At 44.4% G+C, this 57,671-nt stretch carries 53 protein-coding genes, 1 pseudogene and 1 riboswitch (1 of these 55 running past the window's edge); of the genes and pseudogenes, 4 read left to right on the forward strand and 50 right to left on the reverse strand.

Annotated elements, in window-relative coordinates:
• Positions 1–27: 27 nt before the first annotated feature.
• Both B6K08_RS02210 and B6K08_RS02215 read right to left on the reverse strand, forming a co-directional pair.
• Positions 28–585, reverse strand: a complete 558-nt coding sequence (locus B6K08_RS02210; RefSeq protein ID WP_080325258.1) for a helix-turn-helix domain-containing protein — start codon at positions 583–585, stop codon at positions 28–30.
• Between the two features lie 26 nt (positions 586–611).
• Positions 612–1,283 carry a cache domain-containing protein gene (locus B6K08_RS02215; protein ID WP_080325259.1) on the reverse strand — a complete coding sequence of 224 codons (672 nt, stop codon included), beginning with the start codon at positions 1,281–1,283 and terminating at the stop codon, positions 612–614.
• Positions 1,284–1,537: 254 nt separating this feature from the next.
• Between B6K08_RS02215 and B6K08_RS02220 the strand changes: the two genes are divergently transcribed.
• Positions 1,538–3,625 (forward strand): methyl-accepting chemotaxis protein, encoded by a 2,088-nt coding sequence (locus tag B6K08_RS02220; protein WP_039208078.1) that lies wholly within the window; start codon positions 1,538–1,540, stop codon positions 3,623–3,625.
• A gap of 83 nt (positions 3,626–3,708) precedes the next feature.
• The gene (locus tag B6K08_RS02225) at positions 3,709–4,218 is read left to right on the forward strand and encodes a hypothetical protein (protein ID WP_039208081.1); all 510 of its coding nucleotides are present in this window, start codon (positions 3,709–3,711) and stop codon (positions 4,216–4,218) included.
• Between the two features lie 247 nt (positions 4,219–4,465).
• Here B6K08_RS02225 and B6K08_RS02230 read toward each other — a convergent pair whose 3' ends face one another.
• Both B6K08_RS02230 and B6K08_RS02235 read right to left on the reverse strand, forming a co-directional pair.
• Complete coding sequence (locus B6K08_RS02230) at positions 4,466–6,370, reverse strand: heavy metal translocating P-type ATPase (RefSeq protein ID WP_080325260.1); 1,905 nt, start codon at positions 6,368–6,370, stop codon at positions 4,466–4,468.
• A 35-nt stretch (positions 6,371–6,405) separates the two neighbouring features.
• On the reverse strand, positions 6,406–6,627 hold the full coding sequence (locus tag B6K08_RS02235) for a cation transporter (protein ID WP_039212031.1): 222 nt from the start codon (positions 6,625–6,627) through the stop codon (positions 6,406–6,408).
• Positions 6,628–6,853: 226 nt separating this feature from the next.
• On the opposite strand from B6K08_RS02235, the gene B6K08_RS02240 reads away from it, so the two are divergent.
• Positions 6,854–7,216 carry an ArsR/SmtB family transcription factor gene (locus B6K08_RS02240; protein WP_027396431.1) on the forward strand — a complete coding sequence of 121 codons (363 nt, stop codon included), beginning with the start codon at positions 6,854–6,856 and terminating at the stop codon, positions 7,214–7,216.
• A 96-nt stretch (positions 7,217–7,312) separates the two neighbouring features.
• On the opposite strand, the gene B6K08_RS02245 is transcribed toward B6K08_RS02240, so the two are convergent.
• From B6K08_RS02245 to B6K08_RS02300, 12 genes are all read right to left on the reverse strand, one after another.
• Positions 7,313–7,822, reverse strand: coding sequence for a type III toxin-antitoxin system ToxN/AbiQ family toxin (locus B6K08_RS02245; protein WP_039212016.1), 510 nt, complete (start codon positions 7,820–7,822; stop codon positions 7,313–7,315).
• A gap of 441 nt (positions 7,823–8,263) precedes the next feature.
• Positions 8,264–8,527: a hypothetical protein gene (locus tag B6K08_RS02250; RefSeq protein ID WP_039212027.1), complete on the reverse strand. Its 264-nt coding sequence runs from the start codon at positions 8,525–8,527 to the stop codon at positions 8,264–8,266.
• Positions 8,528–8,831: 304 nt separating this feature from the next.
• Positions 8,832–10,145: a phosphomethylpyrimidine synthase ThiC gene (gene thiC, locus B6K08_RS02255; protein ID WP_039212012.1), complete on the reverse strand. Its 1,314-nt coding sequence runs from the start codon at positions 10,143–10,145 to the stop codon at positions 8,832–8,834.
• Positions 10,146–10,330: 185 nt separating this feature from the next.
• Positions 10,331–10,436: riboswitch (TPP riboswitch) on the reverse strand.
• A gap of 75 nt (positions 10,437–10,511) precedes the next feature.
• The gene (gene trpD / locus B6K08_RS02260; RefSeq protein ID WP_039212009.1) at positions 10,512–11,537 is read right to left on the reverse strand and encodes an anthranilate phosphoribosyltransferase; all 1,026 of its coding nucleotides are present in this window, start codon (positions 11,535–11,537) and stop codon (positions 10,512–10,514) included.
• 530 nt (positions 11,538–12,067) lie between these two features.
• On the reverse strand, positions 12,068–12,610 hold the full coding sequence (locus B6K08_RS02265) for a uridine kinase family protein (RefSeq protein ID WP_052212586.1): 543 nt from the start codon (positions 12,608–12,610) through the stop codon (positions 12,068–12,070).
• A gap of 141 nt (positions 12,611–12,751) precedes the next feature.
• Complete coding sequence (locus B6K08_RS02270) at positions 12,752–13,324, reverse strand: histidine phosphatase family protein (protein WP_052212583.1); 573 nt, start codon at positions 13,322–13,324, stop codon at positions 12,752–12,754.
• 31 nt (positions 13,325–13,355) lie between these two features.
• Positions 13,356–14,387 (reverse strand): nicotinate-nucleotide--dimethylbenzimidazole phosphoribosyltransferase, encoded by a 1,032-nt coding sequence (locus tag B6K08_RS02275; protein ID WP_234985157.1) that lies wholly within the window; start codon positions 14,385–14,387, stop codon positions 13,356–13,358.
• Positions 14,388–14,399: 12 nt separating this feature from the next.
• Positions 14,400–15,173 (reverse strand): ethanolamine ammonia-lyase subunit EutC, encoded by a 774-nt coding sequence (gene eutC / locus B6K08_RS02280; RefSeq protein WP_234985159.1) that lies wholly within the window; start codon positions 15,171–15,173, stop codon positions 14,400–14,402.
• A complete protein-coding gene (locus B6K08_RS02285) occupies positions 15,170–16,567 on the reverse strand; it encodes an ethanolamine ammonia-lyase subunit EutB (RefSeq protein ID WP_039206042.1) in 1,398 nt (465 codons plus the stop codon). Before B6K08_RS02285 ends, eutC begins: the two co-directional genes overlap by 4 nt.
• Before the next feature lie 15 nt (positions 16,568–16,582).
• Positions 16,583–17,995, reverse strand: coding sequence for an ethanolamine ammonia-lyase reactivating factor EutA (locus tag B6K08_RS02290; protein WP_039206041.1), 1,413 nt, complete (start codon positions 17,993–17,995; stop codon positions 16,583–16,585).
• A 3-nt stretch (positions 17,996–17,998) separates the two neighbouring features.
• Positions 17,999–19,378, reverse strand: a complete 1,380-nt coding sequence (gene eat / locus B6K08_RS02295; protein WP_080325262.1) for an ethanolamine permease — start codon at positions 19,376–19,378, stop codon at positions 17,999–18,001.
• Between the two features lie 245 nt (positions 19,379–19,623).
• A complete protein-coding gene (locus tag B6K08_RS02300) occupies positions 19,624–21,711 on the reverse strand; it encodes an elongation factor G (protein WP_039211074.1) in 2,088 nt (695 codons plus the stop codon).
• A 294-nt stretch (positions 21,712–22,005) separates the two neighbouring features.
• Here B6K08_RS02300 and B6K08_RS02305 point away from each other — a divergent pair, with 294 nt between their 5' ends.
• On the forward strand, positions 22,006–23,283 hold the full coding sequence (locus B6K08_RS02305; RefSeq protein WP_039211071.1) for an L-cysteine desulfidase family protein: 1,278 nt from the start codon (positions 22,006–22,008) through the stop codon (positions 23,281–23,283).
• A gap of 262 nt (positions 23,284–23,545) precedes the next feature.
• Here B6K08_RS02305 and fliD read toward each other — a convergent pair whose 3' ends face one another.
• The 34 genes and pseudogenes from fliD to B6K08_RS02480 form a co-directional block, all read right to left on the reverse strand.
• Positions 23,546–24,397: a flagellar filament capping protein FliD gene (gene fliD / locus B6K08_RS02310; protein ID WP_080325263.1), complete on the reverse strand. Its 852-nt coding sequence runs from the start codon at positions 24,395–24,397 to the stop codon at positions 23,546–23,548.
• A 126-nt stretch (positions 24,398–24,523) separates the two neighbouring features.
• Positions 24,524–24,916 (reverse strand): arsenate reductase family protein, encoded by a 393-nt coding sequence (locus tag B6K08_RS02315; protein WP_200810376.1) that lies wholly within the window; start codon positions 24,914–24,916, stop codon positions 24,524–24,526.
• A gap of 95 nt (positions 24,917–25,011) precedes the next feature.
• Positions 25,012–26,544 (reverse strand): glutamine-hydrolyzing GMP synthase, encoded by a 1,533-nt coding sequence (gene guaA / locus B6K08_RS02320; protein ID WP_039211079.1) that lies wholly within the window; start codon positions 26,542–26,544, stop codon positions 25,012–25,014.
• A gap of 125 nt (positions 26,545–26,669) precedes the next feature.
• A complete protein-coding gene (locus tag B6K08_RS02325) occupies positions 26,670–27,158 on the reverse strand; it encodes a regulatory protein RecX (RefSeq protein WP_039211064.1) in 489 nt (162 codons plus the stop codon).
• Positions 27,151–28,194, reverse strand: a complete 1,044-nt coding sequence (gene recA / locus B6K08_RS02330; RefSeq protein WP_027396411.1) for a recombinase RecA — start codon at positions 28,192–28,194, stop codon at positions 27,151–27,153. Before recA ends, B6K08_RS02325 begins: the two co-directional genes overlap by 8 nt.
• 234 nt (positions 28,195–28,428) lie before the next feature.
• Positions 28,429–31,632, reverse strand: coding sequence for an efflux RND transporter permease subunit (locus tag B6K08_RS02335; RefSeq protein ID WP_039209360.1), 3,204 nt, complete (start codon positions 31,630–31,632; stop codon positions 28,429–28,431).
• Between the two features lie 12 nt (positions 31,633–31,644).
• Positions 31,645–32,748 carry an efflux RND transporter periplasmic adaptor subunit gene (locus B6K08_RS02340; RefSeq protein WP_080325350.1) on the reverse strand — a complete coding sequence of 368 codons (1,104 nt, stop codon included), beginning with the start codon at positions 32,746–32,748 and terminating at the stop codon, positions 31,645–31,647.
• A 276-nt stretch (positions 32,749–33,024) separates the two neighbouring features.
• Complete coding sequence (locus B6K08_RS02345; RefSeq protein WP_039209364.1) at positions 33,025–33,834, reverse strand: MBL fold metallo-hydrolase; 810 nt, start codon at positions 33,832–33,834, stop codon at positions 33,025–33,027.
• A 116-nt stretch (positions 33,835–33,950) separates the two neighbouring features.
• Positions 33,951–34,667 (reverse strand): ribonuclease III, encoded by a 717-nt coding sequence (gene rnc / locus B6K08_RS02350; protein WP_027396408.1) that lies wholly within the window; start codon positions 34,665–34,667, stop codon positions 33,951–33,953.
• 18 nt (positions 34,668–34,685) lie between these two features.
• The gene (fabF, locus tag B6K08_RS02355) at positions 34,686–35,930 is read right to left on the reverse strand and encodes a beta-ketoacyl-ACP synthase II (protein ID WP_039209367.1); all 1,245 of its coding nucleotides are present in this window, start codon (positions 35,928–35,930) and stop codon (positions 34,686–34,688) included.
• A 17-nt stretch (positions 35,931–35,947) separates the two neighbouring features.
• On the reverse strand, positions 35,948–36,892 hold the full coding sequence (locus B6K08_RS02360; RefSeq protein ID WP_039209369.1) for an NAD(P)H-dependent flavin oxidoreductase: 945 nt from the start codon (positions 36,890–36,892) through the stop codon (positions 35,948–35,950).
• A 95-nt stretch (positions 36,893–36,987) separates the two neighbouring features.
• Complete coding sequence (locus B6K08_RS02365; RefSeq protein ID WP_027396405.1) at positions 36,988–37,218, reverse strand: acyl carrier protein; 231 nt, start codon at positions 37,216–37,218, stop codon at positions 36,988–36,990.
• A gap of 42 nt (positions 37,219–37,260) precedes the next feature.
• Positions 37,261–38,004 (reverse strand): 3-oxoacyl-[acyl-carrier-protein] reductase, encoded by a 744-nt coding sequence (fabG, locus tag B6K08_RS02370; protein WP_039209372.1) that lies wholly within the window; start codon positions 38,002–38,004, stop codon positions 37,261–37,263.
• A gap of 1 nt (position 38,005) precedes the next feature.
• On the reverse strand, positions 38,006–38,947 hold the full coding sequence (gene fabD / locus B6K08_RS02375; protein ID WP_039209374.1) for an ACP S-malonyltransferase: 942 nt from the start codon (positions 38,945–38,947) through the stop codon (positions 38,006–38,008).
• A 34-nt stretch (positions 38,948–38,981) separates the two neighbouring features.
• Positions 38,982–39,929 carry an enoyl-[acyl-carrier-protein] reductase FabK gene (fabK, locus tag B6K08_RS02380; RefSeq protein WP_080325264.1) on the reverse strand — a complete coding sequence of 316 codons (948 nt, stop codon included), beginning with the start codon at positions 39,927–39,929 and terminating at the stop codon, positions 38,982–38,984.
• Position 39,930: 1 nt separating this feature from the next.
• Complete coding sequence (locus B6K08_RS02385; protein ID WP_039209384.1) at positions 39,931–40,929, reverse strand: beta-ketoacyl-ACP synthase III; 999 nt, start codon at positions 40,927–40,929, stop codon at positions 39,931–39,933.
• On the reverse strand, positions 40,916–41,947 hold the full coding sequence (gene plsX / locus B6K08_RS02390; protein WP_039209378.1) for a phosphate acyltransferase PlsX: 1,032 nt from the start codon (positions 41,945–41,947) through the stop codon (positions 40,916–40,918). The genes B6K08_RS02385 and plsX overlap by 14 nt, the downstream gene beginning before the upstream one ends.
• Positions 41,948–41,961: 14 nt before the next feature.
• Entirely contained in the window at positions 41,962–42,522 is a 561-nt protein-coding gene (gene fapR, locus B6K08_RS02395) for a transcription factor FapR (RefSeq protein ID WP_039209381.1), read from the reverse strand.
• Between the two features lie 330 nt (positions 42,523–42,852).
• Positions 42,853–43,032 carry a 50S ribosomal protein L32 gene (rpmF, locus tag B6K08_RS02400; RefSeq protein ID WP_027396398.1) on the reverse strand — a complete coding sequence of 60 codons (180 nt, stop codon included), beginning with the start codon at positions 43,030–43,032 and terminating at the stop codon, positions 42,853–42,855.
• 44 nt (positions 43,033–43,076) lie between these two features.
• Entirely contained in the window at positions 43,077–43,589 is a 513-nt protein-coding gene (locus B6K08_RS02405) for a YceD family protein (RefSeq protein ID WP_039209387.1), read from the reverse strand.
• 72 nt (positions 43,590–43,661) lie between these two features.
• On the reverse strand, positions 43,662–45,371 hold the full coding sequence (locus tag B6K08_RS02410; protein WP_080325265.1) for a proline--tRNA ligase: 1,710 nt from the start codon (positions 45,369–45,371) through the stop codon (positions 43,662–43,664).
• Positions 45,372–45,375: 4 nt separating this feature from the next.
• The gene (gene ispG, locus B6K08_RS02415; protein ID WP_407639832.1) at positions 45,376–46,437 is read right to left on the reverse strand and encodes a flavodoxin-dependent (E)-4-hydroxy-3-methylbut-2-enyl-diphosphate synthase; all 1,062 of its coding nucleotides are present in this window, start codon (positions 46,435–46,437) and stop codon (positions 45,376–45,378) included.
• A 17-nt stretch (positions 46,438–46,454) separates the two neighbouring features.
• Positions 46,455–47,486, reverse strand: coding sequence for an RIP metalloprotease RseP (gene rseP / locus B6K08_RS02420; protein ID WP_027396394.1), 1,032 nt, complete (start codon positions 47,484–47,486; stop codon positions 46,455–46,457).
• Positions 47,487–47,500: 14 nt separating this feature from the next.
• On the reverse strand, positions 47,501–48,652 hold the full coding sequence (locus B6K08_RS02425) for a 1-deoxy-D-xylulose-5-phosphate reductoisomerase (protein WP_039207308.1): 1,152 nt from the start codon (positions 48,650–48,652) through the stop codon (positions 47,501–47,503).
• Positions 48,653–48,749: 97 nt separating this feature from the next.
• Positions 48,750–49,577: a phosphatidate cytidylyltransferase gene (locus B6K08_RS02430; protein ID WP_039207306.1), complete on the reverse strand. Its 828-nt coding sequence runs from the start codon at positions 49,575–49,577 to the stop codon at positions 48,750–48,752.
• A 12-nt stretch (positions 49,578–49,589) separates the two neighbouring features.
• Positions 49,590–50,378, reverse strand: a complete 789-nt coding sequence (locus B6K08_RS02435; RefSeq protein ID WP_080325266.1) for an isoprenyl transferase — start codon at positions 50,376–50,378, stop codon at positions 49,590–49,592.
• A 101-nt stretch (positions 50,379–50,479) separates the two neighbouring features.
• Positions 50,480–50,653 (reverse strand): DUF362 domain-containing protein, encoded by a 174-nt coding sequence (locus B6K08_RS02440; protein ID WP_027396390.1) that lies wholly within the window; start codon positions 50,651–50,653, stop codon positions 50,480–50,482.
• The gene (locus B6K08_RS02445; RefSeq protein ID WP_027396389.1) at positions 50,637–50,864 is read right to left on the reverse strand and encodes a hypothetical protein; all 228 of its coding nucleotides are present in this window, start codon (positions 50,862–50,864) and stop codon (positions 50,637–50,639) included. The genes B6K08_RS02440 and B6K08_RS02445 overlap by 17 nt, the downstream gene beginning before the upstream one ends.
• A gap of 1 nt (position 50,865) precedes the next feature.
• A complete protein-coding gene (gene frr / locus B6K08_RS02450; protein WP_080325267.1) occupies positions 50,866–51,423 on the reverse strand; it encodes a ribosome recycling factor in 558 nt (185 codons plus the stop codon).
• Between the two features lie 2 nt (positions 51,424–51,425).
• Entirely contained in the window at positions 51,426–52,142 is a 717-nt protein-coding gene (gene pyrH / locus B6K08_RS02455; protein ID WP_080325268.1) for a UMP kinase, read from the reverse strand.
• A gap of 136 nt (positions 52,143–52,278) precedes the next feature.
• On the reverse strand, positions 52,279–53,151 hold the full coding sequence (gene tsf, locus B6K08_RS02460) for a translation elongation factor Ts (protein WP_080325269.1): 873 nt from the start codon (positions 53,149–53,151) through the stop codon (positions 52,279–52,281).
• An 84-nt stretch (positions 53,152–53,235) separates the two neighbouring features.
• Entirely contained in the window at positions 53,236–53,952 is a 717-nt protein-coding gene (rpsB, locus tag B6K08_RS02465) for a 30S ribosomal protein S2 (RefSeq protein ID WP_080325270.1), read from the reverse strand.
• A 154-nt stretch (positions 53,953–54,106) separates the two neighbouring features.
• The gene (locus tag B6K08_RS02470) at positions 54,107–55,540 is read right to left on the reverse strand and encodes an Rne/Rng family ribonuclease (protein WP_080325271.1); all 1,434 of its coding nucleotides are present in this window, start codon (positions 55,538–55,540) and stop codon (positions 54,107–54,109) included.
• A gap of 455 nt (positions 55,541–55,995) precedes the next feature.
• Positions 55,996–57,671, reverse strand: a pseudogene (locus B6K08_RS02480) (TIGR03960 family B12-binding radical SAM protein) (it continues 896 nt past the right edge of the window).

The raw sequence follows: 57,671 nt of genomic DNA on the forward strand, positions 1-57,671 counted from the left end.
GAAGTTTAATAGCTGCAAGGATATCTTTTAATTTGAATGATCCTCGGAGACTGTGGGCGATCCTTGCTTTCGCTTCTGCGCCTCTTGCTCCAGGCGCAATCTCCTCAGTTCTTTTAAATAGGCTACCTCAATGCGTAGCTTGAGATTTTCTTCTTCTAGCTGCTTAAGTCTCTCATCTTGATTAATATTACATTCAGGTGTAATGCTGGTTTTGTCTGGCACCTTTGGCCGCCTGCCTTTCCGTTGCGGTTTGAGACCTTCTATACCAACAGCACGATAGCGTCGAACCCAGTTTACTAAAATCCCGTCAGATTTTAATTTAAGTTGAAGTGCTAATTCTTGGTAGGACATCTCTGTACTTAAATATAACTCTACAGCATGTAACTTGAATTGGAAAGAATAGGTTTCATTTTTTCTTGACCGTTGAAGTCCTTTTTCCCCCATTACCCGATATTTTGCAACCCAAAATTGAATACGTTTTTTGTCAGGTATACCATATTTGTGGGCTAAAGCATGGTATCCGATATCCCCTTTCAAATATTCCTGAACTATCTTCAATTTGAATTCAACACTGTATTTTGCCATAAAAAGACCCCCATAAGTTAGATTACTTAGTCTAACTTATGGGGGTCTCTACAAAGGCTGTAGCCCTTTTCACCAAGCTTAAAGTCACTTACCTTCTCCATAACTGCATCAACATAAATGGCAGCCAATACCATACCTACATTCTGGCCATTATTGTCCTTTGCCAAAGCGATGGAATTCACAATAATTTTACCAGTGGCCTGAGAAATTACAGGGGATGACATAAAGGAATCCTTGGCACCAGTCATAGTCTCTTTATACCATGCCTTATCTGCATTATGCATTTCCTTGAAGCCGGACTTTGTCTCACCATACAATAAGCCAGAGCCATCGAAGGGACCCCAGCTCACGGAGTCATAAACCCCCGGATAAATCTTGTTCATGAGAGCAAGACGATATTTATTGTTCTCATTCATCCCCGCAGGATTTTCCCTCAATGCCTTTGCAGAAGGAATATTTGCAGCATTCTGGGTCTCCAGCATACGCGTCTCCAGCCATGCAGATACACCATCGGAGACCTCCTGAGCATTGTTCAGAGAGCTGCGTGTCAGCTGATCCTCAAAGGTACTTCCCACATACTTGAAGATTATACCAGACATAATAACTAGGCCTATTATTACAATAGGCAACACATACATCAGGATTTCCGTCTTTACAGTACGGACATTCCCCTGATTCGAAATGTTGTTATTCGACATAATAACCCTATCCTTTCTTTTAGTTATCAAACTACATATTTGCTATGTAATTTTAGTCACTTTTACAAACTATTTTTTCTACATTTATGGGCATATTCCTGCTTTTATCTGCGAAATCTTTCTATAGATAATTTCTCTAAATTAAGTATTATTTTTCTTTTAAAGCAGGAAATTATTTATCAATAACGAATTTTAACAGTGTATAATGATTGTTGTATTAACGTGGAAAGACTTTACATAGGGGGTCATATATTATGTTTGATAGTTTATTTAAGTCAAATCAACCAAAAGCAGCCACGCCGTCACCGGCAGAGCGAATAGCTCCAAAGGCGGTTCGTCCGGCAGCTACGCCTACCGCCAGTGTTTCCTCTACTCCGGACACCAAGGTGGCTTATTTGTCCACCAGTGAGCTGAATTCTTCAGCATTAACTCCTCTCTTTGACGTTGCTGAAGGGCCTGCACTGGTTATCGGCTATGTTTCCCCAGATAACGACATGAATGATGTTGCTTCCAGCATAAAGGCCGTATTGCCTCCAAATGCCAAGCTTATTTTGTTAACCACCTCCGGTGAGCTGTGCAGAACTGCCAGCAGCCGCACCTTATATTGCGAAGCACCTGACAACCGTCGCAAGGTTTTGCTGCAAGTATTCTCCCGCCGCATGATTGATAATATGTATATTATGACCATCAATCTGCCAAATGAGGATCTGCGTCAAGGGCAGGTTTCTATAAGTGTCGAAGAACGTGTTAGAAGGATGCAGCAGGAAATTGACAAGCATAAGATTCCATTCCGCATGAATGTAAACCACACCTTTGGCCTTTTGTACATCGATGGTCTTTCCAACTGCGAATCCTTCGTTATGCAGGCATTTTACCAGAATGGTATGTTCCCTATCCCATTTATAGGAGGTAGTGCTGCTGGTTTACTTGATTTTCAGCACACCTATATCTATAACGACAGTCAGGTTTTGGAGAATGTTGCCGTAGCCGTTATCGTTCACACCTCCAAAAACTACCGCTATGGTATTTTAAAGACTCAGGCCGTTGAAAGAGTGGGCAAATATTTCGACGTCGTAAATGCCAACTCCGCTCTGCGTTACATTTCCACTGTGGAAGACACCAACGGTGAGGCCATACCATTCATTGATGCCCTTAAGAGAGAGCTGGGATGCTCCAGTGTTTCTGAGCTTAACGCAAAGCTGCAGGAATACACCTTCGCCACCGATATAAAGGGTGAAAACTTTATCCGTTCCATTTCCAGCATTGATGAAGCAAATTACCGCATCAATTTCTTCTGTGATATTGAATCCGGTGAGCGCCTCTACCTTATGAAACGCGTAGGACTGGAAAATGACCTCAAAAATGCTGTTAGAGAGTTCAATCAGGGCAAGCCTACTCCAATTGGTGCTATCTTAAATGACTGTATACTCCGCCGTCTTGGGTATCCTGAAGAAATCAAGCACATTGATATGTTCAACGAATATCCTGTGGCCGGTTTCTCCAGCTTTGGTGAAATCAGCGGTCTCCACATGAACGAAACATTGACGGCTATTTTCTTCTACTATGAACCAAATGGTACTTCCTTCCACGATCAGTATCTGGATTATTTTGCTGGTCATTATGCTGCTTGTCAGGAATTCTTCCTCACCCGTGTAATCGCCCGTCAGCAGCGTGTAGGTGTACTGAAGGATCAGGTCCTTGACCTCTTTGACGAATATCAGCAGAGCCTGCCATCCATTATCCGTACTATTTCCCAGATGTCCAAGGACGTTGATGCGGTTAAGGATTCCATGCAGGAGCTTTCCGGTGGTATTGACGAACAGGGTTCCTACTTCACCCAGCTTCTGGAACGTAATTCAGAAATTACACCAAAACTAAAGCTCCTAAGCTCCAGCACTGAAAAGATAAATGATGTAATGCAAATTATTACGGATATTTCTTCCCAGATAAATCTTCTGGCCCTCAATGCTGCCATTGAGGCCGCCCGTGCCGGTGAACATGGTCGTGGCTTCGCCGTTGTAGCCCAAGAGGTTGGCAAGCTGTCCAAGAGCACCCAAGAAAGCGTTCAAAGCTCCGATGAGGCCATTAACACTCTGGTAAACGATGTTAAGGCCATTGATACCATTTTGGCCAAGAACAAGGAATTTGAAGCAAAAATTGACGAATTTGACCAGCGCTTCTCCAAACAGGTGGCTTCCGTTCACGACAGCCTGCAGCATAGTCTGGAGCAGATTTCCAAATCCACTCAAGTTATCAATGATTTGGACAGCGTTAACGCCACAGTTACCGAAAAACTCAAGGTTCTGCAGGAAACCATCCGCAACATCGAGCTTGGTATTTAATCAACTTCTAATGTAAAAAAAGTGCCGGTTCCTTTTGGGGCCGGCATTTTTCTTCGATATTCTTATAGAAAGGGGAGATTACTATGGATAAACTCAAAGTTTTGCTTTTGACGTTCAGCTTTATGCTATTATCTATATCCAGCTGCTTTGCCTGGGGATTGGGCTGGGGCTGGGGGGATCTTGATGATATTGGTGACCGCCCCCTGATTCAGTATTATGCCCACACTCTGGAAAACGGCTGGTCAGACCGGGCCAATGACGGTGAGGCCGCCGGAGACCCTTATGGAAGCCAGACCATTGATGCCATACGGGTACAGTTCCTCACTGGGCGAAATATGTATGTCATGTATCGTGTTCACGTGCAGAATGGTGAATGGACTGGCTGGGCCATGAACGGATCCACAGCCGGTATCTATGGCAAGCCTATTGATGGTATACAAATAGCCTTAGGTAGCTGGAGAGGCGATTTATGGTCCGTTTCCTACAAGGGACGCATCAAGAATCAGGGTTGGTCCAGGGAATGGCTGCCAGAGGGAGAAATATTAGGCAATCTACAGGATCCTATACTATCCTTTAGAGTAAGAGTACAATAATAAGTATAAATCGATATTTAAATCTTACAAAATAATAAAGCAGGAACAATTGTTCATAGCAATAGGATTGAGAGCGTTAAAAAACAATTTTTTACAAACCTGCATTAGTGATAAAAATTATCTGTTTGAGCGTTGTGATGTTATCCCGTAAGGGCAACGCGAGTTATAATTTTTATTGCTATTATCAACCAGTAAAAAATGTTTTAGCTCCTAATCCGTGCTATTAATAATGTTCCTGCTATTTAAATTAATTTATAGTTTCTGGATCTTGGGCCTTTACGTACATACACCGCATAGCATTAAGAATAGCCAAGACTGCCACTCCCACATCTGCAAATATAGCTGCCCACATACTGGCAAAACCTAATGCACCTGCAATGAGTACCAACACTTTAACCCCAATGGCAAACCATATATTCTCCTTTACAATTCTGAGACATTTCTTGGAAATACGTATGGCTGTGGCAATCTTAAATGGATCATCATCCATCAGTACCACATCGGCAGCCTCTATGGCTGCATCACTGCCCATAGCGCCCATGGCAATTCCGATATCTGCCCTGGAAAGCACCGGTGCATCATTAACACCATCACCAACAAAGGCCAGTGCTTCATCCTCACTGCGTTTACCAGCAAGCAGCTTCTCCACTTCGCTGACCTTGTCCTGAGGCAACAACTCACTTTTCACCTGATCCAGACCCAATTCAGCAGCAACTTTTTCAGCCACCTCTTTGGAATCACCAGTAAGCATAACAGTCTCCCGTATCCCCTGCTCCCTAAGAGCTTTAATAGCTGCCTTGCTGTGTTGCTTAGGTGTATCAGACACCACAATATGTCCTTCATATTCGCCATTTATGGCCACATGGACAATGGTTCCCGTATGTTCACAAGGCTTCCATTCTGCACCCAAATCATCCATCATGCGGGAATTACCTACACAGACAGTATCACCGTTAATGATTGCTTTTATACCGCGACCAGCTATTTCCTCGGTGTTTTCTATTATGCAATCATCCTTTTCATCAGGATAAGCCTCCAGCAATGAAAGTGCTATTGGATGTGAGGAATATCTTTCCACATGAGCCGCCAAATGAAGAAGCTGTGCTTCGTCCAGCTTTTCTGGATGAATAGCCACCACACTAAAGGTGCCTTTAGTCAGAGTACCAGTTTTATCAAACACAACTGTTTTGGTTTCAGAAAGGGTTTCCATGAAATTAGAGCCCTTTACCAATACACCATGACGGCTGGCTGCCCCCAAGCCTGCGAAGAATGACAATGGTATGGAAATAACCAATGCACAAGGACAACTGATTATTAGGAAGGTCAAGGCCCGATACAGCCACTCTCCCCACATTGGTTCACTGTCCATAACAGTTAAAACAACTGGTGGGATTAACGCCAAGGCAATGGCTGCCCACACGACAATAGGGGTATACACACGGGCAAATTTTGTAATAAATTCCTCAGACTTTGACTTTCTGGAGCTTGCGTCCTCGATAAGTTCAAGGATTTTTGAGGCCGTGGACTCACCAAATTCCTTTGTGGTACGCACCTTTAACAAGCCAGTAAGGTTTATACTGCCGGAAATAATCTCTTTTCCCGGTTCCACATCCCGTGGCAGAGATTCCCCCGTAAGAGCCGCAGTATTTAAGGTTGAATGCCCCTCTATCACAATGCCATCAATGGGAACCCTTTCACCGGGCTTAACCACAATAACAGAACCAATTTTCACATCATCTGGGTCCACCTGCTCCAACTGGCCATCCTCATTTTCCATGTTGGCATAATCCGGAGCGATATCCATTAAGTCTGCAATATCCTTGCGGCTCTTGCCCACGGCATAGCTTTGGAACCATTCGCCAATCTGATAAAACAACATTACCGCAATGGCCTCTACATAATCACCACTATGATACAACGCCAAGGCAATGGCCCCTAAAGTAGCAATGGCCATCAGCAGATTCTCGTCAAAGGGCTGACGGTTTCTGACTCCCTTCACAGCCTTTATCAATATGTCATGTCCGATTATAAAATATGGAATGATATATAAGGTAAACCTGAACATTCCATCAACCTCAATAAAATTTAAGGCAATCATAATGACGGAGGTAATTACTATACGTATCAGATTTTGTTTTTGTTTTTCAGTCATGGCAATCTCCCCTTGCAGCCTAATGCTGCTCTTACTTACTCAAAGAAGATTTCGCAGTCCGGCTCCACCTTGCGACAGTCAGCCAATACGTTTTTCATAACATCATTTGGCTCAACACCATCTTCAAATTCAACCTTCATCTTCAAGGCCATGAAATTTACAGAAGCAGCCTTAACACCATCAACCTTATTTGCTGCATCCTCCATCTTAGCAGCACAGTTTGCACAATCCACATCAATTGTATAGGTCTTTTTCATAATAACATTCCTCTCTTTCTTTTCCTGCATACATCCACATAATTGTCAGTCAATAGTACAAACAATTAAGTAGTTATTTAATTGTTTTCTATGTCTATATATTAAACAATTGCTTAATCGTTGTCAAGTGAATAATTAAACTTTTGCTTAATAGTTAATTTCTGCTATAATTAATTTAAAATACGATACAAAGAATCGTTATTCCATCAGAAGGAGTGCTTTATCCGTGACTACACTTCCCCATAACCACCATAGCCATGAAGAAGAACAATATATAGTTGAAAATATGCCAGCAGAATGTACCATTGCCGCTGTAGCAGAAGCCATGAAGCAGCTTGGTGATCCTACAAGATTGCGTATATTTTGGCTGCTTTGTCACACGGAAGAATGTGTGGTGGATATTGCGGCCTTTATGAATATGTCTTCCCCGGCCGTATCCCACCATCTTCGGGTTCTAAAAAACACCGGCCTAGTAACCACACGCCGTGAGGGCAAGGAGGTATACTATACCGCTGCTGATACCCCTATGGTAAACAAGCTGCACCATACCATTGAAGAAATCGCAGAAATCAACTGCTGCGACCAGTGAGCTTTATATCATCATACAATAATAAAACCCTGTAGACAGTATTTCAAAGATACCAACTACAGGGTTTTGTTATACTTCCAATGTCAAATATGATTATCAGCTCCGATTCAGAACCTTATTTATATACTCACGATAACCAGCCTCAAGTATAAGAAAGTCACAGCTATTATCTGTCAAAATCTGCTTACGGTTTTTGATAACCATTTCATAGATTTTCTTTGCTTTTTTCACAATTTTATCAGCATTGTCTATACAAAAACGGTACTCCTTATATACTAATAAGCGATACTTTTCATCTTCAATATCGTTAATAATCAATCTCGTAATACATTCATTCGGAACAGGAACCATATAATTAAAACGTAACGAGCCCTTTATTTCCCGCTCATCCCCAAGAACACGAATTAATATATTAGCCTCCTGCTTCCTACTAAATGAAGATACAGAAACATAATATTTAATGCCATTTACTTCCAGCACTGCTCCAAAAGAGAACTTATTCCGATCGGAATATCTTATATTAGGCACCTTGGTAATGCCTCTTTTTGCTTTCTCATATTCTTGCAAAAACTTATTATACGATTCATCAATACGATAAAAGTCCATATGTATCTCTTTTCAAACAAAAAAATAGGGAGATATTACTATCTCCCCACGAATTAACGGTTCGCATTCAAAGTAGCGAAGCACTTAAATTAAAGGTTTGCACTCAAAGCAGCAACGCTCTTTAACTGAGCAAAGCCTTTGCTCACCTACATTATATTTGTATTCTTAGTAAAAATCAACCATCTTTATAGAGAGATTGTTAATTGTTAGGTTGATAATATAATTAAACTAATTTCATATCTTTATTCTTTATATTTATATTATAATATTTTAGAATTAGTATTTCAATACTTTTATTTTTTCACCAGCCTTGTGTTCTTTCAAAAAATCTCCCATATTAAACTTACATATCGAAATCAAATTTCTCAAAGGTATTATCAAGGAATCTATCCCACTCAACATAGCCAGGATGGAATCAACATCCTTACAGGCTTCACAGCCCTAAATGCGCTCCAGCTTAATCTGGCGGAAATCTCCCTTTGGTGTGCTTCCCATTGCCACATAGCCCATCATAATATTTCCTTCTGGAATCACAGTGTCCTTATTAATTCTGTATGGCTCGAAATTTTTCACCACCCAAAAGTTATCGCAGTCGGCACCATCCTTATTTTCTTTTATATATGCCCCGCCATTTACTGGCACATCATAAGGACGAGGGCCTTTATACCATTTCATCCATGCTATATTGCAGAACAAAATTTTCATTACTGATTTCCCTCCTCCTTTGATTTATTTTTTATTTATCTTGTGAGCTAAGTATAACAAAATACTTTTATGAAGGCAGGGGACAACTTGTCCCCCAAAATAGAATACTATCATTATTGAAATCGAATTACTTACTTAACCTTACCGCATGAAAATTATACGCGATTCTTAGATAGCTGAATATTTCTACACTATTTTATGGTTCAGAAAGTATAAGATGTTATTAAACTCCAAACAAAAAAGTGAAGCAAACAGCATCAAAACTTATTTGCTCCACCTGAAAAATGATTACAAATATTCACTCTCAAAGTATATCAATTATTTCCCCGGCCAGGGCCTTGTTCATGGATCTCACAGCACAGAATTTTCCGCACATGCTGCAGGTATCTGCATGATCATCCTCAGGGGCACGGGAGTCGCGGATAGACTTGGCTGTTTCCGGGTCCAAAGCCTCCCTGTACTGTGCCTCCCAATCCAGCTTTCGTCTGGCATCCGCCATACGGTCATCCTGAGCACGAGCCCCCGGCAAGTCCTTGGCAATATCCGCTGCATGGGCTGCTATCTTGCTGGCAATAATACCTTCCCGTACATCATCCACATTTGGCAATGCCAGATGCTCTGCTGGGGTAACATAGCACAGGAAAGCCGCCCCGCTCATAGCAGCTATGGCACCACCAATGGCGGCAGTAATATGATCATATCCCGGAGCAATATCCGTAACCAAAGGCCCCAAAACATAGAATGGGGCTCCCTTACATATAGTCTGCTGTACCTTCATATTGGCGGCTATCTGATCCATAGGTACATGACCCGGCCCCTCCACCATTACTTGGACATCCTTGTCCCAAGCCCGTTGGGTAAGCTCACCCAAGCGAATCAGCTCCTCTATCTGCACCCCATCGGTGGCATCAGCCAGACACCCTGGACGACAGGCATCTCCAAGGCTTACCGTTACATCGTATTCACGGCAAATGTCCAAAATCTCATCATAATATTCGTAGAAAGGATTTTCCTCCCCCGTCATGGACATCCAGGCAAAAACTAGAGAGCCCCCCCGCGAAACGATATTCATCTTCCGCTCGCCCTTGCGAATCTGCTCAATAGTCTTTCTGGTAATACCGCAGTGGAGAGTGACAAAATCCACGCCATCCTCAGCGTGAAGTCTTACCACATCCACAAAATCCTTGGCTGTCAGAGTTGCCAAATCCCTCTGATAGTGAATCACCGCATCATAAACCGGCACAGTCCCCACCATGGCAGGGCATTCCCGGCACAGCTTCTGTCTGAAGGGCTGGGTATTGCCATGGGAGGATAGGTCCATAATAGCCTCTGCTCCCAAATTAACGGCACTCATAACCTTTTGCATTTCTATATCATAGTCCTTGCAGTCCCTTGATACACCCAGATTAACATTTATCTTGGTTTTCAGCATACTGCCTACTCCATTGGGTTCAAGGCTCTTATGATTTACATTGGCAGGAATGGCTACCTTCCCCTGGGCCACCATATCCATAATAAAGGAAACCTCCCTGTTTTCCTTTTTGGCCACAGCCTCTATCTCAGGTGTAACGATACCCCTTCTGGCTGCATCCATTTGTGTTGCATACTCTCTTTTCATTTCATGTACCTCCCAAAAACAAGCAAGATGAAAGCATACTGGCTTTCATCAGCCCTTACACGAAATCTAGAGCTCATCTTCATCTTTCAGATTCGATTCGCTAAGATTTCATAATAAAAGACAGTGCCCGATTGGACACTGCCTTACTTTTTATATATGTATCAGAGCGAGGGCCACATCAACCCTATATGCTCTGTAAGCATTCCTACGTTGGCATTATCCAAATCAGGTTCAGGGTCGTGTGTCTTTTCATACACACCTCTCAGCATTTCCGCTCCCCTTGCTATTCTGTTACCTCTTAAATATATCACTGTATATAGATTATGACAATTATTTTTCATAATTAATCATTATTTGCCTTGTTTTTTAAGCCTCATTGGACTGCTGAATATATGCCTCCATGGTTTTGTATGCTTTACCACTATCTATCATTTCAGCCGCCAGTTCAATACCAGCCTGCATGGTTGGTGCCTTCTGAGCCACATAAAGGGCCAGTCCCGCATTCATCAGCACAGCATTTCTCTTGGTACCCTGAATTTTACCAGACAAAACGCCTTTGGTAATCTCAGCATTTTCCTCGGCAGTGCCTCCCACCAGTTCATCCTTGCTTCCACGCACCAGACCGAAATCCTCAGGGCAAATCTGGGTAGTACGATAATAGCCATTCTTAAGCTCGCATACAGTGGTAGGAGCACTTGGAGATATCTCATCCAGACGATCCTTGCCGTGAACCACCACAGCATTGGCTACACCTAGCTTATCCAAAACCTTGGCTACCGGCTCCACCAAATATTCATCATAAACACCCAGCAGGAAGTAGTCCGGATTGGCTGGGTTTGTCAATGGACCAAGAATATTAAATACTGTTCTAAAGCCCAGCTCCTTGCGGATAGGACCAACATACTTCATAGCACTATGATATTTCTGGGCAAAAAGGAAGCACATGCCACAGCCGTTAAGCATCTCCAATGCCTTTTCAGGACTCTGCTGAATATTTACTCCAAGGGCCTCCTGCACATCAGCAGTACCGGATTTGGAGGAAGCCGCCCTATTGCCGTGCTTTGCCACCTTTACCCCAGCTGCAGCAATAACAAAGGCAGAGGTAGTGGAAATATTAAAGGTATTGGAACGGTCACCGCCGGTCCCCACAATTTCCAGCACCTTGAGGCCAGGGTGTGGAACCGGAGTAGCCAGTTCACGCATAGCTGCTGCACAGCCGGAGATTTCCGCTATGGTTTCCGCTCTGGTGCTCTTGGTGGAAAGAGCTGCCAAAAAGGCTGCATTCTGGGTTTGAGAGGTCTGGCCCTTCATAATTTCATTCATTACAGTGTACGCCTCATCATAGGTCAGGTCCTCTTTTCTTACTATTTTTTCAATTGCTTCTCTAATCATTTTTTTGGCTCCTTTCAAACAGCAAAACATTTTTTTGAAAGCTCTTAACTGCTTTCCTTCCAGCAGCCTGACCGAAGTGTGGACAATAAGCAAGATGAAAGTATACAGGCTTTCATCAGCCCTTATACGAAATCTAAAGTTCATCTTCATCTTACAGATTCGATTCACTAAGATTTCGTAATAAAAAAGCCCTCAACGATAAAAACTATCGTCAAGGGCGAGAATAAACTATTCCCGTGGTGCCACCTAGATTTGCGACTTCACACACTCAGCAGGATACCATCATATCCCCGGCAACTAACGTATGCCTTCACGTCATGAGATACTCTGCCATGTACAAAATCCATTGCATTTCATCATGCCCTCTGTGGTCCATTTACAAATCAGCGTTCTATCCGGCTCCCAGCTTCCCGGACTCTCTGTGAGTGCCCCTTTTGCTTGATCTCCACATCATAGGTTTGTTCAATATTATTTTTGAACCTGTTAGTATTAAACAGCAAAATCAAAAAAATGTCAAGGTAAATGTTACTTTACATTTTACTGGTATCTATAGTACAGTCACATTGTCCTTCTACGGTGCACACAGAAAAATATCTTTCCTCAAAAGGAATCCAGCGGGACTCAAACATTTTGGCCGCCTCGGCGCCATTTCGCCTTATAATCCTCTCCATCTGTTCCTCAGTAGACACCGTCATAAATATGCGATAATCATATATATTCACCAGTGAAGGATGGCAGCTATAGGAGCCCTCCACAATGCATAGGTTACCAGGACGGATAACCACCACATCCTGCAGTGACTGGCTTTTGCAGTCAAACCTCTGATAAGGAAGCTCTACCACGCCCTTTCGCAAGGGCTCCAGCACCTCAAACAGAAATCTTTCATGATCCACATTTTCTCCCGGCGTATTGAACCTCTCCGGGGTCCGTTGCTCCGGCCGCAGAAAGAAATCATCCATGTGAAAAACCGTGGCCCCGGTCTGCTCCTCCAAATACTGTGCCAAGGTGGTTTTTCCGGCACCACATCTGCCATCGATAGCAATAATTATCCTTTTATTCTTATGACATTCCATTAGGGAATGGATTCTATTCAATATGTTTTCTGAAGATATACTGTAATTTTCTTTCAATATAAATCCCCCACTTTACTACCCGTATAGTATAACATAAGCGGATGGCAGGTGGGGAAATATTATACTGTTATTGTACTCTCATTACTGCTGTACCTCTCCCAAGGAAAATTTCAGCTTCCAAAAATCATCCACTGGGCGATTTTCATTAATGAGCTTTATTACCTTCAGCACCCCGCCATGGGATACCACCACGGAATCACCTTCAAAGGCGTCTATTTTCCGTTCAAGACCCTTCCAGCACCATTCAACACGCTGATAAAATTTCTTGAAGCTCTCTCCCTGAGGAAATCGGAAATTAATCCAATCCTCCTGCCATTCAAGGCATTCCTCCGGATATTTCTCCTTTATTTCCTCGTAATCCATGCCTTCCCAACGGCCAAAATCTATTTCCGTCAGATAAGGCACCACTTCTATTTGGCAGGGAACATCCAGATTTTCCTCCAGTATGCAGGCCGTCCTAAAAGCCCTCTGCAACGGACTGGTGAAAATGGCCACCTCATGGGCAGAATTATCCTTCAGAAGCTCTGAAAGCTCATGTGCGGCCTCCCTGGCCTGCTCCATGCCCTGCTCTGTCAATAGGGTATCCAATCTGCCATAGTAACCCCTATGACAATTTCCCTCAGATTCTCCATGTCTTACCAAATAGGTTGCCATTGTTCTCACCTACTTATCAAATTAATTATTTTTATGACGATTTTGCCCGACAGGCTTCCATAGCTTCAGCCTCCAGATGGGCCATCTGATCAATATGGGCCACTGTATAAAGCATTGTCCGCAATATATTCAACTCCAAAATAGCACCTGTGCCCTCACCCAAAGCCAAACCAGCTCTAATAGGCACCTCATCTTCATTAATGCCCCCCAGGGCCAAAGCGTATTTCATCCCCGGCTCCTTGGAAAGATGAGAAGGTATCATTACACGGGCAACATCAGGATGAATTTTGGCAGCACAGGCAAAGGCCACCGCCGTAATAAAGCCATCCAGTACAAATGGAATACGCAGCTCACCGCAGCGAACCATGGCACCACATAGGGCTGCAATATCGAAGCCACCCACATAACGAATTATATCCTGTGGTGTTCTCAAAAATTCCTTATATTTCCTCACTGCATCAGCTATAACCTGTCGCTTGCGCTGTATAACCTCCGGAAAAGCTGGATTGGCACCATATCCCACAATAAATTCTGCGGAGATACCAGAAAGGGCATGAAGGACCGCAGAGGAAGTGGTAGTATTTCCTATACCCATTTCCCCAAAGGACAGTATATTGTGTCCCTGCCTCACTGCCTCATCCACCTGCTCACAGCCAGCGTCATAAGCCTTTTGAAATTCCTCTGCTGTCATGGCCGGTTCCTTCAAAAAATTTCTTGTTCCCTGACGAACCTTGCGGTTAAGTCCTACAGATTCCTCGCGCTTGATCCCCACATCCACTACCAGCCAAGGAATGTTATTGGACTGGCAGAAACAGCTGATGGTTGACAGCCCCAGCATCATATTTCTGGCCTGCAAATATGTTATGTCCTGAGATTGGCGCACTACACCTTCTTCCACTATACCATTATCTGCCGCAAAAATAAAATGAAAAGGCCTAAGATCAAACTGTATTGTCTTCCAGGCCCGCATCAATTTCTGTATCTGAAGCTCCAACAGACCCAGGCTCTTTTTAGGCACTGCCATCCTTGAGGTTAATCTTGCTGCTTCATCCATCTGTACCATAATTTTGCCTCCTTAGATTTTCAGTTCAACACCACTTTTCTTCTCCCGCATGAGGATTTCCGTCAAATGAACCACCTGTGCCCCAGCCTCAATAGGAGGTATACCATTGCTGTAAATGTTTGATACCACTGTGCGCTGGGATTCTGGCTTCTTTGGGCTGGATTCATAAGCCATATATACACTCATGCTTTCCCCAGTGGCCAGTCCCGGTCTTTCCCCAATTAGTTGTATTGTGACCTTGGCTCCCAGGGCCTCACTGATTCTATCCATGGTGGCTACACGGCTATAGCGGACAAATATTGGAGTTCCCACCTTGTATTTTTTCTCTCTGAAGCCATCCATCATAATGGCATACATATCCTTCAAATTGGCATTAATAGCAAATCCGCTGAGACCATCCGCCACAATTATCTGCACATCAGGCTGGTGAATGCAGTCCCTCTTTATGGCTTCAGTACTTTCCTCCGAAAAAATACGCCCCAAATCCGGTCTTCTGACATATTCCTCCTTGTTATTGACCATGGTCTGAACTTTGTAAAAGCCCATTTCGTCCACCAGAGATTCATCTATCTCCGTCCAAACTGCATCCTGGGCAATGGCATGGTCGGCCCGAAATTTCAGCAATGTTTCAGTCTTGAAGCGGTCACCAGCTCGCCCTACCCCCAGTCGGGCATTAGTGGCCTTTTTCAGGCGCTTTACCAGCTCCAAGCTTTTCGGGTTATCAATTAACACCTTATCCTTAACCTCCGGCAAGGATACATCAGGTACAAATTCTTCTTTCATCATACGGCACTCCTTAAATGTATTTCCTGCTCTCTGCTGATAAACACTGACGGATCACCGGCGATTGTGGAAAGGTTCCCCTGTTCATCAAAAATCCCCAGCTCCTTCATACGCTTTTCAAATGGAGCGATTGTATGCTTTCCGCTTAATCTGCGCAAAGCCGCAGCATCATGATAGCTGGTAGTCTGATACATAAGCATTACATCATCCCCAGCCGGAATTCCCATAATGTAGTTGCAGTCCGCCATGGTCAGCATCATGGCCAAATTTTCCAGATCATTCTGGTCTGCCCGCATGTGATTGGTATAGCACACATCACAGCCCATAGGTATACCAGTGAGCTTGCCCATAAAATGGTCCTCCAGACCGGCCCGAATCATCTGACGGCCATCGTAGAGGTACTCAGGACCAATAAAGCCCACCACTGTATTTACCAAAAATGGATTATACCGCTTGGCGAAGGCATAGCAACGGGCCTCCATCACCAGCTGGTCTGCACCATGATTTCCATCAGCGGAAAGCTCTGAGCCCTGACCTGTCTCAAAATACATGAAATTAGGGCCTACTGAGCTTTTCCGTTCCTTCATGATAGCATAAGCCTCATCCATCAGAGCAACATTTATACCAAAGGCACGGCTGGCCACCTCAGAGCCCGCAAGACTCTGAAACATTAAATCCATAGGGGCCAGATTCCTTTCCAGAACCTTCATCTGGGTGGTAACATGGGCCAATACGCAGTTCTGGGTTGGAATATCCCATTTATACATGAATTCCTTGAATTCCTTAAGAATATCCGCCACGCTATCTATGGCATCCACTGCCGGATTTAGGCCTATCACTGCATCCCCTACACCATAGCTGATGCCCTCCATAACTGAAGCCATTATCCCCGCCACATCATCAGTGGCATGATTCGGCTGTAATCTGGAGGATAAAGTTCCCGGCTTACCAATGGTAGTATTGCAGGTGGCCTCCACATGCATTTTCTTGGCAGCATATACCAAATCCATATTTGACATGAGCTTAGCCACGGCAGCAACTATTTCCGAAGTCAAAGCCGGACGAATAGCAGCGATTTCCTTCTCCGAGGCTGATAATAAAAATTCCCGGAATTCTCCAACAGTCATTGCCTTAATACGGCCAAAGACCTCCTCATCTACTGAATCCTGATCCACTCTGGTTATGTCATCATCTTCGTAGGGAACCACTGGATTATTACGCAAATCCTCTAAGGTCATATCAGCCAATACTGTCTTGGCGGCAATTCTTTCCACTGTAGACTCCGCAGCAACTCCGGCCAGTATATCTCCGGATTTTTCCTCATTTGCCTTGGCCAGTACCTCCTTCACATCCTTAAAGGCGTAGGTATGGCCAAACAATGTCGTTTTTAATCTCATATAATTAACCTACTTTCAACTCTTGAATATCAATGTCTTCACCGCCACCGGAACTATGCCGGATACGGATTTTCCCACATCCACATAATCCCCCTCCGCAGCATGAATACGATCCAGACAAATAATATGATGCTGGCGGGCAAACTGACGAAGGAGCATTCCCAATGCTTTGGCAAAATCCTGCTCCACAATAACCAGCAGAATATCCCCCTCATTTCTTGTAATATCCGCCAAGACCTTGGCTACAGCCTTAACTGCACTGTACTCAGGGGCCCTTTTTCCCGCAAAGGATATGGCTATCTGCTGGGTCTGAGGGTAAAGACGCCGCTTTATTTTATATTCCTCCTGTATCTCATGCTCCTGTTCCGTATGGTGCAGACGCAGCACCGGGATATTTTTCAAAGGCACACAGCCATCATCCATAATCACTGTACTGCCACTAATACGCACTGAATAGCTGCCAGCACCAATAACCGTGGCCCGAATCTTTTCCCGTGGCTCAAGTACGATAATCTCATCCTCCTGACTGAACATCTGACGGATAGATTCCCCCAAAAGGGGCCCAATGTCCCCATATTTATTTACGCCATGGATATCAACATAGTCTCCATCCAATGAACTGTCATAAATACATTCAGCCACACCACCGGAAAACATTACCCGTTTATATTTTCTATTTTCTATACCATGATTGATGAATAACTTTTCCTCAACAGCAGTTAATTCATGTCCCTGACAAATATGCAGAAGTACCATGGCCAATGCATCAGTAAGCTGCTTAAGTTTGTCAAGTTCTGCCTTTACTCCTATTTCAATGGGAAGAGACAGTTCTTTGATAAGTGGCATAAGGCGGTCAGAAATATAAGTAATTTTCCCATTCTCATCTAAACGCACCAGGCGTCCGCCAATATCCAAAGCAAAGGAATCCTGTATTTCCTCGTTGCAAAATACTGCGGCATTGGTGGTACCCCCACCAATATCAAAATTGATAACCGCTCCTTCCCAACCCCTGGAAGCAGCTGCGGCCCCGGAGCCGAAACCCGCCAAAACGGATTCCAGATCCGGGCCGGCCTCAGCCACCACAAAGTCACCTGCTTCAGCTGAAATGCCCTCCAGTGCCTGCTGGGCATTTTCCTTGCGGGAGGTTTCACCAGTAATGATTACAGCTCCCGTGGAAATATCCTGACGACTTATTCCAGCCATCTCATATTCCCTTTGCAAAATGGACCTTAGAGCGGGGATATCAATATGGTTATCCGCCGTCAGTGGGGTAAAGTATATCTTACTTTTATAAATTATTTCTTTTTCCTTGATGCGGATTTCGGGAACCGCCGTATAGGATATGTTTTCCAGCTTTATGCGGCTGAATATCACCTGTGAAGTGGTGGTTCCCAAATCAATTCCCGCACTTAGAATGACCTGCTCCATAATTTATTCCTGATCCAAATCATCCATAACACCAAATTCTTCTTCATATGGGCGGATATGCTTATTGCCGTGGATAAAGTAATATGCAATAGCCACTGCATAGATACCAGCCACATAAGGGAGAGCATCACTGGAAGCCATTACCAGACTTACTACACAGAAAATAGCCATCACCATGCTGATAATTGGAATAATAGGATAGGATACGCGGAATGGGCGCTTCAGGTTTGGTTCCTTGCTGCGCAAAATAAACAGGGAAATCAGAGACGTAACATACATAACAACAGATCCATAGCAAGCAATGGTGATTACCAAATCAGTAAGACCAGTAAGTGCTGTAAAAAGACATACAATACCTGGCAGAATCAACGCCCATACAGGGGTATGATGCTTTTCATCAATATGTGCCAGGAACTTTGGCAGATAGCCGGTACGGGCCATAGCATAGGTCTGACGGGAATAGCCCACGATAATACCATGGAGAGATGCAATCAAACCGAAAAGACCAATACCACTCATAAGAAGAACCGGCATGGAACCATCACCATATACAGAAGCCAAAGCCAATGGCAATGGGAAATCAACAGCAGAAACAGCCTCAACATTACCAAGACCAGCAGTAAGGAACAAAGTCAATGCTGCCATAACAAGCAGGGTAGCCATACCACTAAGGAAGCCCTTTGGAATATCCTTCTGAGGATTTACCATTTCCTCAGCACTCATGGCACCACCCTCGATGGCCAGATAGAACCAGATTGCAAAAGGAACAGCTGCCATTACACCACTGAAACCGTTTGGAAGCAGTGGCTCGGACATTACCAGTGCAGGATCAAAATGAGGGGCTGCCAGGAACCAGTACACCACCAAGCCGAGGAGGGCAATTACTGTTACAGCCAGCTCAAAGGTGGCAGAGGTCTTCATTCCCAAATAATTCAGGAAAATGAAGAAAAAAAATGCAGCCACAGTTGCCACCATTGGGTCAATCATCGGAAGCAGGGCATGTACGTAGCCACCTACAGCCAAGGCAATGGCAGGTGGGGCAAATACGAACTCAATAAGGCAGCTGATACCATTGAGATAGCCGCCAAACTTACCCATGGCACGACGGGCATAGGCTGATGGACCACCGGCATGTGGAATTGCTGTTGCCAGCTCCGAATAGGACAAAATAAAGGTTACGTAGAAAATAGTTACAGGTATAAGAGCCAATGCCAGACCCATAACACCACCCTCGGCAAAGCCATAGCTCCAACCGAAGTAATTACCGGATATTACAAGGCCTACGGCCAATGACCACAAATGAATAGGCTTTAACACGCGACTTAAATCTTCTTCCTTCTTTGGTGCTTCCATGACGGCAGTACCACTATAATTCATGCTCATACATATTCCTCCCTTACTCTTTGCTTCAAACAAAAAAGCCGCCAAAGCTTCTCGTCAGAAACTTCGACGGCCCCATTGCCAAGCATATAAATATAATACCCTAATAACTGCACTGACAGAAAAAAGCTTCGCCTTACGGCACCAATGGCACCGAGGCGAAGCTTCATTGCTAGTCAGTATCAAGTTATGGGCTTAATATAAACTATTATTTTATTTTTGTCAACACTTTAAACAAAAGATAATTTTTATTCTTCATTATCACTGGCTGCCAGCTTCTCCTGATATGCGGCGATAGCCTTGGACTGTACGTCCTCAGGTGCCTGATCATAGCGGGAAAATTCATAGGAAAAATCGCCCCGCCCACCAGTCATGGAGCGAAGCACCGTACTGTAGCCATAGAGCTCCATCTGCGGAATCTCCGCTTCAATAACCTGCTTGCCATTCATTGGGGTCATGCCCATTACACTGCCCCGACGCTTGTTCAGGTCACCAATAACATCACCTATATAGGAATCAGGCACCGTTACCTTCAGCATTACAAATGGCTCCAAAAGAACTGCTCCTGCCTCCATAATCCCCTTCTTGAAGCACTGCTCTGCAGCAATCTTAAAGGAATTCTCTGAGGAATCAACGGAGTGATAAGAACCATCATAAAGGGTGGCATGAACGCCAACTACAGGATAGCCTGCCAATGGTCCCCGCTCACAGCCTGCGGCAATACCCTTTTCAACAGCAGGGAAGAAATTCTTTGGTACTGCACCGCCTACAACCTCTTCATCAAATACATACGGATCATTGGTACCAGATGGACCAAAGCGCATCTTTACATGACCATACTGGCCGTGTCCACCAGTCTGCTTCTTGTACTTAAACTCCACATCAGAACGCTTCTTTATGGTCTCACGGAAGGCAACCTTTGGTTTCTCTGTCTTAATCTCAGCCTTATACTCATTGAGAAGTCTGGACTGAATAATTTCCAGATGTAAGTCACCCATACCATAAATCAAGGATTGACGGTTGGCATTATCACGTTCAAACTTAAAGGTCTGGTCCTCTGCGGCAATCTTCTGCATTGCCATGGCAATCTTATCCACGTCACCCTTCTTAACCGGCTTCCATCTCATGCAGGTATAAGGTGTCGGCAAATCCATCTTGGCATATACCACTGGATTATTCTTTGTAGACAAGGTATCACCAGTCTTAACCGCCGTCTGCTTGGCCAAAGCGCCCAAATCGCCAGCATGAAGCTCAGGAACCTCTGTAGCCTTGTTGCCCCGCAGTACGTACAGCTTACCAATTTTAAACTCATTGCCGGTACGCACATCATACATTATATCATCGGCCTTAACCACACCAGAGCGAATCTTTATCAAGCTGTAAAAACCAATAAATGGATCCGCGATAGTCTTAAACACAAATGCAGTTTTTGGCTTAAGAATATCAAAGTTTGCCTCAAAAATCTCATTTGTCTGGGCATTAATACCAGACATTTTGCGATTATCAGCGGATGGCATATACTTTACAATGTCGTCCAGCAAAGTATACACACCGCGCTGAGCAATACCAGATCCTGACTCCACAGGAATAATGGAACCATCGGAAATAGCACTTCTTACTGCCGCACGAATCTCTGCCTCTGAGAAAGAGTCACCTGACAAATAACGGTCAAGAAATTCTTCAGATGTTTCTGCAACGGCCTCCATCAATGAATCATTATACTGATTGAGGTAGCTTACGGAATAGTCCGGAACCTCCTCCTCCACGGCCTCTTCACCCTGATAACGGAAGGCCTTTTTCTGAATTACGTTGATATAGCCTGCCAGCTTTTCATCCTCACGCAACGGCATATTGAAAGGTGCAATCTTCTTGCCGAACATAACATTGAGATCATCCAGCACCTGACGATAGGAAACAGAGTCAATATCCATATCTGTAATAAAGAAAATTCTTGGCAGGTGATACTTCTCGCAAAGATCCCACGCACGCTCCGTACCAGCTTCTACACCGGCCTTGCCGGAAACCACAATAATGGCGCCGTCTGCCACGCTCATGGCCTCATTGACCTCGCCCTCAAAGTCAAAGAATCCCGGGGTATCAAGAACATTAATCTTAAAATCATCCCATTCAACAGGAACAACAGAGGTAGATATGGAAATCTGTCTTTTAACTTCTTCCTTGGTACAATCGGAAATAGTGGAACCATCTTCTATCTTGCCCGGTCTTGACACTATACCGCTCAGATAAGCCATTGCTTCAGCCAGGGTTGTCTTTCCGCAGCCACCATGGCCCAGCAAAACCACATTACGAATTTTGTCAGTAGTATAAACCTTCATGTTAACCCCTCCAAATTCTCTTAGAAGCCTCTCTCGATATCTTATTTATGATTCTTTAATTGTTCCCCTGATTATCGAAGCCTCCTCACAAAAAAATCTTATGCTTTTAATATTCTCTAATTATGGTCAAATTCCTCTAATTGGAAATATATTATTAAATTTTAGTCAATAAACTGTGTAAAATTCCCCTTATTTTTTGAATCCAACATCATGCCTACTGCTTAAAAGAGTATTTTTTTACCCATAAATGCGTTATAATTAATACCAAATATAGTACGAGAAGGGTGAACTTACATGGAGAAAACTAGTAAAACCTATCAGGCATATATTGAAATACTCAAGCGGGAGCTGGTGCCGGCCATGGGCTGTACCGAGCCTATTGCCATTGCATATTGCGCTGCCAGGGCCCGTGAAGCGTTGGGAAAGCTGCCGGATAAAATCACAGTAGCTGCCAGCGGAAACATCATAAAGAACGTAAAAAGCGTTATTGTCCCAAATACTGATGGCCGTAAGGGTATTGAAGCCGCCGCTGCAATAGGTGTGCTGGCTGGTGATGCCAATGCCGCTCTGGAAGTAATTGCCCATGTAAAGCCGGAAGAAAAAGAAAAATTGGGAAGCTACATGGAAAACACTGAAATCCATGTAGATGCCGCCCAGTCAGAGCATGTATTGGACATTATTGTTACTGTATGGAGCGGAAGCGATACCGCTGAGGTGCATGTAGTAAATGAACACACCAATATTGTTAAAATTTCCAAAAATGATGCGGTTATATTTGAAAAGGAAATTGTAGATTCCGTTGATACTGGCAAGCCGGATTATGAATGCATGACAATTGAGGATATTTACGATTTTGCCATGACCTGTGACCTTGATGACATAAAAGATACCATTGATCGTCAGATTGCCTACAACACAGCCATTTCCGATGAAGGTCTAAAAAACAACTATGGTGCCAATATTGGAAAAACCCTTCTGAAGTCTTATGGAAACGATGTACATGTCCGTGCCCGTGCCCGGGCCGCCGCTGGCTCCGATGCCCGCATGAACGGCTGTGAAATGCCAGTGGTTATCAACTCTGGAAGTGGCAATCAGGGCATGACTGTTTCCCTTCCAGTTATTGAATATGCCAAGGAACTGGGCAGCTCTCAGGATGAGCTGTACCGTGCCCTTCTGCTGTCCAATCTTGTCACTCTCCACGAAAAAGAGGGTATTGGCCGTCTTTCTGCATACTGCGGAGCCGTAAGTGCCGGAGCTGGTGCAGGGGCAGGCATTGCCTGGCTTTGTACCAAGGATTACAATGCTGTAATCCACACCATCGTCAATGCTCTGGCCATTACCTCCGGTATAGTCTGTGATGGCGCCAAGGCCTCCTGTGCCGCCAAGATTTCCGCAGCCGTGGATGCGGGCATTATGGGATTTGAGATGTTCCGCAACGGACAGGAATTTTATGGTGGCGACGGTCTTGTTCTGAAGGGTGTGGAAAACACCATCAGAAACATCAGCCGCCTAGGCCGCATCGGCATGAAGGAAACGGACAAGGAAATAATCAAAATGATGATTGGACAATAATAGCATATCAATATAACGAGCTTTAAGATGTCCCCTTCCTCTTTAGGTGGGGGAAAACAAACTACAACAGCTGGTGAGCATATCTCCCAGCTCGTTGCGACACGAACGAAGTGAGTTAGTCCTTTAGGGAAACGCTAATTGGAAGATTTTTCTTCTAAAGAAGAAAAATTTGAACAATGGCGTTATAAATTTTGGCATTTTAAAACGGTATCCGGAAAACCCGAATACCGTTTTTATTTTGACATACTCTTTATTTTACATTTTACCAAAGCATATTAAAGAAGTTACCAACATTGGCATAGCCGTTCATACGAAGCATTGCACTGCCGGTATAAACCTGAGCCGTTTTTAGCTCCTTGCCAAAAAGGGACTCAACAGATGGGAACAGCTTATCCTTCTGGGCATTAGCGGCACTGATATGGGACTCTGTCTTCCCTGCCAAGCCATCCTTGCCCATGATACGGGATACCTTATCTGGAGAATTGGTAATGGCATTAGCCAGCTTGTCCTCATCTACGGTAAGACTGCCATCCTTGCCTACACTGATACCAATGCTGTTATAATTTGAAGCACGATAAGAAGTATCAGCAAACATCTCACTTACCCGGCCCATACGCTTGGAAATAGCAGCATTGTCCTTCATAAAGCTAACAGTGTCATTGTAGCTGCTTACGAAGTCCTTTACGTTCTTCAGGGCAGTCTTCAGACCATCGCTCATCTCGGTCTGGGTGCTGGTAGTGGTCTTGCCGTCCTTATCAGTGGTGGTAACATCCTTCGTTGTCAAAGCATCCTTACCTACGTTAAAATCAGTTGATTTCAAAGTTTTTAATGAACTGGAAAGGTCATCCATCTTGGAGCTGAAATCCTCATTGAAATCTTTTCTGGTACTCTCGTAGGAAGAAAGAAGCTCCCGGGCACTTTCCTTTATACCATAAATATCAGCAGCATTGAAACCAACACCGCTACTCTGATTATTGGCATAATTGTTCCACATTGCAGATATAGCGGTATTCTGATTTACAGACTTTTTGCTATTGGAAGATATGCCGTAATTTTGAGCAAACTGGCTGAAACTGTAATTGTTGTTTATCAGTGAATTAATTGTCATAGCCATAAGTCATCCACCTTTCATCCTTGAAAACAAACATATCCTATATGGCAATAATTTAGTATACAAATTCCCTATTGTGATTTTATCATATTTTAGCTTCTTTGTCTATTTTTCAGTCTAACAAAAAAATTATCCTTGTAAACTTCTCTCCAAAGTATCCCAATCAGCTTCCTTAAAACCCACCAGAACCTTATCTTCAGTAATTAAAATAGGCCGTTTTACCAACATACCATCCGTTGCCAATAATTTTAGCTGTTCTTCCTCGCTCATAGAAGGCAGCTTATCCTTCAGCTGCATTTCCCTATATATCATGCCACTGGTATTAAAGAATCTCTTTAATGGCAGTCCACTCTTCTCATGCCATGTCTTAAGCTCCTCATAGGTAGGATTGTTAGTAGCAATATTTCTTTCAGTATATTGCATTTTATGTTCCTCCAACCACTTCCTTGCCTTCTGACAGGTGGTACATTTTGGATAACATATAAACAGCATGTTAATAGCCCCCTTTACATCAGTACACATTTCTACTCCATCCTATTCTATTTTCACCACATCAATCCCTTCTGCCACGAAAAAATCCCGCAAGAATTTCATTACAATTCTTGCGGGATTTTATTTTACTCAAACTCAATAGTAGCAGGTGGTTTGCTGGTGCAATCGTACATTACACGGTTTACACCCTTTACCTCGTTTACTATTCTGTTTGTTACCTTATGAAGCACCTCCCATGGAATCTGGGCGCTTTCGGCGGTCATAAAGTCACTGGTCATTACAGCTCTAAGGGCAATAGCATAATCGTAAGTTCTGAAGTCACCCATTACACCTACAGAGCGCATATTGGTGAGTGCTGCAAAGTACTGACCCAGGTTCTTGTCCACCCCGGCCTTGGCAATTTCCTCACGATAAATTGCGTCAGCATCCTGAACGATTTTAACCTTCTCAGCAGTTACCTCGCCAATAATACGAATACCAAGGCCAGGACCTGGGAACGGCTGACGATTTACCAGATATTCCGGAATCTCCAGCTCACGGCCTGCCTTTCTTACCTCGTCCTTGAACAACAAACGAAGTGGCTCCACAATTTCCTTAAAGTCTACATAATCTGGCAAGCCACCCACATTATGATGGGATTTTATAACGGCAGATTTTCCAAGGCCACTCTCAATTACATCCGGGTAAATAGTACCCTGTACCAGGAAGTCCACTGCACCAATTTTCTTGGCCTCTTCTTCAAATACCCGAATAAACTCCTCACCGATAATCTTACGCTTTGCCTCTGGCTCTGTCACGCCCTTCAGCTTTTCATAGAAGCGCTCCTGGGCATTTACTCTAATAAAGTTCAAATCATAAGGACCATCTGGGCCAAAGACAGCCTCCACCTGATCCCCTTCATCCTTACGGAGAAGGCCGTGGTCAACGAATACACAGGTAAGCTGCTTGCCAATAGCCTTAGAAAGAAGAACAGCTGCCACAGAGGAATCTACGCCACCGGAGAGAGCACACAGTGCCTTGCCGCTACCGATCTTCTCCTTCAGCTGCTTAATAGTAGTTGCCACAAAGGAATCCATGCGCCAGTCACCGGCACATTCACAAACCTTGTAGACAAAGTTACTGAGCATCTTGGAGCCTTCAACGGAATGAAGGACCTCTGGATGGAACTGTACAGCATAAATCTTACGCTTTTCATCCTCCATACCAGCTACAGGGCATACAGGAGTATCAGCGGTAATCTCAAAGCCCTCAGGAGCCTTGGAAATATAATCGGTATGACTCATCCAACAGATAGTCTTGCTGGAAACGCCATCAAATAATTTTGAAGAAGAACTCTTGATAGCAACCTCTGTCTTGCCATACTCACTAACAGGGGCGGTGTCCACCTTGCCTCCAAGAAGATGGGCAATGAGCTGGGAACCATAGCAAATACCCAGAACAGGCACACCCAATTCAAATATTTCAGTGCTAATGGTAGCAGACTCAGGTTTATATACGCTGTTTGGACCGCCAGTAAAAATAATGCCTTTAGGGTTCATTTCCTTAATCTTCCCGATGCTTAAAGTATTAGGGTGAACCTCACAGTATACATTACATTCACGAACACGACGGGCAATCAGCTGATTATACTGACCACCAAAATCCAATACCAGTATCATTTCGTTTGCCAAGAGCTTTAGCCTCCTTCAATTTTAGTCTAGAACATTATACCCCAGTTATACAAATTTTTCCATCCTAAATGGAAAAATAAAGGAGACTGCCTAAGGCAATCCCCTAAAAATCGTTATTCATCTTCCTCAGGCCACTCCTGGCGATAATCATCAATGGCATCTCTGGCAGCACTGTAGTCAAATCCCTTGCCATACATATACTGCTGCATTTTCCGCAAATCTGCCCCAGGCTTAAATCTGCTCCTTACTACTCTGCCTGCCTTTTCAAGCTCCCTAGTATATATGTCATCAGGAACACAGGAACGGACCAGACTACTGTCATAACCCTTTTGCATCAGCTTTGCGCAAATCTGCTTCACACTATAGCTGGAGGACTCATACAGGTATTCAAAGCGCCTTCTGCAGCCCGCCTCGTCATCTATATAGTGCTTGCCCTGAAGCCACTCTATAGTCTCCTTAATCTCGTCCTCACTGTATTCCTTTCTTGTGAGCTTTTCCGTAAGCCGTCTTACGCTTTGATCACTTCTGGAGAGTAAATCCACCGCCTTGGCCTTTGCCGATGGCTTAGGGCTATTTTTGCCACGGGAGGTTTTATTAATCATCACTGCCAGCCTTAGACTTCTTGCTTGGTGAAGTCAGCTTCTGCAAAACAGCTTCATCCTTCAGCATTTCATGAACCTTACCTTCTATTTCCTCAAAGAGCTCTGGCTGATTTCTCAAAATCTCCTTAACAGTGTCCTTACCCTGACCCAGGCGAGTATCATTGTAAGAATACCAAGAGCCGCTCTTCTGGAGGATTTCCAAATCAGCTGCGATATCTATAAGGCTGCTTTCACGGGACACACCTTCACCATACATAATATCAAACTCAGCAACCTTAAACGGTGGAGCCACCTTATTCTTTACAACCTTGACTCTGGTTCTGTTCCCCAATACATTGGTTCCCTGCTTGACAGTATCATATTTTCGTACATCAAGACGAACAGAGGCATAGAATTTCAATGCACGACCACCAGTGGTAACCTCAGGATTACCATACATAACGCCGACCTTCTCACGAATCTGGTTAATGAATATAGCCGTAGTACGGGACTTGCTGATAACACCTGTAAGTTTGCGCATAGCCTGACTCATAAGACGAGCTAAAAGTCCCACATGGGCATCACCCATTTCGCCTTCTATTTCAGCCTTTGGTACCAAAGCCGCTACGGAATCCACTACAATAATGTCAATGGCACCACTGCGAACAAGGGCTTCAGCAATCTCCAGGGCCTGCTCACCGGTATCCGGCTGGGAAATCAACAGGTTATCAATATCTACCCCCAGCTTCTTGGCATATACAGGATCTAACGCATGCTCCGCATCAATAAATGCCGCAATACCACCATTTTTCTGTGCCTCGGCAATCATGTGCAAAGTAACTGTGGTTTTACCAGATGATTCCGGACCATAAATCTCAATGATACGTCCACGAGGAATACCGCCTACACCTAAGGCTATATCTAACGGTAGGATACCTGTAGGAATAACCTCCACGTTCATGTTGTTGGCAGCATCGCCAAGACGCATAATAGCACCCTTACCGTAATCCTTTTCAATCTGCTTCAACGCACTTTTTAACGCTTCTTCCTTCTCCATTAATATTAAACTCCCTTCTATATTAACATGATTATTTTTTAGAATATGTATTCGATATTTTCATATCACTGTTATGTATTATACCAAACAAAAGTTTTTAATACAATACCCATTGTTGAGTTGGTATAATTATTGACCATCTGTTTATTATATTTATATTATATCTCTTTTTAATTAAAAAATGAAGCCGTTTATTGAAAACAGCTTCATTTTTATTAATAGGCAATTATGAAATTATACAAACTTCTTGTCATGTTCCTTCTTGTGTTTTTTATTCCAGCCCACCATATCAGCAAAACGAACAGTTATGATGTAAAAAGCCGGAATAATGAATATACCGATAAAGGTGGCAAACAGCATACCACCAACTACAGCCACACCCATACCATTACGGGCTGCTGCACCGGCGCCGGAAGCAATTGCCAGTGGCAAGCATCCGATAATGAACGCAAAAGAAGTCATGAGAATCGGACGAAGTCGAAGGCCGGCTGCCTCAATGGCGGCCTTCAATGGATTCATTCCCATATCTGCACGGGCCTTGGCGAACTCTACAATCAGAATTGCATTCTTGGCCGACAAACCGATAAGCATGATAACACCAATCTGCATATATACACTGTTCTGAAGACCGGAATTAGGGCCCACGGTCAAGGTTTCCACAAGGCTCATGAACAGCTCTGAGAACAGGGCACCAAATATACCTACTGGTACACAAAGAATAACGGCAAATGGTACACTCCAGCTTTCATAGAGAGCTGCCAGACAAAGGAATACAAAGACAAGGGCCAAAGCCAATACTTTACCGGTAGAATCGCCACTCTTGATTTCCTCACGGGCCTGACCGGACCACTCAATATGGTAACCGTTAGGAGCAACTTCATTTACAATTTCTTCCATTGCAGCAATAGCCTGACCAGATGAGTAACCACTGGCGGCATTACCCTGGAAGGATACAGCCTTGGAAGCATTGAAACGATGTACAATAGAAGGGGCTGTACTCATTCTTGGAGTAAGCAATGACTCCAAAGGAATCATCTCGCCAGAGCTGTTGCGGACAAACATAAAGCGCATGTCATCAGCAGCAGTACGATATGCCTTATCCGCCTGCAGCATAACCTTGTAGCTTCGGCCGAATTCATTAAAGTCATTTATCTGATTACCGCCATAAAATACCTGCATTGTATTAAAGATATCAGACAGCTTAACCCCAAGGCTCTTAGCTTTATCACGGTCAATATCATACTGTACTATAGGAGAATTTACCTTAAAGGTTGAACGGACACCCTGCAGCTCAGGCCGCTTATTTGCAGCAGCCACGATTTGCTGAGAAACCTCATTTAATTCTTCATCGGTGTGACCAGACAAATCCTGAAGCTCCATCTGCCAACCACCTACGTTACCAAGACCTGGCAACGCCGGCATATTGAATGCTACAACCTGGGCCTCTGGGGCAACCTTAGCACCTACAGCAAAGGTTTTTCCAATAAGAGCATTAATGGACAAATCAGGTGTGGTTCGTTCATCCCAATTTTTCAAGCCGACGAACATAGTTCCGGCATTTGATTTAGTACCAAAGGAGAAAATATCAAAACCAGTGATGGCAATAACATTTTCAATACCATCCATTCCCTTTACCGCAGTGGATACATTATCCATTGTAATGGATGTCTGATTTATAGATGTACCCTCTGGCAGGGATACGGAAATTGCATAATACCCCTGGTCCTCGTCCGGAACGAAGGTACTAGGCACAATCTTATAAAGCAGTCCAGTAAGACCCGTTATAATAACTATGAGTATTACCGCATACTTGGCATTTCCAATGAACCAGCCAACTACACCCTGGTAGCTGATGCGAATTTCATTGAACTTGTCATTAAACTTTTTAAAGAATCTGTCTAATACACTGCTATCCCTTTCCTGCTTGGCATCATAATCCACTGGTTTAAGGATCATGGCACATAAGGCCGGTGTAAGAGTCAGCGCCACAAAGGCCGACAAGGCCATAGAAATTGCAATGGTCAAGGCGAACTGACGATACAGTACACCCATCATACCACCCAAGAAAGCAACTGGTATGAATACGGCAGCCAATACAAAGGCAATGGCAACTACCGGCCCCTGTACCTCATCCATGGCTCGTTCCGTAGCATCAATAGGGGTAAGACCTGTACTCATGTGATGCTCTACGTTCTCGATAACTACGATAGCATCATCAACTACCAGACCTATGGCCAATACCATAGCAAACAGGGTCAGAGTATTAATGGAGAAGCCCAAAATAATAAAGGCAATAAAGGTACCAATAAGAGATACCGGAACAGCCAACAATGGAATCAAGGTTGCACGCCAGTTCTGAAGGAAGATAAATACAACCAATACTACCAGTAAGAGAGCCTCTACGAAGGTTTCAACTACTTCCTTGATGGAGGAACCGATAAATTCTGTCGTATCTACGATATACTGCAGCTTTAAATCAGGAGGGAAGGATTTTTCCGCCTCTTCCAAAATCTCACGTACTTCGGCTACAGTAGTCATGGTATTAGCATCTTCTGTCAGCTGTATACCAAAAGCTACTGTATTAGGAGCACCATTCATTTTGGAGAAAACCGCATACTGCTTGGCACCCTTTTCTACCCGGGCCACATCCTTCAGATGCACCATGGAACCATTCTTATCCCTCTTGATTACGATATTGCCGAATTCTTCAGAAGTAACCAATCTACCGTCAATTTTACCGGTAAACTGCTTTTCCTGTTGGTCACGGATTGGCAAAGCACCTACGGTACCAGCAGGAGCCTGAAGATTCTGCTCATTAATCGCATCGGTGATATCGCTTACAGTTATATTCAGCTCTGCCAAACGATCCGGATTCAACCAAATACGCAGGGCATGGTCAGCTCCAAAGGCCTGTACTGAGCCTACACCGTCAACTCGTTTGATTCTATCAATCAGATAAATATCTGAATAGTTTTTAATCCAGGTACTGTCAAAGGTTCCTTCCGGAGATACCAGAGCCGCCATAAGGGCCATGGTATTTGAAGATTTAGATGTTACAACACCTACTGTTTTTACAGTATCTGGCAACGTAGGATTTGCAACAGCTACAGCATTCTGTACCTTAACTGCGTCCATGTCACCATCAGTACCCAACTCAAATACAACAGATAAGGAGTAGTAACCAGAGTCAGAAGCATTGGAATTCATGTAATCCATACCCTGAACACCGTTAACCTGTTGCTCAATAATCTGGGCAACAGTTTCATTTACTACCTTGGCATTTGCACCAGTATATGTTGTACTTACAGATATGGTTGGCGGTGCAATCTGCGGATATTGGGCAATAGGAAGCTGAAAAGCAGAAATTAAACCACCAATAACAATAATAAGGGATATAACTATCGCAAATATTGGTCTATGTATGAAAAATTTAGACACCAGTCTACCCCCTTATTCGTGCTTTTCAACAAATGAGAAGCCCATGTCATCTGCAGAAACCGTAGTAACTGCCATCTCTACGCCCTCAGTAAGATTTGTAAGTCCCTCAACCACAACCTGCTCGCTGCCGTTGAGACCACTCTTAATTACATAATAACTTCCTACACTTTCGCCAAGTTCTACAGGAACAACAACGGATTTATTGCCTTCTCCAACAACTATAACAAAGGATTTACCCAAAAGCTGCTGTACGGAACGCTGAGGAACCAAAATGGCATCCTTGATGGTATCACCCACCAGACGGGCACGGGCAAACATGCCTGGAATCAGGACTCCATTGGAATTATCGAACTGCGCCTTGAGCATAAGGGAAGATGTGCTGCCCTCCATAGCGCGGTCAACAGCCACAACATTACCAAGGCCTGGATATTCCTTGCCATCAGAAAGAACAATGCGAACATTTTTAGTTGGCAGAGCCTGACCAGGAACTACAGAATTATCAACATATTTAAGGTACTCAGCCTCGCTGACACTGAACTGCACCATCATAGGATTGCTGGTGCCAATAGTAACCAGGGCTGTAGTACCGGCAGAAGCATAAGTACCTACTGCCACATCATCAACAGATAGCTTTCCGCTCATTGGAGCATAAACTACTGTATCATCAAGATTCTGCTGTGCTGTCTGCACCAGTGCTTCCATAGCGGAAACATTTGCTGCAAGGGCATTCACCTGGGCCTGCTGATTGGTCAGAACCTGCTCAGAAATAGCCTCAGCGGCAAAAAGCTGCTGATCTCTGGCCAAATCAACTTTAGCATTATTAAGATTTGCCTGAGCCTGGGCGAGATTAGCCTGAGCATTCAAAAGAGCAGCCTGATATGTTCTGGAATCAATTCTGTACAAAGCCTGACCGGCCTGAACCTGGTCACCACCCTTAATGTACTTTTCCACAATAGTACCGGAAACCTTGGAAGTCACCTTAGTGGTGTCCTTGCCAATAATAGTGCCCGGATATTCCAGAGTAACAGGTGTATCACGCTTAATAACATTCATCGCCTTAACCTGAGGTGCTCCCCCACCCTGCCGCTGGCCAGCCATCTGTGACATAAGGAACATGTAGCCGCCTATAACTGCTGCAATAACAGCAACGACACATATTACAATACCTTTTTTAGATAACAAGTCATATTCCTCCTCATATAAATAATAAAAAACTTGTGTAACAATATTAAATAAAACAAACTTCCGCTATAATATGCTACAGCAGAAGAAAAACATTGTCAACGCAAACTAGGTACGAACTATACGCTTTTATATAACTCGTACCTAGTCTTACTAGCCTATTATATGTTTTTTCAGAATGTATACGGTTAGAATAAGATTAAATTTTGATTAGAATTCGATAATTTCAAGATCATCAGGAACAAAAACATTGCCATCAAAATACTGCTTTGCTTCTGCCGTATATGCAGCTTTGCGAGTATCTATTGTCTTGTCCTCAGTATGATAGAGAATCAGGTTTTTAACTTCAAGGCTCTTGGCCAGTTCAGCAGCCTCCTTGCAGGTGCTGTGATGTTTCTCATAAGGCTTGAAGATCTCCCTGTCCTCATATTTACAGAAGGCCTCTGAAAGCATCCAATCAGAGCCCTTTGCATATTCCTCACAGCCTTCACTAAATGGCTCATCTCCCAGACAGGTCATCATAAGATTATCCTCCTTAAACTGGAGTTGATAGCCAAACTGCTTTGCCTTGGTGGAATAAATATCGAATACATTAATATCAAAATTAGGAAGCTCAATAACCTGACCATCCCAGATCTCATGAATAATAATATCATCACCAATGTGTTCAAAATCCTTGCGCTTCAGCATCATTTCACACATGCTGAGAAGGATGTCCTTCACCTCATCATGGCAATAAACATGAAACTCACCATCATATTTACTGCTGTTCATCAATGAAGCAATCTTTCTGATAACCCAAACTGCTCCCATAATATGATCAGTATGGGCATGAGTAATATACATGTGGTGAAGCTTATTATAGTCCGCCCCTGCCATCTCCAGCTGGCGAAGTATTCCGTTACCGCCACCAGCATCAGTCAAAAACAGCTGCCCATCTGACGTCTCAATCAGAAAACAGGTGTTAAATACCTTGGTAACCATGGCATTACCAGTACCTAAAAAAATAAGCTTCCTCATATTATTACCTCCCATAATGCAATATATTAGAATAATCGCTCATATAGAAATATTTAACCGTGTTCTCTTACCTCTAATAATAAAGGACTGTTGCCAATAACGCAACAGTCCTTTAATTATTTATTCATTTTTTCTAGAGCCTGCTTGGCAGCCTGCTGTTCGGCGGCCTTTTTGCTTGGGCCGGTTCCAATTCCTAAAACTTCATCATTAAGCCTTACTTCAAATTTAAACACTTTGGCGTGATCGGGACCATCTGAGCCAATCATGCAGTAGGAGATTTTATTTTCTCCATGTCGCTGAACCAGCTCCTGAAGCATCGTTTTATAATCCTTCACTGTGGATACGCCATTTTCCACCTGTTCAAGGTGTTCCTCCAACTGACGGATGACGTAGGCCTGGGCACAAGCCCATCCCTGGTCCATATAAATTGCCCCAATTACTGCTTCAAAGGCATCCTCCAAAATAGAAGCCCGTTTGCGGCCACCGGAGCTTTGTTCTCCGTGACCCAAAAGCAGATAATCACCCAGATTAAGCTCAGCTGCACGACTGGAAAGACTTGCCTCACAAACGACAGCTGCTCTGGATTTAGTAAGATCTCCCTCAGGAAGTTCTGGGAAATGTTTAAAAAGATAGGTGCTGATAGCAAGCTCCAGCACCGCATCTCCTAAAAACTCCAAGCGTTCATTATGCTCTACACGAATGCGAGACTCATTTGCATAAGAGGTGTGGGTAAGGGCCTGATGAAGCCAGCCGATGTGCCTAAAGCGCACACCCAGCTGACCTGCCAGTCCTTCCAAGCGCCTCCTGCGTTCTGCAGTCACACGCTCAACCATAATAAATCACTCAACTTCTTACTTAGAATATTTTTTTAATACAATACAAGCGTTATGTCCGCCAAAGCCAAGATTATTGGACAATGCAGCGCGAACAGTCTTTGCCTTTGCCTTGTTAGGTACATAATCGAGATCCAAGCCCTCATCTGGAGTCTCATAATTGATGGTAGGTGGAAGCATATCATTTTCTACAGACAAAGCAGTAGCAATACACTCAATTCCACCGGCAGCACCAAGAAGGTGACCAGTCATGGACTTAATGGAGCTTACGGAAACATCCTTTGCATGCTCGCCCCAAACAGCCTTAATAGCCTGGGTTTCAGTCTCATCATTTAAATGAGTGGAAGTACCATGAGCATTGATGTAATCAACCTCAGCTGCCTCCAAGCCTGCATCAGCAAGAGCCTTAGCCATGCACTTTGCAGCCACTTCACCGTTAGGAGCTGGAGAAGTGATATGATAAGCATCATTGTTGGAAGCATAGCCCACAATCTCAGCATAGATATGAGCACCACGCTTTTCAGCATGCTCAAGGGTCTCCAGTACTACAATACCAGCGCCCTCACCCATGATGAAACCGCTGCGGTTAGCATCAAATGGTCTGGAAGCATGTGCTGGATCATCATTGTGGTCACTACACAGTGCCTTCATGGAGCAGAAACCTGCTACAGCTGCCTCAGAAATACTTGCCTCAGTACCACCAGCTACCATAACATCTGCCTCGCCACGCTGAAGAACGCGGAAAGCATCACCAATGTTATTAGTACCAGTTGCACAAGCAGTTACAACGCAGCTGCTTGGGCCGCGTAAACCCAAAGCTATGGAAACATGACCAGAGGCCATGTTGGCAATCATCATTGGAATAAAAAACGGACTAATCTTGCTAGGTCCCTTTTCGAACAATTTCTGATACTGCCCATGCATGGTTTCGATACCACCAATACCACTACCTACGAAGGTACCGATACGGTCGCAATCCTCAGCCTCAAGATCGAGCTTTGCATCCTCTACAGCCATCTTTGCTGCAGCAACTGCAAACTGGGCATAGCGGTCAATGCGCTTAGCCTCTTTCTTATCCATGTAATCAGCTGGATCAAAATCTTTTACCTCGCCGGCAATCTGAGACTTGTACTCAGATGCATCAAAACGAGTAATTTTATCAATTCCGTTTTTGCCTTCCAGCAGGGACTTCCAAAATACATCCTTGCCAGTACCAACAGGGCTGATTACGCCAAGGCCGGTAATTACAACGCGATTAGACAAAATTAACACCTCACAATTCAATTAATAGCAGCAAGTTCTGCCTTAAGCTGCTGGAAAATTTCTTCTACAGTCAATATCTTATCTATAGTCGGTAAATATTCACCAGTAAACACAAGACCTGTCTCAACATCACCCTGCTGAGCACGGCTAAGAGCCCTGATAATGCAGAAGTTATGCTTACAAGCCTTAAGACAGTTATCGCATTGGGTTGGCGGTACAGGGCCCTCCATGATTCTTGCAGCCCATGGATTTCTAACTGCACGGCCTGGCAAGCCTACTGGACTGTGAATAACCACTACATCCTCTGGCTTTGCCTTTAAATAATATTCTTTCAAGGCTGGGGCACTGTTGGCCTCAACACTGGCAGCAAAGCGGGAGCCCATCTGGACACCACTTACGCCCATTTTTATTAAATCAGCAATATCCTGGCCATGGAGAACACCACCTGCAGCAATTACAGGGATATCAACGGCGTCAACGATATCTGGAATGATAGCCTTGATAGACTGGTCAGTTCCCAGATGACCGCCTGCCTCCTTGCCTTCAACTATAATAGCTGCGGCGCCAAGACGCTGAGAAATTTTCGCTAATTTTACTGATGATACAATTGGAACAACTGGAGTTCCGGATTTCTGGCCAAGGCCAAATATATCACGGGAAAAACCTGCACCAGCAACAACCAGGTCAATACCTTCATCAATAGCAGTGTTTACAATCTCTGCAAATTTCTTTGCAGCAAACATGATATTGATACCGATAATACCCTTTGACAGTGCACGGGCCATCCTAATTTCATAACGAAGCTCATCATTGGTCATGCCAGATGCAGCAATCAGGCCGATACCGCCTTGATTAGCAACGGCTGCAGCCAGTCTGCCTGTAGATAAGCGTATCGCCATGCCGCCTTGAATAATTGGCATCTTTGCAATTTTATCGCCAATTTTAAGTTCAGGAAGCTTCAAAATTACTCCTCCATTCATGGGGCGGTACTTACCTTCTTTAGAAAATCCCGCGAAGTAACTTCACGGGACTTTCTTAAAGGTAAGACGCAAAAAGCTTATTTGTTCTGGTCAATGAAAGTTACAACGTCCTGAACGGTCTTAATCTTTTCAGCTGCGCTATCTGGAATTTCGATGCCGAACTCCTCCTCAAAAGCCATGATGAGCTCAACAATATCAAGAGAATCAGCGCCTAAATCATCGATAAAAGTGGACTCGATTGCAACATCATCAGCATCTACACTTAACTGATCAACAACGATATCTCTTACTTTCTCAAAAGTAGACATGTATGGTTCACCTCCTCAAACAAGTTTCATCTATAGACTATGTTACATAACCATGCCGCCATCAACATTGATGACCTGGCCAGTAACATAAGATGCATTATCAGACACCAGGAACAGAACTGCATTGGCAACGTCCTCCGGTGTACCAACTCTGCCCAGTGGAATACCGGCTACCATAGCCTCACGAACATTCTCTGGAAGAACGGAGGTCATGTCGGTATCTATATAGCCTGGTGCTACCATATTTACGGTAATACCACGTGAAGCAAGCTCCTTTGCCATGGTCTTGGAAAAACCAATAACACCAGCTTTGGCTGCAGAATAGTTCGCCTGACCGGCATTACCAGTAAGGCCAACTACAGAAGCCATATTTACAATGCGGCCTGCCCGCTTCTTCATCATGAGCTTGGAAACAGCCTTGGTACAGTAGAATACACCCTTAAGGTTAGTATTAATAACAGCATCCCAATCCTCTTCCTTCATTCTCATGAGAAGGCCATCACGGGTAATACCGGCATTATTTACAAGAATATCAATGCCACCGAATGTATCAACTACTTCCTTAATCATAGCATCAACGGACTCGCCGTTGGATACATCGGCCTGTACAATCATAGCCTTGCCGCCAGCTGCTTCAATAATGGACTTAACCTCTTCAGCAGCCTTTGCGTTGCCTGCATAATTAATAGCAACAGCAGCACCCTCAGATGCAAGCTTGATTGCAATGGCACGGCCAATACCGCGGGAACCGCCCGTAACAAGGGCAGACTTTCCATCTAAAAGCATATTAGCGAACCTCCTTGAAATAGTCAAGCGTTTTTTCTAGGGACTCAACATCTTCAACATTAAGGCTCTTAATGGCCTTATCGATTCTACGATTGAAGCCACAGAGGGTCTTGCCAGGGCCTGCCTCTAGGAGAGTATCAGCACCAAATGCCTGCATCTGGGCTACGCAATCCTCCCAAAGAACCGGACTTGCAGCCTGGGCTACCAAAGCTGTCTTAATCTCATCAGCATTGGTAAGAATATGAGCATTAACATTTGCTACTACAGGAATCTTGGCATCAGACATGGTAACCTTATCAAGCTCTACAGCCAGCTTCTCAGCTGCTGGCTTCATAAGTGTGCTGTGGAATGGAGCACTTACTGGCAAAATAACGGCCTTCTTGGCACCAGCTGCCTTCAGCTCCTCAACAGCCTTCTCTACGCCTAAGGTTGCACCAGCAATAACGGTCTGACCAGGGCAGTTCAGATTAACAGCCTGTACAGGGCTCTCAGCGTTGATAGCCTCACAGATTTCAATAATCTTGTCACGATCTACGCCAATAATAGCAGCCATGCCGCCTTCACCTACTGGAACAGCCTCCTGCATGAACTCGCCACGCTTATGTACCAAAGCAACAGCATCCTGAAACTTCAGTACACCAGCGGCAACCAAAGCGGAATACTCACCTAAAGAATGACCGCCAGTAATATCAGGCTGAACACCATTTTCCTTCAGAATCTCATTGGCAATACAGCTAATGGTAAGAATTGCTGGCTGAGTATTTGCAGTCAGCTTCAAATCTTCCTCAGGCCCCTCGAAGCACATCTTCATTATGGAATATCCAAGTGCCTCATCAGCCTCTTTAAAGAGCTTCTTTGCCACATCGTAGTGATCATAGAAGTCCTTACCCATACCAACCTTCTGTGCGCCCTGTCCAGGGAAAACAAAAGCAAGTTTACTCATTTTATATTCTCCATACTATTATATTATCACATTATTATTTTGAAAAAGCCACAACTCTGTCTCTTACTGCTCCAAGACCAGAAACAAGTTCTTCCATAATAACAGCAACTGGCTTAATTTCGTCCAGCATACCAGAAATCTGGCCGATCATAACAGAACCATTTTCAACATCGCCCTTATGGGTTGCCAGGTTCAGACGGCCAGCGCCAAACTTCTCCAGCTCCTCCACAGGAGTCTGCTTAGCCTCAAGCTCCGCGTACTCACGGGTCATCTTATTACTGATTACGCGTACAGGATGACCAGTGGAACGACCAGTAACAACAGTGGAACGTTCCTTTGCCTTCAGCACAAGATTCTTGTAGTTTTCATGAGCAATACACTCCTCAGATACTACAAAACGGGTACCCATCTGAACGCCAGAAGCACCAAGAGCAATCGCTGCTGTAATTCCACGGGAATCACCAATACCACCAGCTGCAATAACTGGTACATCAACAGCATCTACTACCTGTGGAACCAAAGCCATAGTGGTAATATCACCGATGTGACCACCAGACTCAGTACCCTCGGCAATAACTGCATCAACTCCAGAACGAACCAAACGCTTGGCAAGTGCGACAGATGCAACTACCGGAATAACCTTGGTACCAACCTCTTTAAGAGCTGGCAAATATTCAGCAGGGTTGCCCGCACCAGTTGTTACAACAGCTACACGCTCGTCCACAACTACCTGCATAACCTCCTTAACAAAAGGAGACATGAGCATTATATTTACACCGAATGGCTTGTCAGTCCATTTCTTGGCCTTCTGAATCTCTGCTCTCAAAATATCCGGAGGCATGTGACCTGCGCCAATAATACCAAGACCGCCTGCATTGGATACTGCGGATGCCAGCTCTGCTGTACCAATCCATGCCATGCCGCCCTGAAAAATAGGGTACTTGATATTCAATAACTTACAAATTGGATTTTCCTCAAACATGTTAATCCTCCTTAGACCATCTGATTATGCATGATGCCCAGGTCAGGCCAGCGCCAAAACCAGACAGTGCTATTATATCGCCTTTTTTAAAGCGCTTCTCAGCAGCAGCTTCGGCCAATGCTATTGGAATGCAAGCCGCTGACATATTTCCATATTTCTGAACAGTTAATATCACCTTATCCATAGGCATTGCCAATCTTTTGGCTGCGGACTGAATAATTCTGATATTAGCTTGATGAGGTACCAGCCAATCAATCTGCTCCTGTGGCATATCAATCTTTTCCAGGGAATGCTTCACAGTATTGCCCATAGCCTTAACGGCAAACTTAAAGACTTCCTTGCCATTCATGTGAATCAGATTAAGTCGCTGATCTATTGTTTCCTTGCTGACAGGTAAACGGCTGCCACTGGAAGGAATCTGAATTGCATCCCCGCCGGAGCCATCACTGCCCAGATCAAAGCTAAGAATACCATAACCATCCTCAACTTGTCCCAGGACTGCCGCACCTGCTCCATCACCGAAAAGTACACATGTGTTGCGGTCTTCCCAGTTAATATACTTGGAAAGGGTTTCCGCACCAACAACCAAAGCCTTTTTATAGGCACCAGTCTCGATAAACTGAGCTGCTACACTAAGTCCATAGGCAAAGCCGGAGCAAGCTGCTGATAAATCAAAGGCTGCTGCTTTCTTGGCACCTAAACGTGTCTGGAGCATACAAGCCGTGGACGGAATAATTCTATCGGATGTAAGAGTGCATACAATAATAAGATCAAGCTCCTCCGGAGACACTCCGGCATCGGCCAAGGCCTGTTCTGCTGCCTTCATGGACAAATCAGAGGTTGCCTCATCATCGGCTGCTATGCGACGCTCCTTAATACCAGTGCGTTCCGTAATCCACTCATCACTTGTATCTACAATTTTTGATAAATCATCATTAGTTAAAATTTTCTCTGGAACATAAAAGCCTGTTCCCAAGATGCCTGCATTATTTTTCTTCATTGTTGTCATCCGCCAGCATCTCCTCCTTCTCTATGCTATCTCTAATGCGGTCAACCACATTATTTTTAACATATTCGTTGGCAACGTTAATTGCACTGCAAATTGACTTTGCATCGGAAGAACCATGGCATATTATACAGCAGCCATTAACACCAAGTAAAGGTGCGCCACCATACTCTGTAACATCAAGTCGTTTTCCCAGCTTTTTAAGTGCAGGCATAACAAGCACCGCACCAAGCTTGGCAAAAATACCACCATTTTTAATGGCATCCTTAATCAAATCCAATAATGTTACTGCCAAACCCTCAGCAAATTTTAACACAATATTTCCAACAAATCCATCGCAAATTACAACATCTGCCATTCCCGTAGGAATATCGCGTCCTTCAACATTTCCGATGAAATTTATGGAATTCATGCCCTTAAGCATTGGGTATGTAGTCTGGACTTTTTTATTTCCCTTGGTTTCCTCTTCACCTACGTTGAGAAGACCAACCTTAGGATTATCTATACCATATACATACTGACTATAAATGGAACCCATAAGAGCCATCTCTGTAAGGTCCTTTGGTTTACTGTCAACGATTGCCCCAGAATCCAAGAGGAGAACAAGCCCATCCTTTGTAGGAAGCGGAGTAGCTATAGACGGCTTATCCACGCCCTTAATAGTACGAAGAAACAGGGTAGCTGCTGTAGTTGCAGCACCAGTACTGCCAGCTGACAGTACTCCGTCACATTCACCAGTTTTTACCAGCTTAGTTGCCACCACCAGACTGGAGTCCTTCTTTTTTCTGACAGCCTCCACAGGATGCTCTCCCATTTCAATAACCTCAGTGGTATGGTGAATAGTCAATCTATCGAGATTCTGTGCATTATTTGCCTTTATCTCAGCTTCTATTTTCTCCCGGTCGCCTACCAGGACTATTTCACAGTCATATTTTTTAACGGCCTCAATTGCCCCCATGACTATCTGCTTTGGAGCGTAATCACCGCCCATTGCATCTACTGCAAGTTTCAATTTTGAGCCTCCTATTAACTCTCAGTCAACGAAACCACAATGAATTTTGCCCGAAAAACTTCTTCCCTGTCATTTCTGGTCTTGACCCAGACAAAGAATTTATTGCTGCGCTGACGAATAATTTCCGCTTTGGCCACAAGCATCTCCCCCAGCTTAACAGGGACCTTATGCTTGATGTTAGCCACACCGGTCAACGCCATTGGTGCGTTAATTACAGCCACAGCCAATGAACTGGCTTGGGCAAAGATATAATGCCCCTTGGCAATCTGGTTCTTGGAAAACACCATATCCTCAGTAATCTTCAAAAGAGATATACCGGAACGTCCGGGCTGAAGATCTATGAGTTCACCTACCAGATCATCCTTTTCAATAGTGGTTACTTTTTCACGAGCCTCTTCTGCTACCCTGCGGATGCGCTCACGCACCTCAGGAATGCCCAGCTCCATACGGTCCAGCCTTATAGTCTGGATACTTACCTCTAAAAGCTTGGCCAATTCTTCATCTGTGAGAAAAGGTTTTTCGCTGACCTGACGCATTAAGAGTGTATGTCTTTCTTTCTTTTTTACCCGCGCCATTGTACTCACCTTTAAAACAACATAACCATCATATCACAAAAATCATTTCATTCCAAACAATACAAATTGTCAGGTTAACAAATGAATTAATCCCTAAATACATCAATCCCTTTGGTAATCTGACACTTCATAAACGGTTGAAATAACCGTGAATTACAAAAATTAGTACCAAGTCCTACTAACTGCTTATGATTATATTAATTTTCCAATGAAAAGGCAAGAAAAATATTATCAACTACTAAATGTTTGAATTGTGTGTATAATTAAAACATTTACCGAGGAAAAAATTAAAAATGAGCAGGCCCTGAAGCCTGCTCATTCAGCAGTCAATTATTCAGCTGCGGAAATAACTTCCTTGCCATCATAGTAACCACACTCTGTGCAAACATGATGAGGCATCTTTGGCTCGTGGCACTGTGGGCACTCTACGAAACCAGGAACCTCTAACTTCCAGTTGGCACGACGGGAATCACGACGAGCCTTAGACATTTTACGCTTTGGTACTGCCATTTCAGGATACACCTCCTTAACGAAACATTCACTAATGAATAGAATTATTTCTTAATCAATAATTGCTGCAATGCCGCCAGTCTTGGGTCAATAACAGTACGGTCACAGCCACAATCGCCATGATTGAGGTTTGCACCACACTTAAGGCACAGACCGCGACAATCAGCGTTGCATATATTATTTAACGGCTGATCAGACAAAAGTACATCCCTAATCATAGGAGATATATCCACCTGCTCGCCATCAAAATAATTCACATCTTGGTCATCTTCAGCATAACCCTGGCCTCTTCTCTGATAGGCCTCATCAAAATCGTGAACCTGCTGCTGGGAGGACTGCTCCAAACAACGGTCACAGACAAATGACTTGGTACAGGAAATCTGGCCACTTACACGATATCCCCTGCCTGTAGCCACGAACTCACCCTTGACAACAATATCGCCATCAAAACTGTAGTTTTCGTGAACGGCATCCAGCTCCTGAGCATTGGAAATAAACTCAAAAGATACGGGGGAACCAAGGTTTTCATTGGCTTCAATTATATTAATTTTCATCATATAGATATCAACCTCATTTATTATAGCGACAGCTATATTGTTTGTCAAGAGAATTCCCTTGACAAAAAACAATTAAAGATTCTCCAGCATCTCAACAGCCTTCGCTGCAACTTCCGCCTTTGTAGCGTTTACCATTTCACCATTACGGCGAATCTTTAATTCTATGGAATCCTCCTCCACGGATTTTGGACCTACGGTGATACGCAGTGGATAACCAATCAGGTCAGCATCCTTGAACTTGACGCCAGCACGATCCTTGCGGTCATCCAGAAGGACATCCACACCCTTGGCCTTCAGTTCCTCGTAAATATCCTCAGCTATCTTTAACTGATCCTCATTTTTGGCATTAATAGGAACAATAACAACCTCAAATGGAGCAATGGCTTTTGGCCAGATGATACCATTTTCGTCGTTATTCTGCTCAATGGCAGCAGCCATAGTACGGCTTACACCAATTCCGTAGCAGCCCATAACCAAAGGCTTCTCCTTGCCGTTTTCATCAAGGAAGGTTGCATGCAAGGACTGAGAATACTTAGTACCTAAGGTAAACACCTGACCAGCCTCGATACCACGGGTCATCTTTACAGGAGCACCGCAATGAGGGCAAGCATCTCCTTCCTTGATCATACGAATATCAGCCACAATGACATCCTTGAAATCGCGCTTAGGATTTACATTAATGTAATGCTTGTCCTTTTCATTTGCACCGGCACAGGCATTGAACATTTCCATAACAGTGGCATCCACCACCACTTTGGTACCTTCCTTTAAGCCAATAGGGCTCATAAAGCCTGGTACACCGCCTGCAGCAATAATGGATTCATCTGTTGCCATGTGAAGCTCAATGGAATCCTCAAAGAGATTTACAACTTTAACATCATTAACATCATGATCACCACGAACAAAGGCCAAAATAAGTTCATCCTTATCATCCTGGAAGGCAACAGCCTTAATGGTCTTGTCCAAAGGAAGATGCAGGCACTCTGCCACAAGCTCAATAGTATGGGCATCAGGGGTAGAAACCTTTTCCAGCTCCTTCATGGCTTCCTCAGTCGCCTTAATTACAGTGAGCTCTGCCTTTTCATCAGAGGCGGCATAATCACACTTGGTGCAATATGCGATATTGGACTCACCAGCCTCAGCCAATACAGTGAACTCATGGGAGTGTCCACCGCCAATAGCACCGTTATCAGCCTCTACAGGGCGGAACTCCAACCCCATACGACTAAAGATGCGGGTGTAAGCATCATACATAATCTTATATGACTCATTCATGCCCTCCTCATCCTTATCAAAGGAATAAAGGTCCTTCATGATAAACTCACGGCCACGCATCAGGCCAAAGCGAGGGCGAATCTCATCACGGTATTTGTTCTGAATCTGATACAGCATAAGAGGAAGCTGCTTGTAGGAGCGAACCTCATCACGAATAAGGGTAGTAACCATTTCCTCATGAGTTGGCCCAAGGCAGAACTCCCGGCCATGACGGTCAGAAACTCTGAACATTTCATCCCCATATACTGACCAGCGACCAGTCTCTTTCCAGATTTCAGAAGGCTGTACGATTGGCATGGCAATTTCCTGACCACCGGCTGCATCCATTTCTTCCCGAATGATCTGCATAATTTTCTTAAGACTTCTCCAAGCCAATGGCATATATGTATAGAGGCCTCCAGCGGCCTTTCTTATCATACCAGCCCTAAGCATAAGCTGATGGCTCTTTACCTCTGCCTCTGCTGGTGTTTCTCTTAATGTTGGTGCATAAAGTCTTGTTGCGCGCACTATCTTAGCCCTCCTGTAAAATATTATCTATTTCCTTGAATAATTCCTCAACCAGTTCAGTTTCCTTCACCTTGCGAATTATTTCACCTTTTCTGAATACCAAACCTTCACCGTTACCGCCGGCGATTCCCACGTCAGCACCCTTTGCCTCTCCTGGCCCGTTAACCACACAGCCCATTACAGCCACGGAAATTGGCTTAGTAATTCCTTGCAGTCTTTTATCAACCTCGTCTGCAATACCAGCCAAATCGATGCTGGTGCGTCCGCAGGTTGGACAAGAAATAAGGGTTGGTCCATATTCTCTCATGCCGAGGGATTTAAGGATTTCATTGGCTACCTTAACCTCCACCACTGGATCACCAGTAAGAGAAATGCGGAAGGTATCACCAATGCCCTGAGCCAACAAAGCTCCAATACCTACGGCTGATTTTATCATGCCAGTGCGGGCAGTACCAGCCTCGGTAATTCCCAAGTGCAGCGGGTAATCTACAGTTTCCGACATAAGCTGATAAGCAGCTAAAGTCAATGGTACATCATGGGCTTTTAAGGAAATCTTCATATCATAAAAATCCTGTGCCTCCAAGATGCGGACATGTTCCATCGCTGATTCTACCAAGGCCTCCGCCGTTACGCCACCGTATTTGGCCAACAGCCTTTTGTCCAAGGAACCGGCATTAACACCAATGCGAATAGGAATATTATGTAGCTTGGCTTCAGCTACAACCGCTTTAACATTGGCTTCTCCGCCAATATTGCCAGGGTTCAGCCTAAGGGCTGAAATTCCCTGATTAATTGCTTCCAAAGCCAGACGATAATCAAAATGTATATCCGCCACCAATGGCACATTTACCTTTTTAATGATATTCCCCAGATTGAGGGCTGCATCCATATCAGGCACTGCCAAACGGACAATATCACAGCCTGCTGCCTGCAGGGCGTTAATCTGAGCCACGGTAGACTCAGTGTCCGTAGTTTTTGTGTTGGTCATTGACTGAACGGAGATGGGAGCCCCGCCACCAATAGCCACATTGCCAATATGAATCTGTCTTGTTTCTTTACGCTTTATCACTGAAAATCCCTCCATTATCTGGTTACATCATTGAATGTAGCGAAAATCATAAGACTTATAAGAAGTACCACACCCACAGTCTGGATGTAGTACATTACCTGCTTGCTCATCTGCTTGCCACGTACGGCTTCAATACATAGAGTCACAAAATGACCGCCGTCAAGAGCTGGAACGGGGAGCAAATTAACGATACCAAGATTGAGGCTTAAAAAGGCTGCAAAATTAAGTAATGGAATAAATCCATGCTGAGCCACCTCGCCGGCCATCTGAGCAACGCCAATAGGACCGGAGAGCTCTGCAGATGCCCCCTCCTGAGTGAACAGCAATACAAGAGCGCCTAACATACTCTTTATAATAGTCACTGTTTTTTCCACGGAAAGACTGGCGGCTTCACCAATGGACACATTTTGAGTCACAAGAGTACCCTGAATACCGATTACAACGCGCTTTGTAGCTTCATCCTCCATTGGAATCACAGTGGTTTTCCCAATATCCTCACCACGCTGGTAGGTGACCTCATAGGGCTTGCCTGCTCCATCGCTGAGAAGAGTTGATATATCCTTCCACTCTGTTACCTGCTGTCCATTAATGGTGATAATTTTATCCCCTGCCATCAGTCCTGCTGATTCTGCAGGAGCCCCAGTCATAACTCCTCCCACAATAGGCTCTGTATTAGGAGTCTGAATACCGGCAAAAGCAAAAATCAAAAAAAACAGTACAACCGGCAGCACAAAGTTCATAAATGAGCCAGCCAAAATAACAATCATGCGGGCCCAAACAGGTCGTCTATAATATGCTCTTTCACCAGCATCATTTTCTTCCTCATCAAGGTCCATACCAGCTATTTTGTTATAGCCACCCAAAGGAATTGCCCTAATAGCATAGAGGGTTTCCCCCTTTCTCCAGTCCAGCAGCTTCGGGCCAAAGCCAATGGCAAACTCATCAACCCGCATACCAGTCATCTTGGCGGTGATAAAATGCCCCCACTCGTGGACCAGCACAAGAAGCCCAAATACAAATACCGCAGATACTATAGTCAATAACATAATGTATACTCCCTTTATAACTTAGAAAGTTCCTGGCGGGTAATCTCACGGGCCCACTTATCAGCCTCAAGAAGCTGCTCCAAAGTAGGATTATAGACAACCTCAGCCTTATTCATGGCATTCTCGATAAGATCATAGATTTTAAGGAAACCAGACTTACCCTTTAAAAAGGCCTCCACAGCTACCTCGTTGGCTGCATTCATAACACAAGGCATGGTACCACCGGTTTTTCCAGCCTCGAAGGCCAGCTTCAAGCCACGGAAAGTATCCATATCAGGCTTTTCAAAGGTGAGCTTCCCCAACTCGTAGAAATCAACCCTTGGAAAACGGGATTCCACTCTTTCAGGATATGTCAAAGCATACTGAATAGGAAGGCGCATATCTGTGCAGCCAAGCTGTGCCATTACAGTGCCGTCACGATACTGCACCATAGAATGAACAATACTCTGTGGGTGAACCACCACCTGAATCTGATCGTAAGCTACGCCATAGAGCCACTTAGCCTCAATAACTTCAAGCCCTTTGTTCACCAAAGACGCAGAATCAACGGTTATTTTTTGTCCCATATTCCAGGTTGGATGGGCCAATACATCGGATTTAGTAACTTCAGTAAGCTCACTTGCCTGTTTTCCTCTAAATGGACCACCAGAAGCGGTAAGAATCAGCTTTTCCACAGCATTTCGGTCCTGACCCTGTAAACACTGGAACAGAGCGCAGTGCTCACTATCTACCGGCAAAATAGTGCAGCCCATTTCCTTGGCCTTGGCCATTACCAGTTCACCGGCTACTACCAGAGTTTCCTTATTGGCAAGAGCAATATTTTTTCTGGCTTCCAAAGCTGCCATAGTAGGCTCAAGGCCTGCAAAACCCATAAGGGAAGTAACCACTGTATCAGCCTCTGGGAAAACCGCAGCTTCAATAACAGCCTCACGGCCTCCCATTATTTTTGTTTTTCCGGAATATCTGCTTTTTAAACGATTAGCAGCATCCTCATCAGACAAAACAGCCAATTCGGGTTGAAATTCATTTATCTGCTTTTCCAAAAGCTCATCACTGCGATTAGCTACGAGGACAGACACATGAAACAACTCAGGATTATCACGGACCACATCAAGGGTCTGGGTACCGATGGAACCAGTGGACCCTAAAACAACTAAATTCTTCATACAAAATACTCCTTAAAATCCACTTAAAGAGAAATAGGCAATAAAGCATTTTTGCTTTACTGCCACTTTTTACGCCATCAATAATAATTGTGGCAACTTAACCAGCAATTCTTGCACAATACATGAAATAATAGACGAAAGGTACAGTATAGATTACACTATCAAATCTATCCCATATTCCGCCATGGCCGGGAATAATATTTCCGGAATCCTTAATGCCTGTATAACGCTTTACCACAGATTCAACCAAATCCCCCAAGGTGGCTACAATACAGATAAAAAAGCCCAACACAGCCATCACAACCACATCAAAGCCGAAAAATACGCCTAGCCCAGCCACAGATGCAGTGGTTCCAATCAGTCCACCAATAAAGCCCTCAATAGTTTTCTTTGGACTAATTGCTTCACATAGCTTGTGCTTTCCCAGAAAACAACCAGCAAAATAAGCAAAGGTATCACTGGCCCAAGTTCCAATCAAGGCCACCCACACCAATGCACAGCCCAACTGAAAATCCCCAAGGCTGGTAGAAATATAGGCTTCCTCACCTATAAAACGAAGCATAACCAAGTGAACAAAGGACAAACCTATGTAGAAAATGCCTGCTACTGAAATCACAGCAGATAAAACATCAAATTTTCCGTGATTTAAAACAGTAAGCAGCATAATAACCAATGCTGAAAACATCACCGAACATACAAGCAATCCATTGTTTCCCAAGAAGCCCCCTGCCCACATAATGGAAATCAGCACCATTCCTGTAACCAAAGTCGGCTTGTATCCCTTTTGTTTAAAGGCATTACAATATTCATACCAAGCACCAAAGGCCAGTAACAAAACAGCACCGGCAAACACACTTCCGCCAGTCTGAATAACCAGAGCAGCCAGTACTATACCAATGATTCCGGTAATTATTCTAGTAAGCATCCCTTAGTTTCCTCATTTCTTCTTATTTAAACCACCAAACCGTCGGTCCCGCTGACTGAAATCAAGCAAGGCCTTTGCCAGATCATCTTTTGTAAAATCCGGCCAATTGGTATCCGTAAACCAAAATTCTGCGTATGCCGTTTGCCAAATCAGAAAATTACTGAGACGAATATCGCCACTGGTACGTATTACCAAATCAACTGGTGGCAAATCCTTGGTATCCAACCGTGATTCCAGCAGCTTGCTGTCAATATTTTCCGGATCCAGGCTGCCAGCTTTCACATCCTGGGCCAAAGACTGAACTGCCCGCACCATTTCGTCCTGCCCACCATAATTAACAGCAACATTAAATTTAACACCAGTATTATTGACAGTCCGCCTACGGGCATCATCTATCTGCTTCTGCAGTGCCGGGGATAAGCCATCCAGCCTGCCTATAAAATCAATACGGACATTTTCACTGTCCATTTCTGCAATTTCTTTTTCAAGATATTCTGAAAACAGCTTCATGAGGAAATCTACCTCTGCTGTTGGTCTTTTCCAATTTTCTGTTGAAAAGGCATATACCGTCAAAGCCTCCAAATGAAAATCTGAAGCAGCCTTTAAGGTTCTTTTCAAGGCCTTCACGCCAGCCGTATGTCCGGCAGAACGAACCATACCCTTTCCATTGGCCCAACGGCCATTGCCATCCATAATGATAGCCACATGTCGTGGCAAACGGGTTCTATCTATATTTTCAAGCAGGGATGTATACGTATTAGAATTTTCATCTTTAGTATTGCCAAAAATCTTTTTCCACATATCTTACACCTACTCACAAACAAAGAAAATAAGCCCCTCAAATATTGCATATTGAGGGGCCTTTTGACACTTTTATCAGTCACTTACGGCTGCTACGTGTCTTATTCTGGAGCAACAATTGCACCTACAGGGCAGCCTGCTGCACAAGCACCGCACTCAACGCAAACATCTGCATTGATTTCGTACTTGCTGTCGCCCTCGGAAATTGCCTCTACAGGGCAAGTGCCTGCACAAGTACCGCAAGAAATGCAACCATCTTCAATCTTGTAAGCCATTACTAGAAACCTCCTTCAGCAGCCTAGCTGCTATCCTAATGTCTAACGTGCCATCAGAAAGCTGACGCTGTCTGATAACATAATACCCTTCAGGCTCAAGCTTAAAAAAGTCCTTAGTCGGTCGGGTTACCGTTACATTATACATTATATGGGCATCATTAAGCAAGGTTTTGGCTAAATGCCAAGGTCTGCCTACAACATCAATTTCCATATTATACTTCCATAATTTCTTTTTCTTTGGCTTCCTTTAATGTATCCACAGTCTTAATGAAGCCGTCAACAATCTTCTGGAACTTTTCCTGTCCCTTCTTGGACTCGTCCTCAGTGATTTCCTTGTCTTTTTCCAGCTTCTTAATATGCTCATTGGCATCACGACGGATATTGCGAATAGCCACCTTGGCCTCCTCTGCCTTCTTGCCGACAGTCTTAACCAGCTCCTTACGACGCTCCTGGGTAAGCTGAGGAATAGACAGGCGAATGGCAGTGCCATCAGAGTTAGGGGAAAGTCCCAGCTCAGACTTCATAATAGCCTTTTCAATTTCATGTAGCATAGTCTTTTCCCAAGGCTGAATCATAATCATACGAGCCTCTGGAACAGAAACCTTTGCCACCTGATTTACAGGAGTTGGGGTGCCATAATAATCTACCATAACCTTATCCAAAAGAGAAGGAGTGGCACGGCCTGCACGTAGGGAACCAAATTCTCTCTTAAGTGCATCAATAGACTTATTCAGGCGTTCCTCGCTGGAAGATACAATGTCGTTAATCATGATTATTTACCTCCTACAGTAGTACCAATATCTTCGCCAATGGCTGCACGGTAAATATTCTCAAAATCATCAATCTTGAATACAACCAATGGAATATCGTTATCCATGCACAGACTGGTTGCAGTGGAATCCATTACGCTCAGGCTGCGGAGAAGAATCTCTTTGTAGCTGATATTGTCAAATTTCTTGGCATCATCATTCTGATTTGGATCCTTATCGTAGATACCCTCTGTACCCTTCTTACCCATGAGAATAACATCTGCCTCAATCTCGGCAGCTCTGAGAGCTGCAGTTGTATCAGTGGAGAAATATGGATTGCCGGTACCAGCACCAAAAATTACTACGCGTCCCTTTTCCATGTGACGGGTAGCCTTACGACGAATATAAGGCTCAGCCACCTGACGCATCTCGATAGCAGTCTGTACACGGGCAGGAACCTTCTGCTGCTCCAGAGCATCCTGAATTGCCAATGCATTAATAACAGTAGCCAGCATCCCCATATAGTCCGCCTGGGCACGGTCCATACCCTTGGCACTTCCTGCAAGGCCTCTCCAGATATTGCCGCCGCCCACAACGATAGCCACATCAATACCAGCATCATGTACGCGCTTTATCTGCTTTCCGATAGCTTCAACCACAACAGGATTAATACCAAATCCCTGATCACCTGCCAAAGACTCGCCACTAAGCTTTAGTAGAACGCGCTTGTATTTTCCCACTGTAACAACCTCCAAATCCGAGAATAACTAAATTTTTAATATATTTTAATTTTCAAAAACAATATTTACCATTTATATCTTAAAGAAAAGGGACCGCGTCTGCAAGTCCCTTTTTCTATGAGAATAAAATATTTAATTATTTAATCTGAGCTGCAACCTCTGCTGCGAAGTCCTCGTTCTTCTTCTCAAGGCCCTCACCCATCTCAAAGCGGGTAAAGCGGAGAACCTTAACATCACCGAGGATATCCTGAATGGTCTCATGCTCGGAAGACTTAAAGAATTCCTGCTCAACCAGACAGATTTCCTTATAGGTTTTATTGAGACGACCCTCAACCATCTTGTCAACGATGTTCTCAGGCTTGCCCTCTTCCAGAGCCTGTGCACGGAGTACAGCACGCTCATGGTCAAGATACTCAGGATCAACGCCACTACGGTCAATGCTCTGTGGCTTCTGAGCAGTAATCTGGAGAGCAATGTCCTGTGCCAGCTCATCGCTGCCGCCGGAAAGCTCTACAACTACACCAATCTTACCACCCATGTGGATGTAGGTAGCCAGCTTGTTCTCGGAAGTATATACAACGAAACGACGGAGGGACAGCTTCTCACCGATGGAAGCAACAGCCTCAGTCATAACATCAGCAACAGTCTTGCCATCCAGCATGGAAGCATTGAGTGCATCAATATCAGCAGGCTTGGTTGCAATGATGTGCTCAGCAATCTTCTTAACCAGTGCCTTAAAGTTATCATTCTTTGCAACGAAGTCAGTCTCGGAGTTAACCTCAACCAAGCAAGCAGTGTTAGATGCAGCATCGTAAGCAGCAGCTACAACTCCCTCGGAAGCAATACGGCCAGCCTTCTTTGCAGCCTTGGAAATGCCCTTCTCGCGGAGATAATCGATAGCCTTGTCCTTATCGCCATCGCACTCAACGAGAGCCTTCTTGCAGTCCATCATACCTGCGCCGGTAATCTCGCGCAATTCTTTAACTAATGCAGCAGTAATCTGTGCCATTGTTTATTTCCCCCTATTAATTCGGATATAATTTCAAAAAAACAAGGGATAAGGGATATCCCCTTACCCCTTTTAAGGTTTATATTACTCAGCGTCCTCAGCTGGAGCCTCAGCAGCTTCGCCCTGACGACCCTCGATAACAGCATCTGCAATCTTGCCGGTAATGAGCTTAACAGCACGGATAGCATCGTCGTTACCAGGAATTGGATAATCGATTTCATCTGGATCGCAGTTGGTATCGATAATAGCCACGATAGGAATGTTCAGCTTGTGAGCCTCTGCTACTGCGATTCTCTCCTTGCGTGGGTCAACGATGAACAGAGCACCTGGGAGCTCCTTCATTTCCTTAATACCGCCGAGATACTTCTCGAGCTTCTCCATCTCATGCTTCAGACCCTGTACTTCTTTCTTGGTAAGAACCTCGAAAGTACCGTCTTCTGCCATAGCCTCAAGCTCCTTCAGACGCTTAACGCGAGCCTGAATAGTCTTGAAGTTGGTCATCATACCGCCCAACCAACGCTCATTTACGAAATACTGGTCAGCCTTCAGAGCCTCTTCCTTAATAGCCTCCTGAGCCTGCTTCTTGGTACCAACGAAAAGAACGGACTTGCCGGACTCAGCTATGCTGCGTACGAAGTTGTAAGCCTCCTCAGCCTTCTTAACGGTCTTCTGAAGATCAATGATGTAGATACCATTGCGCTCGGTGAAGATGTACTTAGCCATCTTAGGGTTCCATCTTCTGGTCTGATGTCCGAAATGAACACCAGCCTCTAATAACTGTTTCATAGAAACAACTGCCATAGTGGTGCACCTCCTGTTTTTATTTCCTCCGCCAGCCTCATCCGCTTAAACCACCACATTGGGCACAGGTTAAACGTCCTCTGGCGTGCGTTTTTCTAATTACACCGTGAAATACTATAACATATACAAATATAGAATGCAACTATAAATATTATTATTTTTGTGTAAGGATATAAGTCCCCGGCATTACTTCCCGTGAGGACTCCAAGGAAATGTCTACCCCATATTCGTCCCTAAGCCGTCTAAAGCTGTCCATAGCCTTGATTTCATTGGCCGCCTGAGGATTGAGCTGAAGTATATAGCCATCAGCCGCATGCTTTCTGGCTTCTATTCGGCGAATGTTGCGGCATACCTTTACTGCCAATGACTCTGGTGACAACACTCTGCCATTGCCCTCACAAACAGGACACTGGCAATACAGCATACTTTCAATATTTTTCCGTGATTTTCTTCTGGTGATTTCCACCAGCCCCAAAGAGGTAATATCAACTATATTTGTCTTGGAGCGGTCGCGCACAGCCAGCTGCCGCATTCTCTCTAACAGAGCATCATTTTGCTGCTGTGTTTCCATATCAATGAAATCCACCAGTATTATGCCACCAATATCCCGCAAACGAAGCTGTCGCATAATTTCATCGGCCGCTTCAATATTAAGCTTGTACACCGTATCTGCCAGATTCATATCCCCTACGAAGCTGCCAGTATTTACATCAATAACTGTCATGGCCTCGGTCTTATCTATTACAAGGAAGCCACCGGACTTCAGCTGGACCGTGCGGCCCTTCAACTGCTCCAAAGCCTCGGTAACGCCATTATCCTTGAAAATATTTCTGCCATCATACAGCTCAATTCGATGAAGGATATCCGGGGAGGTAACCTTTATCAGATCACATACTCTTTTGTACATCTTAGGATTGTCAATAACCATCTTGTCCACATCATCAGTGAGATAGTCCCGGACAATCCGAATCACCAAATCTGCATCACGATATAATAGGGAGCTGGTGGCGGACAGCTTTGCCTTGGCCAATATCTCGTCCCATATTTTCATTAGGTATTGAATATCCCTAACAATATTTTCCGCTGGCTGTCCCTGAGCCGCAGTACGTATAATACAGCCCATGTTCTTCGGTACCTCAGCCCTAACAATATCGTGGAGCCGCTGGCGTTCCTCATTATTCTCTATACGATGGGATGTTCCAATATATGCAGAATTAGGCATCAATACCACATGGCGGCCAGGAATAGACAAATGCATCGTAGCCCGTGGTCCCTTGCTGCCCACCTCATCCTTAATTATCTGGACTATGACATTTTGTCCCACCGTGACATTTTCCCGGGGGGAATTGGCCTGGGCCGTGGAAGCTATTTTACCATTGCCTACATAAAGGAAGGCATTCTTTGCTTGGCCAATATCCACAAAGGAGGCCTGCATACCTTTAAGGACATTCTGAACCTGTCCCTTGTATATGTTGCCTACTAAATGGGCATGGTCAGGTCTTTCCAGCTCCAAAGCCATGAGCTGGCCATTCTCAACCACAGCCATACGAGTTTCCTCCGGCATAACATTCACATATATGTTTTTCATTGCAAAACCTCCTTTCTTACAAAATATTCCCATAATCAGTGGCTCCTGTCATGGGGTATTTCACTCATGCACTCTGATAGTCTTACAATATAGCAATTTTTAAAAGCAGGGTCTGTCATATATTCTCTTACATCTCTTGAGCAAGAGGTGTTGCTTTTCGCACGGGACTCGAGGCTAAAACCATTTTTTGCGTTAGAGTAAATAGCAAGAAAAATCATAACTTTTCTTGCGCCAGATGATTTTTCCCGCTAAGGCAGGGTGCAAAAAATAGTTTCTAAACGCCTCTCGCCCTAATGTCTCAAAGCAATCACCTCATGCCCTGTATCAATAACTTACTAACTTACCAAAGCTGACCAACGGCAGTAGTAGTTTCTATTGTGCGGGTGGCATGGGGTGATTTCATGAATAAGTGGAGCGCATGAATGAAACACCCCATGTCAGGCCCCGCACGCTGTTTATACTAAATCAATCAGGTCCTTGCCCTGACCCATGAGCTTGCTGCGATTGATTAAGGCCCTGCCCAACGCAACTGGCAGGCCATATTCATTATGTAAAAGCTCCAATATTTCCACTGGCTTTATACTACCAGTCTGGGTAATGGAAATATTCATGGTAAGCTTCACCCAGTCACCACTCATACCAATTTTCACTGGCTCAAGCATGTACTGCTTAACCTCAATATCACGGGTCTTTTTTGGCGTTACACGATGATAATTAACCTCAGAAGCAGCATTATATGCCGCAACGGCCTTCACGGCCTCGTCCCAGTCACCTGTAAGAGGTGCTACCACCTCATAGATGCCCTGCTCCACCTCAGCCATCAGTGCCTTATGCTTTTTCCCCTCACAAGGCTTTGGTTCCTTTACTGGCTTTAGCTTGATAAGTCTTATCCCCGGAGGCAGGGCTGCTGACAGCTTATCAAAAATCTCCGGCTGGCAGAGGGGCTTTGTCAGTTCAAAATCCATATACTCCGCGTCACTGGTTACCCCCAAGGACAATGGTGAAGCAAAGGACATCTTCAGATGAGGATTAAATCCCTCAGTATAAGCAGCTGGCAGCTTGGCACGGCGAATAGCCCGCTCCATAACTCCCGCATAATCCAAATGGGAAATATATCTGATTTCATCCCCCTTGGTTAGCTGAGCACGATACTTATACATTTGCCTTCACCTCCCCTTCTTTGCGCTTCCAGTCCACAATATCCACCTTAAGGGATGGGCAGACCCCACAGCCGGAGCACTTGCCACGGCGGCAATCCTCTGTCAGCTGCTCCGCAACAGCCTTGTTCCATTCACGCTTAAGGAAATCCTTGGAAACTCCTGGGGTAGTATGCTCCCATGGTAATGGTTCATCGAAATCGCGGGTGCGCTCACTGTATTCCTTCATATCAATGCCGCACTTTCTGAAGGCTTCGTGCCAAACATCTTCCTTAAAGAGGTCTGTCCAGCCATCAAATTTAGCCCCATCCTTCCAGGCCTGATAAATCACCTGGGAAATACGACGGTCTCCACGGGAAATAGCCCCTTCAAGAACGCTGACTCTGGCATCATGGTAATGGAACTTTACAGCTCTTTCAGTGATGCTGTCCTTTAAAAGACGCTGACGGCGTTCAAATTCATCCTTTGGTAGCTGACCAAACCACTGAAAAGGAGTATGAGGCTTTGGTACAAAGCAGGATACACTGATGGTTACAGTAACGCCCCACTTGCCCTTAACCTCCTTGTACTTTCTGGCTACCTTCTCCGCCAGTCTGGCAATACCCACAATATCCTCGTCAGTTTCCGTAGGCAAGCCCATCATAAAATACAGCTTAACCTGCTTCCAACCCTGTTTAAAGGCGGCTTCCACAGCTGTCATAAGATTTTCCTCAGTAACACCTTTGTTAATAACATCACGAAGGCGCTGAGTTCCAGCCTCCGGGGCAAAGGTAAGACCGCTTTTGCGTACCTGCTGCATCTTGTGGGCCAAATCAATGGAAAAGCTGTCTATACGCAATGATGGCAAAGAAAAGCTGACCTTTTCTCCTTCAAAATCAGCGAATAAATCATCCACCAGCTCTCCCAGACAGGAATAATCTGCAGAGCTAAGTGAAGTAAGAGACATTTCATTATAACCGGAGGAATCCACCAGC

This window comes from Anaerovibrio lipolyticus DSM 3074, from assembly GCF_900141865.1.
Lineage (GTDB): Bacteria > Bacillota > Negativicutes > Selenomonadales > Selenomonadaceae > Anaerovibrio > Anaerovibrio lipolyticus.

What these genes read in the sequence shown, in the direction of transcription:
- B6K08_RS02210 (WP_080325258.1), bottom strand. Translation starts at nt 585, where the DNA reads ATGGCAAAATACAGTGTTGAATTCAAATTGAAGATAGTTCAGGAATAT.
- B6K08_RS02215 (WP_080325259.1), bottom strand. Translation starts at nt 1,283, where the DNA reads ATGTCGAATAACAACATTTCGAATCAGGGGAATGTCCGTACTGTAAAG.
- B6K08_RS02220 (WP_039208078.1), top strand. Translation starts at nt 1,538, where the DNA reads ATGTTTGATAGTTTATTTAAGTCAAATCAACCAAAAGCAGCCACGCCG.
- B6K08_RS02225 (WP_039208081.1), top strand. Translation starts at nt 3,709, where the DNA reads ATGGATAAACTCAAAGTTTTGCTTTTGACGTTCAGCTTTATGCTATTA.
- B6K08_RS02230 (WP_080325260.1), bottom strand. Translation starts at nt 6,370, where the DNA reads ATGACTGAAAAACAAAAACAAAATCTGATACGTATAGTAATTACCTCC.
- B6K08_RS02235 (WP_039212031.1), bottom strand. Translation starts at nt 6,627, where the DNA reads ATGAAAAAGACCTATACAATTGATGTGGATTGTGCAAACTGTGCTGCT.
- B6K08_RS02245 (WP_039212016.1), bottom strand. Translation starts at nt 7,822, where the DNA reads ATGGACTTTTATCGTATTGATGAATCGTATAATAAGTTTTTGCAAGAA.
- B6K08_RS02250 (WP_039212027.1), bottom strand. Translation starts at nt 8,527, where the DNA reads ATGAAAATTTTGTTCTGCAATATAGCATGGATGAAATGGTATAAAGGC.
- thiC (WP_039212012.1), bottom strand. Translation starts at nt 10,145, where the DNA reads ATGAAAAGAGAGTATGCAACACAAATGGATGCAGCCAGAAGGGGTATC.
- trpD (WP_039212009.1), bottom strand. Translation starts at nt 11,537, where the DNA reads ATGATTAGAGAAGCAATTGAAAAAATAGTAAGAAAAGAGGACCTGACC.
- B6K08_RS02265 (WP_052212586.1), bottom strand. Translation starts at nt 12,610, where the DNA reads ATGGAATGTCATAAGAATAAAAGGATAATTATTGCTATCGATGGCAGA.
- B6K08_RS02270 (WP_052212583.1), bottom strand. Translation starts at nt 13,324, where the DNA reads ATGGCAACCTATTTGGTAAGACATGGAGAATCTGAGGGAAATTGTCAT.
- B6K08_RS02275 (WP_234985157.1), bottom strand. Translation starts at nt 14,387, where the DNA reads ATGGTACAGATGGATGAAGCAGCAAGATTAACCTCAAGGATGGCAGTG.
- eutC (WP_234985159.1), bottom strand. Translation starts at nt 15,173, where the DNA reads ATGATGAAAGAAGAATTTGTACCTGATGTATCCTTGCCGGAGGTTAAG.
- B6K08_RS02285 (WP_039206042.1), bottom strand. Translation starts at nt 16,567, where the DNA reads ATGAGATTAAAAACGACATTGTTTGGCCATACCTACGCCTTTAAGGAT.
- B6K08_RS02290 (WP_039206041.1), bottom strand. Translation starts at nt 17,995, where the DNA reads ATGGAGCAGGTCATTCTAAGTGCGGGAATTGATTTGGGAACCACCACT.
- eat (WP_080325262.1), bottom strand. Translation starts at nt 19,378, where the DNA reads ATGAGCATGAATTATAGTGGTACTGCCGTCATGGAAGCACCAAAGAAG.
- B6K08_RS02300 (WP_039211074.1), bottom strand. Translation starts at nt 21,711, where the DNA reads ATGAAGGTTTATACTACTGACAAAATTCGTAATGTGGTTTTGCTGGGC.
- B6K08_RS02305 (WP_039211071.1), top strand. Translation starts at nt 22,006, where the DNA reads ATGGAGAAAACTAGTAAAACCTATCAGGCATATATTGAAATACTCAAG.
- fliD (WP_080325263.1), bottom strand. Translation starts at nt 24,397, where the DNA reads ATGGCTATGACAATTAATTCACTGATAAACAACAATTACAGTTTCAGC.
- B6K08_RS02315 (WP_200810376.1), bottom strand. Translation starts at nt 24,916, where the DNA reads ATGTGTACTGATGTAAAGGGGGCTATTAACATGCTGTTTATATGTTAT.
- guaA (WP_039211079.1), bottom strand. Translation starts at nt 26,544, where the DNA reads ATGATACTGGTATTGGATTTTGGTGGTCAGTATAATCAGCTGATTGCC.
- B6K08_RS02325 (WP_039211064.1), bottom strand. Translation starts at nt 27,158, where the DNA reads ATGATTAATAAAACCTCCCGTGGCAAAAATAGCCCTAAGCCATCGGCA.
- recA (WP_027396411.1), bottom strand. Translation starts at nt 28,194, where the DNA reads ATGGAGAAGGAAGAAGCGTTAAAAAGTGCGTTGAAGCAGATTGAAAAG.
- B6K08_RS02340 (WP_080325350.1), bottom strand. Translation starts at nt 32,748, where the DNA reads ATGTTCCTTATGTCACAGATGGCTGGCCAGCGGCAGGGTGGGGGAGCA.
- B6K08_RS02345 (WP_039209364.1), bottom strand. Translation starts at nt 33,834, where the DNA reads ATGAGGAAGCTTATTTTTTTAGGTACTGGTAATGCCATGGTTACCAAG.
- rnc (WP_027396408.1), bottom strand. Translation starts at nt 34,667, where the DNA reads ATGGTTGAGCGTGTGACTGCAGAACGCAGGAGGCGCTTGGAAGGACTG.
- B6K08_RS02365 (WP_027396405.1), bottom strand. Translation starts at nt 37,218, where the DNA reads ATGTCTACTTTTGAGAAAGTAAGAGATATCGTTGTTGATCAGTTAAGT.
- fabG (WP_039209372.1), bottom strand. Translation starts at nt 38,004, where the DNA reads ATGCTTTTAGATGGAAAGTCTGCCCTTGTTACGGGCGGTTCCCGCGGT.
- fabD (WP_039209374.1), bottom strand. Translation starts at nt 38,947, where the DNA reads ATGAGTAAACTTGCTTTTGTTTTCCCTGGACAGGGCGCACAGAAGGTT.
- fabK (WP_080325264.1), bottom strand. Translation starts at nt 39,929, where the DNA reads ATGTTTGAGGAAAATCCAATTTGTAAGTTATTGAATATCAAGTACCCT.
- B6K08_RS02385 (WP_039209384.1), bottom strand. Translation starts at nt 40,929, where the DNA reads ATGAAGAAAAATAATGCAGGCATCTTGGGAACAGGCTTTTATGTTCCA.
- fapR (WP_039209381.1), bottom strand. Translation starts at nt 42,522, where the DNA reads ATGGCGCGGGTAAAAAAGAAAGAAAGACATACACTCTTAATGCGTCAG.
- rpmF (WP_027396398.1), bottom strand. Translation starts at nt 43,032, where the DNA reads ATGGCAGTACCAAAGCGTAAAATGTCTAAGGCTCGTCGTGATTCCCGT.
- B6K08_RS02405 (WP_039209387.1), bottom strand. Translation starts at nt 43,589, where the DNA reads ATGATGAAAATTAATATAATTGAAGCCAATGAAAACCTTGGTTCCCCC.
- rseP (WP_027396394.1), bottom strand. Translation starts at nt 47,486, where the DNA reads ATGTTATTGACTATAGTATCTGCGGTATTTGTATTTGGGCTTCTTGTG.
- B6K08_RS02425 (WP_039207308.1), bottom strand. Translation starts at nt 48,652, where the DNA reads ATGAAGAATTTAGTTGTTTTAGGGTCCACTGGTTCCATCGGTACCCAG.
- B6K08_RS02430 (WP_039207306.1), bottom strand. Translation starts at nt 49,577, where the DNA reads ATGCTTACTAGAATAATTACCGGAATCATTGGTATAGTACTGGCTGCT.
- B6K08_RS02435 (WP_080325266.1), bottom strand. Translation starts at nt 50,378, where the DNA reads ATGTGGAAAAAGATTTTTGGCAATACTAAAGATGAAAATTCTAATACG.
- B6K08_RS02440 (WP_027396390.1), bottom strand. Translation starts at nt 50,653, where the DNA reads ATGGCTTACAAGATTGAAGATGGTTGCATTTCTTGCGGTACTTGTGCA.
- B6K08_RS02445 (WP_027396389.1), bottom strand. Translation starts at nt 50,864, where the DNA reads ATGGAAATTGATGTTGTAGGCAGACCTTGGCATTTAGCCAAAACCTTG.
- frr (WP_080325267.1), bottom strand. Translation starts at nt 51,423, where the DNA reads ATGATTAACGACATTGTATCTTCCAGCGAGGAACGCCTGAATAAGTCT.
- tsf (WP_080325269.1), bottom strand. Translation starts at nt 53,151, where the DNA reads ATGGCACAGATTACTGCTGCATTAGTTAAAGAATTGCGCGAGATTACC.
- rpsB (WP_080325270.1), bottom strand. Translation starts at nt 53,952, where the DNA reads ATGGCAGTTGTTTCTATGAAACAGTTATTAGAGGCTGGTGTTCATTTC.
- B6K08_RS02470 (WP_080325271.1), bottom strand. Translation starts at nt 55,540, where the DNA reads ATGAAAAACATATATGTGAATGTTATGCCGGAGGAAACTCGTATGGCT.